56 protein-coding genes (1 of these 56 running past the window's edge) are annotated in these 54992 nt (G+C 61.1%); 42 read left to right on the forward strand and 14 right to left on the reverse strand.

The features are described 5' to 3' along the window. The 3 genes from ACZ9XP_RS16155 to ACZ9XP_RS16165 all read left to right on the forward strand — a co-directional run. Positions 1–1877, forward strand: a 1877-nt coding sequence (locus ACZ9XP_RS16155; protein ID WP_465188776.1) for a VENN motif pre-toxin domain-containing protein, incomplete at its 5' end; no start/stop codon positions are given. Further along, entirely contained in the window at positions 1877–2308 is a 432-nt protein-coding gene (locus tag ACZ9XP_RS16160; RefSeq protein ID WP_147683633.1) for a hypothetical protein, read from the forward strand. The genes ACZ9XP_RS16155 and ACZ9XP_RS16160, both read left to right, overlap by 1 nt. A gap of 44 nt (positions 2309–2352) precedes the next feature. Then, on the forward strand, positions 2353–2952 hold the full coding sequence (locus ACZ9XP_RS16165; protein WP_147683631.1) for a hemagglutinin repeat-containing protein: 600 nt from the start codon (positions 2353–2355) through the stop codon (positions 2950–2952). A 284-nt stretch (positions 2953–3236) separates the two neighbouring features. Here the strand turns inward: ACZ9XP_RS16165 and ACZ9XP_RS16170 are convergent, their stop codons facing one another. The 3 genes from ACZ9XP_RS16170 to ACZ9XP_RS16180 all read right to left on the reverse strand — a co-directional run bounded on the left by ACZ9XP_RS16170 (position 3237) and on the right by ACZ9XP_RS16180 (position 6363). Continuing rightward, positions 3237–4544 carry an NAD(P)/FAD-dependent oxidoreductase gene (locus ACZ9XP_RS16170; RefSeq protein WP_465188777.1) on the reverse strand — a complete coding sequence of 436 codons (1308 nt, stop codon included), beginning with the start codon at positions 4542–4544 and terminating at the stop codon, positions 3237–3239. 128 nt (positions 4545–4672) lie between these two features. Further along, entirely contained in the window at positions 4673–5938 is a 1266-nt protein-coding gene (locus ACZ9XP_RS16175; protein ID WP_465188778.1) for a Y-family DNA polymerase, read from the reverse strand. Next, on the reverse strand, positions 5935–6363 hold the full coding sequence (locus ACZ9XP_RS16180; protein WP_465188779.1) for a LexA family protein: 429 nt from the start codon (positions 6361–6363) through the stop codon (positions 5935–5937). Before ACZ9XP_RS16180 ends, ACZ9XP_RS16175 begins: the two co-directional genes overlap by 4 nt. 281 nt (positions 6364–6644) lie before the next feature. On the opposite strand from ACZ9XP_RS16180, the gene ACZ9XP_RS16185 reads away from it, so the two are divergent. Further along, a complete protein-coding gene (locus tag ACZ9XP_RS16185; RefSeq protein WP_147683623.1) occupies positions 6645–8102 on the forward strand; it encodes an aminoacyl-histidine dipeptidase in 1458 nt (485 codons plus the stop codon). A 141-nt stretch (positions 8103–8243) separates the two neighbouring features. Here ACZ9XP_RS16185 and ACZ9XP_RS16190 read toward each other — a convergent pair whose 3' ends face one another. The 4 genes from ACZ9XP_RS16190 to ACZ9XP_RS16205 form a co-directional block, all read right to left on the reverse strand. After that, positions 8244–9872 carry a methyl-accepting chemotaxis protein gene (locus ACZ9XP_RS16190; RefSeq protein WP_465188780.1) on the reverse strand — a complete coding sequence of 543 codons (1629 nt, stop codon included), beginning with the start codon at positions 9870–9872 and terminating at the stop codon, positions 8244–8246. A gap of 198 nt (positions 9873–10070) precedes the next feature. Further along, complete coding sequence (nudC, locus tag ACZ9XP_RS16195; RefSeq protein ID WP_465188781.1) at positions 10071–10862, reverse strand: NAD(+) diphosphatase; 792 nt, start codon at positions 10860–10862, stop codon at positions 10071–10073. Between the two features lie 75 nt (positions 10863–10937). Further along, on the reverse strand, positions 10938–11624 hold the full coding sequence (locus ACZ9XP_RS16200) for an ATP-binding cassette domain-containing protein (RefSeq protein ID WP_465188782.1): 687 nt from the start codon (positions 11622–11624) through the stop codon (positions 10938–10940). Between the two features lie 111 nt (positions 11625–11735). Then, positions 11736–12767, reverse strand: coding sequence for an NAD(P)H-dependent flavin oxidoreductase (locus tag ACZ9XP_RS16205; protein ID WP_465188783.1), 1032 nt, complete (start codon positions 12765–12767; stop codon positions 11736–11738). Positions 12768–12839: 72 nt separating this feature from the next. Between ACZ9XP_RS16205 and ACZ9XP_RS16210 the strand changes: the two genes are divergently transcribed. From ACZ9XP_RS16210 to ACZ9XP_RS16320, 23 genes are all read left to right on the forward strand, one after another. Next, positions 12840–13016, forward strand: coding sequence for a hypothetical protein (locus ACZ9XP_RS16210; RefSeq protein ID WP_170253049.1), 177 nt, complete (start codon positions 12840–12842; stop codon positions 13014–13016). A gap of 142 nt (positions 13017–13158) precedes the next feature. Next, positions 13159–13887 (forward strand): 30S ribosomal protein S2, encoded by a 729-nt coding sequence (gene rpsB / locus ACZ9XP_RS16215; RefSeq protein ID WP_017509526.1) that lies wholly within the window; start codon positions 13159–13161, stop codon positions 13885–13887. Positions 13888–13960: 73 nt separating this feature from the next. Beyond that, the gene (gene tsf, locus ACZ9XP_RS16220; protein ID WP_147683613.1) at positions 13961–14827 is read left to right on the forward strand and encodes a translation elongation factor Ts; all 867 of its coding nucleotides are present in this window, start codon (positions 13961–13963) and stop codon (positions 14825–14827) included. Between the two features lie 94 nt (positions 14828–14921). Next, complete coding sequence (gene pyrH, locus ACZ9XP_RS16225; protein ID WP_017509528.1) at positions 14922–15641, forward strand: UMP kinase; 720 nt, start codon at positions 14922–14924, stop codon at positions 15639–15641. A 78-nt stretch (positions 15642–15719) separates the two neighbouring features. Further along, positions 15720–16277, forward strand: coding sequence for a ribosome recycling factor (gene frr, locus ACZ9XP_RS16230; RefSeq protein ID WP_017509529.1), 558 nt, complete (start codon positions 15720–15722; stop codon positions 16275–16277). Between the two features lie 10 nt (positions 16278–16287). After that, complete coding sequence (locus tag ACZ9XP_RS16235) at positions 16288–17037, forward strand: isoprenyl transferase (RefSeq protein WP_170253569.1); 750 nt, start codon at positions 16288–16290, stop codon at positions 17035–17037. Between the two features lie 3 nt (positions 17038–17040). Then, positions 17041–17844 carry a phosphatidate cytidylyltransferase gene (locus tag ACZ9XP_RS16240; RefSeq protein ID WP_147683611.1) on the forward strand — a complete coding sequence of 268 codons (804 nt, stop codon included), beginning with the start codon at positions 17041–17043 and terminating at the stop codon, positions 17842–17844. Between the two features lie 7 nt (positions 17845–17851). After that, on the forward strand, positions 17852–19030 hold the full coding sequence (gene ispC / locus ACZ9XP_RS16245; RefSeq protein WP_147683609.1) for a 1-deoxy-D-xylulose-5-phosphate reductoisomerase: 1179 nt from the start codon (positions 17852–17854) through the stop codon (positions 19028–19030). After that, a complete protein-coding gene (gene rseP / locus ACZ9XP_RS16250) occupies positions 19027–20364 on the forward strand; it encodes an RIP metalloprotease RseP (RefSeq protein WP_465188784.1) in 1338 nt (445 codons plus the stop codon). The genes ispC and rseP overlap by 4 nt, the downstream gene beginning before the upstream one ends. Before the next feature lie 13 nt (positions 20365–20377). Continuing rightward, positions 20378–22663: an outer membrane protein assembly factor BamA gene (gene bamA / locus ACZ9XP_RS16255; RefSeq protein ID WP_147683604.1), complete on the forward strand. Its 2286-nt coding sequence runs from the start codon at positions 20378–20380 to the stop codon at positions 22661–22663. A gap of 9 nt (positions 22664–22672) precedes the next feature. Then, the gene (locus ACZ9XP_RS16260) at positions 22673–23161 is read left to right on the forward strand and encodes an OmpH family outer membrane protein (protein WP_147683602.1); all 489 of its coding nucleotides are present in this window, start codon (positions 22673–22675) and stop codon (positions 23159–23161) included. 63 nt (positions 23162–23224) lie between these two features. Continuing rightward, positions 23225–24268 (forward strand): UDP-3-O-(3-hydroxymyristoyl)glucosamine N-acyltransferase, encoded by a 1044-nt coding sequence (gene lpxD, locus ACZ9XP_RS16265; RefSeq protein WP_465188785.1) that lies wholly within the window; start codon positions 23225–23227, stop codon positions 24266–24268. Continuing rightward, complete coding sequence (gene fabZ / locus ACZ9XP_RS16270) at positions 24265–24732, forward strand: 3-hydroxyacyl-ACP dehydratase FabZ (RefSeq protein ID WP_017509537.1); 468 nt, start codon at positions 24265–24267, stop codon at positions 24730–24732. The genes lpxD and fabZ overlap by 4 nt, the downstream gene beginning before the upstream one ends. A 2-nt stretch (positions 24733–24734) precedes the next feature. After that, positions 24735–25511, forward strand: coding sequence for an acyl-ACP--UDP-N-acetylglucosamine O-acyltransferase (lpxA, locus tag ACZ9XP_RS16275; protein ID WP_147683597.1), 777 nt, complete (start codon positions 24735–24737; stop codon positions 25509–25511). A gap of 3 nt (positions 25512–25514) precedes the next feature. After that, positions 25515–26684, forward strand: coding sequence for a lipid-A-disaccharide synthase (gene lpxB, locus ACZ9XP_RS16280; protein ID WP_465188786.1), 1170 nt, complete (start codon positions 25515–25517; stop codon positions 26682–26684). Further along, a complete protein-coding gene (gene rnhB, locus ACZ9XP_RS16285; RefSeq protein WP_465188787.1) occupies positions 26678–27262 on the forward strand; it encodes a ribonuclease HII in 585 nt (194 codons plus the stop codon). The genes lpxB and rnhB overlap by 7 nt, the downstream gene beginning before the upstream one ends. Positions 27263–27272: 10 nt before the next feature. Next, complete coding sequence (locus tag ACZ9XP_RS16290) at positions 27273–27755, forward strand: DNA-deoxyinosine glycosylase (protein WP_465188788.1); 483 nt, start codon at positions 27273–27275, stop codon at positions 27753–27755. A gap of 21 nt (positions 27756–27776) precedes the next feature. Further along, on the forward strand, positions 27777–27983 hold the full coding sequence (locus ACZ9XP_RS16295) for a hypothetical protein (RefSeq protein WP_147683589.1): 207 nt from the start codon (positions 27777–27779) through the stop codon (positions 27981–27983). A gap of 73 nt (positions 27984–28056) precedes the next feature. Beyond that, a complete protein-coding gene (locus ACZ9XP_RS16300; RefSeq protein WP_465188789.1) occupies positions 28057–29244 on the forward strand; it encodes a molybdopterin molybdotransferase MoeA in 1188 nt (395 codons plus the stop codon). Then, positions 29241–29582, forward strand: coding sequence for a 2Fe-2S iron-sulfur cluster-binding protein (locus ACZ9XP_RS16305; RefSeq protein WP_147683585.1), 342 nt, complete (start codon positions 29241–29243; stop codon positions 29580–29582). The genes ACZ9XP_RS16300 and ACZ9XP_RS16305 overlap by 4 nt, the downstream gene beginning before the upstream one ends. A gap of 22 nt (positions 29583–29604) precedes the next feature. After that, positions 29605–30690: a DUF3616 domain-containing protein gene (locus ACZ9XP_RS16310; protein ID WP_147683582.1), complete on the forward strand. Its 1086-nt coding sequence runs from the start codon at positions 29605–29607 to the stop codon at positions 30688–30690. 41 nt (positions 30691–30731) lie between these two features. Next, positions 30732–30968, forward strand: coding sequence for a hypothetical protein (locus ACZ9XP_RS16315; RefSeq protein ID WP_240803382.1), 237 nt, complete (start codon positions 30732–30734; stop codon positions 30966–30968). Next, positions 30965–31582 carry a 3'-5' exonuclease gene (locus ACZ9XP_RS16320; RefSeq protein WP_147683581.1) on the forward strand — a complete coding sequence of 206 codons (618 nt, stop codon included), beginning with the start codon at positions 30965–30967 and terminating at the stop codon, positions 31580–31582. The genes ACZ9XP_RS16315 and ACZ9XP_RS16320 overlap by 4 nt, the downstream gene beginning before the upstream one ends. A 71-nt stretch (positions 31583–31653) precedes the next feature. On the opposite strand, the gene ACZ9XP_RS16325 is transcribed toward ACZ9XP_RS16320, so the two are convergent. Both ACZ9XP_RS16325 and moaC read right to left on the reverse strand, forming a co-directional pair. Next, entirely contained in the window at positions 31654–32220 is a 567-nt protein-coding gene (locus ACZ9XP_RS16325; protein ID WP_206211187.1) for a flavin reductase family protein, read from the reverse strand. Positions 32221–32223: 3 nt separating this feature from the next. Next, positions 32224–32721, reverse strand: coding sequence for a cyclic pyranopterin monophosphate synthase MoaC (moaC, locus tag ACZ9XP_RS16330; RefSeq protein WP_147683576.1), 498 nt, complete (start codon positions 32719–32721; stop codon positions 32224–32226). Between moaC and ACZ9XP_RS16335 the strand changes: the two genes are divergently transcribed. The 7 genes from ACZ9XP_RS16335 (at position 32720) to ACZ9XP_RS16365 (ending at position 41330) form a co-directional block, all read left to right on the forward strand. Then, positions 32720–33118, forward strand: a complete 399-nt coding sequence (locus ACZ9XP_RS16335; protein WP_465188790.1) for a hypothetical protein — start codon at positions 32720–32722, stop codon at positions 33116–33118. The two genes, moaC and ACZ9XP_RS16335, sit on opposite strands and share 2 nt — an antisense overlap. Further along, positions 33094–34395 carry a trigger factor gene (tig, locus tag ACZ9XP_RS16340; RefSeq protein WP_147683574.1) on the forward strand — a complete coding sequence of 434 codons (1302 nt, stop codon included), beginning with the start codon at positions 33094–33096 and terminating at the stop codon, positions 34393–34395. The genes ACZ9XP_RS16335 and tig overlap by 25 nt, the downstream gene beginning before the upstream one ends. Before the next feature lie 27 nt (positions 34396–34422). Beyond that, positions 34423–35055 carry an ATP-dependent Clp endopeptidase proteolytic subunit ClpP gene (gene clpP, locus ACZ9XP_RS16345; RefSeq protein WP_017509551.1) on the forward strand — a complete coding sequence of 211 codons (633 nt, stop codon included), beginning with the start codon at positions 34423–34425 and terminating at the stop codon, positions 35053–35055. Positions 35056–35072: 17 nt separating this feature from the next. Then, positions 35073–36356 (forward strand): ATP-dependent Clp protease ATP-binding subunit ClpX, encoded by a 1284-nt coding sequence (gene clpX, locus ACZ9XP_RS16350; RefSeq protein ID WP_147683572.1) that lies wholly within the window; start codon positions 35073–35075, stop codon positions 36354–36356. Positions 36357–36500: 144 nt separating this feature from the next. Next, positions 36501–38918: an endopeptidase La gene (gene lon / locus ACZ9XP_RS16355; RefSeq protein ID WP_147683570.1), complete on the forward strand. Its 2418-nt coding sequence runs from the start codon at positions 36501–36503 to the stop codon at positions 38916–38918. 174 nt (positions 38919–39092) lie between these two features. After that, positions 39093–39362, forward strand: coding sequence for an HU family DNA-binding protein (locus ACZ9XP_RS16360; protein WP_017509554.1), 270 nt, complete (start codon positions 39093–39095; stop codon positions 39360–39362). A gap of 138 nt (positions 39363–39500) precedes the next feature. Then, entirely contained in the window at positions 39501–41330 is a 1830-nt protein-coding gene (locus ACZ9XP_RS16365) for a SurA N-terminal domain-containing protein (RefSeq protein WP_465188791.1), read from the forward strand. 91 nt (positions 41331–41421) lie between these two features. Here ACZ9XP_RS16365 and sodB read toward each other — a convergent pair whose 3' ends face one another. After that, positions 41422–42003, reverse strand: coding sequence for a superoxide dismutase [Fe] (gene sodB, locus ACZ9XP_RS16370; protein ID WP_147683566.1), 582 nt, complete (start codon positions 42001–42003; stop codon positions 41422–41424). 133 nt (positions 42004–42136) lie between these two features. Between sodB and ACZ9XP_RS16375 the strand changes: the two genes are divergently transcribed. The 4 genes from ACZ9XP_RS16375 (at position 42137) to ACZ9XP_RS16390 (ending at position 45771) form a co-directional block, all read left to right on the forward strand. Then, a complete protein-coding gene (locus tag ACZ9XP_RS16375; protein WP_465188792.1) occupies positions 42137–43306 on the forward strand; it encodes a BaiN/RdsA family NAD(P)/FAD-dependent oxidoreductase in 1170 nt (389 codons plus the stop codon). Positions 43307–43398: 92 nt separating this feature from the next. Next, positions 43399–44805 (forward strand): replicative DNA helicase, encoded by a 1407-nt coding sequence (gene dnaB, locus ACZ9XP_RS16380; protein ID WP_017509558.1) that lies wholly within the window; start codon positions 43399–43401, stop codon positions 44803–44805. Between the two features lie 49 nt (positions 44806–44854). Further along, positions 44855–45163: a (2Fe-2S) ferredoxin domain-containing protein gene (locus tag ACZ9XP_RS16385; RefSeq protein ID WP_465188793.1), complete on the forward strand. Its 309-nt coding sequence runs from the start codon at positions 44855–44857 to the stop codon at positions 45161–45163. Continuing rightward, the gene (locus ACZ9XP_RS16390; RefSeq protein ID WP_465188794.1) at positions 45163–45771 is read left to right on the forward strand and encodes an alpha/beta hydrolase; all 609 of its coding nucleotides are present in this window, start codon (positions 45163–45165) and stop codon (positions 45769–45771) included. The genes ACZ9XP_RS16385 and ACZ9XP_RS16390 overlap by 1 nt, the downstream gene beginning before the upstream one ends. A 61-nt stretch (positions 45772–45832) precedes the next feature. Here the strand turns inward: ACZ9XP_RS16390 and ACZ9XP_RS16395 are convergent, their stop codons facing one another. Continuing rightward, positions 45833–46231, reverse strand: coding sequence for a hypothetical protein (locus ACZ9XP_RS16395; RefSeq protein ID WP_465188795.1), 399 nt, complete (start codon positions 46229–46231; stop codon positions 45833–45835). Between the two features lie 183 nt (positions 46232–46414). On the opposite strand from ACZ9XP_RS16395, the gene ACZ9XP_RS16400 reads away from it, so the two are divergent. Next, on the forward strand, positions 46415–47257 hold the full coding sequence (locus ACZ9XP_RS16400; RefSeq protein WP_465188796.1) for a flagellin N-terminal helical domain-containing protein: 843 nt from the start codon (positions 46415–46417) through the stop codon (positions 47255–47257). 54 nt (positions 47258–47311) lie between these two features. Here the strand turns inward: ACZ9XP_RS16400 and ACZ9XP_RS16405 are convergent, their stop codons facing one another. Both ACZ9XP_RS16405 and ACZ9XP_RS16410 read right to left on the reverse strand, forming a co-directional pair. Next, positions 47312–48466: a GGDEF domain-containing protein gene (locus ACZ9XP_RS16405; RefSeq protein ID WP_147683554.1), complete on the reverse strand. Its 1155-nt coding sequence runs from the start codon at positions 48464–48466 to the stop codon at positions 47312–47314. 181 nt (positions 48467–48647) lie between these two features. Then, complete coding sequence (locus ACZ9XP_RS16410) at positions 48648–49301, reverse strand: GntR family transcriptional regulator (RefSeq protein WP_147683551.1); 654 nt, start codon at positions 49299–49301, stop codon at positions 48648–48650. A 271-nt stretch (positions 49302–49572) separates the two neighbouring features. Between ACZ9XP_RS16410 and ACZ9XP_RS16415 the strand changes: the two genes are divergently transcribed. From ACZ9XP_RS16415 to ACZ9XP_RS16425, 3 genes are all read left to right on the forward strand, one after another. After that, positions 49573–50910, forward strand: coding sequence for a glutamine synthetase family protein (locus ACZ9XP_RS16415; RefSeq protein ID WP_147683549.1), 1338 nt, complete (start codon positions 49573–49575; stop codon positions 50908–50910). A gap of 83 nt (positions 50911–50993) precedes the next feature. Then, a complete protein-coding gene (locus tag ACZ9XP_RS16420; protein WP_147683547.1) occupies positions 50994–52361 on the forward strand; it encodes an aspartate aminotransferase family protein in 1368 nt (455 codons plus the stop codon). A gap of 116 nt (positions 52362–52477) precedes the next feature. Beyond that, positions 52478–54388 (forward strand): hypothetical protein, encoded by a 1911-nt coding sequence (locus tag ACZ9XP_RS16425; protein ID WP_147683545.1) that lies wholly within the window; start codon positions 52478–52480, stop codon positions 54386–54388. 85 nt (positions 54389–54473) lie between these two features. Here the strand turns inward: ACZ9XP_RS16425 and recN are convergent, their stop codons facing one another. Continuing rightward, positions 54474–54992, reverse strand: the 3' portion of a protein-coding gene (gene recN / locus ACZ9XP_RS16430; protein WP_147683543.1) for a DNA repair protein RecN. 1143 nt of this gene lie beyond the right edge of the window; 519 of the gene's 1662 nt are visible here — the last part of the coding sequence; its start codon lies beyond the right edge, outside the window — the gene reads right to left on this strand; it ends in the stop codon at positions 54474–54476.

Raw genomic sequence — 54992 nt, forward strand, 5'->3', positions numbered from 1 at the left:
AGCTCAGCACCGCCACCCTCGGCTGGCAAGACCTGCAAAACCGCGCCGAATACCGCGTGGAAAGCCAGAGCATTGGCGCCAGCAGCAGCGCCAGTGCCAGCGGCAACCTCGCCGCCAACGCGCTGGGTAACGCCGGCACCATTCTGGGCGGCGGCCACACCCAGGGCAGCGCCAGCAGCACCACCCTGGCCGCCATCAGTGCCGGCAGCCTTGCCGTGCGCGACAGCGCCGCGCAGCAGCAAGACACCGCCACCCTGCGCCGCGACGCCAGCGGCACCGCCAACGGCCTCAGCCCCATCTTCAACAAACAAGCCGAGCTCGATCGCCTGCAAGCCATCCAGCTCATCGGCGACATCGGCCAGCAAACCCTGCAGATCGCCAACAGCCACAAACGCGCCGAGCTGAACGCCGCTACCGAGCGCGCCAAAGCCGACCCCGCCTACGCCAACAGCGCCGACTACCAGCAGCTGCAAGCCACCTGGGGCAAAGGCGGCAGCGTGCAGCAAGCCATCACCGCCGTCACCGCCGCGCTGCAAGGCCTGGCCGGGGGGGACGCCAGCGCTGCCATCGCTGGGGCTGCCGCACCCTACCTGGCCAGCCAGATCAAGCAGCTCACCACCGAACCCGCCACCGGCCAGGTCAACACCGCCGCCAACGCCATGGCGCACGCCCTGCTGGGCGCCACCCTGGCCGCCGCCAAAGGCGACAACGCCGTGGCCGGTGCGGCCGGCGCGGGCAGCGCCCCGCTCATCGCCGCCACCTTGGCACAAAACCTGTACGGCAGCGACGCGGCCAACCTGAGCGAAAGCCAGAAAGACACCGTGGCCGCGCTCACCACACTGGCCGGTAGCCTGGCGGGTGGCTTGGCCGGCGGCAACGCCGCCTCGGCGCTAGCGGGTGGGCAGGGGGCGAAGAATGAGGTGGAGAATAACTCGCTCAACACCCGTGCTGCCGCCACCCTGATGCAAACACTGCGCGCCTGCGCGGGCCGTTGTGATGTGGCGCAGCTCAGTCGGGAGATACAGCAGCAAGAACAATACTGGGATAAGGTCGTGGCCGAGCGTTGTGGCGGCGGCGGTGCCAGCCTTGCCGTGTGTGCCAGCACCCTGAATGGCTTGCAGGAAAGCCTGTCCTTCATCTCCAGCGCACTGGGCATGGCCAAGACCCCGCAGGAGCGGGCGCTGCTGCTGGTCACTTACAACGAGCAAGTACGCGACATCAACACAGCCACGGCGCAGTTTGAGAAACTGGGCGCCTCGGCGAGCGTCATTGACGTATTCATGACGCAAACGGCGCAGATTCTGCCAGATCTGGCGTTGTCGGTTGGTGGTAACGGCCGGCCCGCGCTGGCGGTGAAGCCGGCGGCGGGGCAGCAGACGGTGGGCGCAGAGAGCGCGCCAGCGGCAGTAGGGCAGAAGCCGGTACCGGCTGGGGGTAGGGTTGATGCTGTTGCTGGAGAAGTTCCTAATTCTGGCGCAGGTATTGCGCGAAGCAGTGGTGTTTATGAAAATCCGTCTGCTTTAGTTCAGTCAAGAGTAGATACTTTGCTATCGCAGATACCGGCTAATTCTCAAGGGCGAATTACTATGGGAGTTGCTGTTGTAGAAGACAAAAATGGTTTTCGATCTGTGGTAATTAGTACCAGTGAGCCACGTGGGTATTTACGTCCAGGTGTAACACTGCAGTCTGGTGAGAAAGTTGTTGCAGGAACTGGCCATGCGGAGGCTGATATTGTTTCATATGCAAATGCAAATGGCCTTAAGGTTGTTAGTATTGGTGCTACCAGGCCAGTTTGCAATTCATGTCAAGATATTATTACTCCAACGGGGGCTGGTATTGTAACTCCGTTGAAGCCATCGTCGAATGAGGTGAAATAATGATGCGTTTAGAATTGGTTGCTAAAGATATAACGGTGAAACTAAATAGTTCTAGCTTGGACAAAATACGAATTGCTAGCATTGTTGCTTGTCAGCTAGCTTTGGATGAGGTATTAATTTCGAATGTCTATGTGATTAATGCATTTGACCAGCTGAAGCGCGATGGTTCCTTGCCTGCGGATGTGATTGATAAATTGAATGAAATTGTGTTGTCTTTGGATGATCAATATTTTGAGCTTCAGGAAAGTTTTGATGATAATGTTCGCGAAAAGGCACTTATTTTATTTATGCAAGCGCGAGCCGTTTCGGCTATATCATTCGCAGCAGGTGATGAAATTGTTACTTCTTCAATGGAGTCTATTTATGAAGCATCTGCAGCAGTTACTGATGTGGATGGGTTATTTGAAAAAGTCATGCAAGTGCTTGCATAGGTACTGAGCGTCTTGTGGGTTGATCATATTCAAGCAGGGCTGTTGTGCTCAGCGGTGGCGTGGTAGACGCCGCACAAACCGCCGTCAGCGCCGCCCAGGCCGCAGGTAACAGCAACAACAGCAGGTTGGCCGCACTGCAAAGCGTCAAAGCCGGGCTGGCGGGCTACCAGGCAGTACAAACCGCGCAGCAGGGCGGCGGTAGCGGCGAGGTGGCCGACCCGTCCTTTGTCGGCGTGTCGGTCTCGCTGGGCAGCCAGTGCAGCCAGAGCCAGAGCCAGACCAGCAGCAGCAACGCCAGCAGCAGCGAGCTCAACGCTAGTCGCAATGTGCACATCACCGCCACCGGCGACGGCAGCAAAGGCACCGACGGCGTCGCCCAAAGCGGTGACCTGGCGGTGATCGGCAGCAGCATCAAGGCGCAGAACGTCACGCTGGACGCCGCCCGCGACATCACCCTGCAGTCTGCGCAAAACCGCAGCGACACCACCGGCAGCAATAGCAGTAGCGGCGGTGACGTCGGTGTCAGCGTCGGGGTAGGCAGCGGCAAAGCGGGTATCAGCGTATTCGCCAACGCCAACCGCGCCAGCGGCAAAGAAAACAGCGACACCGACAGCTACACCGAAACCCATATCACCACCGGGTAAACCCTCACCGCTGAACGGCGGGCGCAACACAACCCTCTCTGGTGTGCAGGCCCGCTGGCTATTCAGTATTAGTGGCATCATTTCTATCGGCAATCTTCGCTAACGCCAGCCGTGTCACGACCAAGAAAACGCCAACGCCGGTAGTGCCCGCTCAGCCCGCATCTCCGGCGGGCAAACACCCATCGCTTCATTCCCCACGCTCCCTTATTGCCGTAGCAACAAGCTTGTGGCCAACGTTGGCCGCCGTGCCGTGTTTGCGCGGAAGGGCAGGCTTGACGCTTGTCTTAGCGCAGCTTTTCCAGCATCTGGTAGTACCACATGCCGGCGGCCAGTAGCGGGTTGCCCAGCTTGCTGCCTAGCGGTACGCGGATGTGTTTGCAGGCGGCAAAGGTGTCGAACTGACTCAGGGTGCCGGTGATGGCTTCGGCCATGATTTCGCCCATGATGTGGCTGGTGGCCACGCCGTGGCCGGAGTAGCCCTGGCAGTACCATACGTTGTCCGACAGCTTGCCCAGCTGCGGGATGCGGTTCACCACAATCCCCATGGCGCAGCTCCACTGGTAGTCGATTTCCACCCCTTTGAGCTGCGGGAAGGTGCGCTCGATGCAGGGGCGCAGCTCGGCGGCGATGTCGCGCGAGTCGCGGCCGCTGTAGTTGGCGCCGCCGCCAAATAGCAGGCGGCCATCGGCGGTCATGCGGTAGTAGTCCAGCACAAAGCGGCAGTCGTATACCGCCAGGTCGTGGGGGTTCAGGGTTTTGGCAAGTTCGCCCAGCGGGCGGGTGGTGACGATGCCACCCATGGCAGGGAAGATCTTGCCGCCCAGTTTGTCCTGCGCCAGCTTGTGGTACACGTCACCGGCCAGCAGGATGTGGCTGGCGTTGACGCGGCCTTGCGCGGTGACGATGGCGGGGCGGCTGCCGTGCACGATATCCAGTACTTCGGTGTGTTCATAAAGCTGCACGCCCAGGCTGGCAGCGGCGCGGGCTTCGCCCAGGCACAGGTTGAGTGGGTGCAGGTGCAGGTTGCGGCGGTTTTTCAGGGCGCCGCAGTACAGGTCGGTGGCCAGGTGTTCGCGCACGCCGGCGGCGTCCAGCAGGGTCACGTCGTCGCCCATGCCGCGGCGTTGCGCCTCGTGGTAGCTGTCTTGCAGCTCGGCCATGTGGGCTGGTTTCATGGCAGCGTGCAGGTGGCCGTGCTTGAGGTCGCAGGCGATGCCGTAGCGTGCCACACGCTGCTGGATGATGTCGTGGCCGCGCCAGCGTAGCTGCCAGATAAAATCGTCTACGTCCTGGCCCAGGGTTGGCCGCATCTGCTGGCGCATGGCGCCGTCGCCGGACAGGCTGCCGGTTACCTGGCCGCCGTTTCGGCCGCTGGCACCCCAGCCTATCTTGTTTTGCTCCAGCAGCACCACGCGCAGGCCACGCTCGGCCAGCTCTACGGCGGTGGCCACGCCGGTAAAACCGCCGCCGATAATGGCGACGTCGGCGTCTACGGTGCCTTGCAGCGTGGGGTAATCGCTTTCTTGTGTGATGGTAGCGCTGTAGTAGGAGGGGCTGCGTGGCTGGCTGGCGGGCTGGTGGCGTGCGTTCATGGTGGTTCCTGTGGCGGTGGTGCGCTGTGCAGCGTTAACAGGCCCTAGCTTGCGACAGGATGATGTGTGAGTTAAATCATCACTTTCTTATGTAAACTTTTACTTTTTCTCAACTGATGCGCTGCGCCCTAGCGTACCCGTGGCAGCTCGTCCCATTGCGTGGTCCAGCGTGGCGAGCGCAGCTCCTGGCGCATGGCCCAGCCGTCGTGCAGGTTTTCTGCGGCCAACCTGAGCGTGCCATGGCCAAACTGACGGTTGATGCGGTCCAGTGTGTGCATGAGCTGCTGGCGGCGCGGGTTGGCCGCGCTGCCCAGCAGGCTTTGCTGGCCATGTGTGGTGCTGTCCAGCCCCATCAGTACCACACCGGCTTTTTTGTAGCTGCAGTCTTCACGATAAATCTGGCGCAGGCCGGCCAGCGCCGCGCGCGTGAGGTCGGCGCTGTCGCTGCTGGGGCCAGGCAGGGCGACCACAATCCAGCCACGGTATTGGCGATCTTGCTCGCGAAAGCGGTTGGTGCGGATGCTGACGCCTATCAGGTTGGCCAGGCCGTGCTGGCGGCGCAGCTTTTCGGCGCAGCGCGCGGCGTGGTGGCTGATGGCGCTGGCCAGGGTGTCGAATTCGCTTACCTGCCGGGCAAAGCTGCGGCTGGAGATGAGCTGCTGTTTGTCGGTCTGAATGTCGTCGGGGCCGATGCAGGCTTCGCCGTTGAGCTCGGCCACGGTGCGGGCCACTACCACATTGAACTGGCGCTGGATGCTGGCCGCATCGGCGTGTTTGAGTGCCAGTGCACTGTGTACGCCGCAGGCGGCCAGGCGGCTGGCCAGCTGCCGGCCTATGCCCCATACCTCGTCCACGGCTAGCCGGCTCAGCAGCAGGTCCTGGTAGTGCGGTGTCAGCCAGTCCCAGCCGAATACCCCTTGGCATTGCGGCCGTGTCTTGGCCACGTGGTTGGCCAGCTTGGCCAGCGTTTTGCTGCTGCCTATGCCCACGCAGCAGGGGATGCCGACGCGCTGCAGGACGTCGGCGCGCAGCTTGGCCGCATGCTGGCGTTGATCGGGGATGCCGTCCAGGCCAATAAAGCATTCATCGATGCTGTACACCTCCTGGCTGACGCCCCAGCGTGCAATCACCTGCATCATGCGCCGGCTCATATCGCCGTACAGGGCGTAGTTGGAGCTGAATACTGCTACGCCATGGTGGCGGCACAGTGCTTCCACCTGGTGGTAAGGCGCAAAGCCGGGGATGCCCAGTGCTTTGGCTTCGGCGCTACGCGCCACCACGCAGCCGTCGTTATTGCTCAGCACGATGATGGGCTTGCCGGCGAGGTCGGGGCGGAACACGCGCTCGCAGCTGGTATAGAAGCTGTTGCCGTCTACCAGGGCAAGGCTGCTCATGGCAGCAGGCGCCGTACGCAGGCGCTGACCACGCCCCAGATGTGCAGCTCCTGGCCGGGGCCGATGTCGATGGGCGGGTAGGCGGGGTTGTCCGGTAGCAGCGCGGTGCGGCCGGCCTGCTGGTGCAGGCGCTTCACGGTAAAGTCGCCTTCTACCACCGCCAGCACGATGTGGCCGTGGCGGGCCGCCAGGCTGCGGTTGATCACCAGCAAGTCGCCGTCGAGTATGCCCGCACCCTGCATGCTGTCGCCGCTGACCCGCACCATGAAACAGGCGGCGCTGTCGTCTATCAGGTAGCGGTTCAGGTCCAGCTGGCCTTCCAGATAGTCGTCAGCAGGCGAGGGGAAGCCGGCCGCGACCCGGCTGCCGTATAGCGGCAGGGGGCAGGCGGTAGCGGCGGGGTGGGGCAGGTAGCAGGCTGGCATGGCGATCTCCTTTTCTTGATTATGTACAAAATCAAAAGCCACGCCAAGTGCCCGCTGACTAGCCTGTGAGCCAAAGGCAGTACGCTGCGCTATTGATAAATGCCACCGCTGCTTTGTTGCTGTGGGCGGGCAAATACTGGCCGATTAGTGCAAATGACGCTCAGGGGGCCGCGTGTTACAGTACAGGCAAGCAGATTGTGGGGCGGCACCGCGGCCGCCCCTTGTTCATGGCGCACAAGGCTGTGAACTGTCCCCTGAATACCGCAAAGGAGCTTGTTGTCGTGGTAAACATTGCCGAATTCGAACCCCGTGCCGTCTGGGAACACTTCCAGACCCTGTGTGACATCCCGCGCCCGTCCAAGCACGAGCAAGCGCTGCGCGACTACCTGAAAGGCTGGGCCGAGCTGCGTGGCCTGGACACCGCCGTGGACGAGGTGGGCAACCTGGTGGTACGCAAACCCGCCACGCCCGGCATGGAAGACCGTATCGGCGTGGTGCTGCAAGGCCACCTGGACATGGTGTGCCAGGCCAATACCGGCACAGTGCACGACTTCTTCAATGACCCGATCCGCCCTGTGCTGAAAGACGGCTGGCTGATCGCCGAAAACACCACGCTGGGCGCCGATAACGGCATCGGCGTGGCGCTGGGCCTGGCCGTACTGTCGGCCGACGACATCGCCCACGGCCCGGTAGAAGTGCTGATGACGCTGGACGAAGAAGCTGGCATGGGCGGCGCGCTGGGCCTGTCGCCCACGCTGCTGCAGGGCCAGATGATGATCAACATCGATACCGAGGAGTGGGGCGAGTTCTACATGGGCTGCGCTGGTGGCATCGATGTGAACGTACGCCGCACTTACGCACAAGAGCCGCTGCCGGCTGGCTACACCGCGCAGCAGCTGGTGGTATCCGGCCTGGTGGGCGGGCACTCCGGTGCCGACATCCACCTGGGACGCGGTAACGCCAACAAGGTGCTGATTCGCCTGCTGGTCGAGCTGGCTGCAACGCTGCCGCTGCGCCTGGTGTCGTTCAATGGCGGCACCGCCCGCAATGCGCTGGCGCGCGAAGCTTTTGCCGTGGTGGCCTACCCGGCAGCGCAGGCCGAGCAAGTGGCCGCTGTGATCGACGCCTACCAGGCGCTGATGCGCTTTGAGCTGGCCGGCGTGGACGAAGGCGTGGCCATTGCGGCCAACCCCGCCGCCGCCAGCAGCATGATGGCGCAAGCCGATCAGGACGCCATTCTGGCCGCGCTGCACGCGGCACCGCATGGCGTGAAACGCATGAGCCAGCGTGTGGCCGGCGTAGTGGAAACCTCCAACAACCTGGGCGTGATTGCCATCGACGAGGGCAAGGTGTTTGCCAACCTGATGGTGCGCTCGCTGCTGGATAGTGGCTTCCGCAACCTGGCGGCCGAGATCGTGGCGCTGTTCAAGCTGGCCGGTTTTGCCACCGAAACCGAAGGCGGCTACCCCGGCTGGGCGCCGAATCCGTCATCGCCGCTGTTGGCCCTGTTCCAGCGCGTATACCGCGAGCAGTTCGACGCTGAATCGGGCGTGCAGGTGATTCACGCTGGCCTGGAGTGCGGCATTATCGGCGCCAAGTACCCGCACATGGATATGGTGTCGTTTGGCCCGAATATCCGTGGCGCGCATGCCCCTGGCGAGCGCGTGGAGGTGGCCTCGGTTGGTCACGCCTGGCAGCTGCTGAAAGCGGTGCTGGCGGCGGTACCGGCCAAAGCCTGAGCGTAGCCTGGCGGTAGCCTCGAGCAACACCCCCTTGCTGTCGTGGCAAGGGGGTGTTGTTTTTGGCGGGCGCAGGTTGGCCGCAGGCGTGAAAAAGCCACCCCGTGGGGTGGCTGTGTATTGGCGGCCTTGCGGCCAACCTTAGTTGGTGCGGAAGCGGCTAAAGCTCTGGCGAATCTCTTCGGTCAGCTCGCTCATGCGGGCGGCGGCGCGGGCGGCTTCGTCGGCGGCTTCGCGGTTACGGTGGGCAATGCTGGTAATGCGCTCCACCTCGCGCGATACCTGCTCGCCGGAGCGGGCCTGCTCAGACAGGGCACTGGCTATCGACAGCACGCTCTGGCCCACGTTTTCGGTACCGTCCTGGATAGCCACGATGGATTCGCCCGCGCGCTGGCCCTGGGTGGCGCTGCTATGGGCGCGCTCTACCGACTGGTTCATGGCCTCTACAGCTTGCTGCGAGCTCACGCGGATGGCGCCGATCATCTGGGCAATTTCGCCGGTGGCCTTGGTGGTGCGCTCGGCCAGTTTGCGTACTTCGTCTGCCACCACGGCAAAGCCGCGGCCTTGCTCGCCGGCGCGGGCGGCTTCGATGGCGGCGTTCAGGGCCAGCAGGTTGGTCTGGTCGGCTACGTCACGAATTACCGACACAATGTTGTCGATGGTTTGCGACTGGCGGCCCAGCTCGTGGATGCTGCCGGCGGTGCTCTGGATCAGGGTGCTGATGGCGTCCATTTCTTTTACGGCACCCTTGATGACTTCTACGCCGTTGCGGGCATCGCCGCTGGCGTTGCGGGCGGCCATTTCGGCGCTACCTGCACTTTGGTGCAGCTCGCGCACGCCGACGGCCATTTGCTGGATAACTGTTGCCATTTCGTCAGCGGCGCGGTTCTGTTCTTCGCTGCGGTTCATCAGGCGCTGCATGGTGTCACGCAGTTCTTGCGAGGCATTGCCGCTTTCCTGCACGCTGCGCTCTACGGTGCGCAGGGCGTCGTTCAGCTCGCGCGTCATGCGCGACAGGTTGTACAGCAGGGAGCTGTTGTCGCCCTTGCTCAGGCTGACTTCCACGCCCAGGTTGCCATGGGCGATTTCTTTCATCACGGTGGCGGCGTAGTCCGGCTCGCCGCCGATCTGGCGGGTAAGGGTGCGGGCAATCAGCAGGGCCACGACCACGCTGGCACCGACGCTAGCGATGATGGCAATGATGGCTGCCACCATGGTGTCGCGCAGGGTACTGGTGGTGGACGATTTTTGCTCTTCCATCACTTTGGTATGGTGCGCAATCAGCTTGTCCAGCTGCATGCCGAGCAGGCCTTCTTGTGGCTCCATTTTTTCGCTGACAATAATGGAGGCATCCCATTTTTGCTTGGTAATCATGGGGATAAGCTTATCGGTAAGCCGGTTGAATTCGGCTAGCGATTTGCCGATCTTCTCTACCAGTACCAGCTCTTCCGGGTCGGACGAGATTTCCTGCATGAGCTTGAACTGCTGGTTGGCGGTGATCACGGATTTTTTCAGGATCGCCATTTTTTCTTCTACCAGCTTGTCGTCACTTTCCAGCAGGATGGTGCGCGCCGCGTTGGTAGAGGCCAGCAGCGAGCCGCTGAGCGTACGCGAGTACTGGATCACCGGAATGCGGTGTTCTACCAGCTCGGAAACCCGTGTCTGAATCACGGTGAGCCGGAAGAGCGTGAAGGCAGAGCCCAAGACCAATAGCAGAATGACAGCACCAAAGCCTAAGCCCAGGCGCTGTGCCAGCGTCAATTTCCCCATGATTTTTATCCTTGCAGATGTGCTTTGATTGGGTGACGGCGGCTATCGTTGGGCCGCCTGTTTTTTATGTGTTTTGATATTAAAACGGACAGGGCGGTTTTTAAAGGACTGAATAGAAAATAGCGCGGTGCTGATGGCATTTTCAAATAGAAAAAGCCATGTGCTGGACATGGCTTGCAGGGGTGGGGCGCGGGTGCGTTACGCTGCCGGCTGGCTGCGTAACTGCTGAATGTGTTCTGTAATCAAAAAGTAAGCGATGGAGCGTTCCGGCGGGATGACGGGCAGCGCATCGATATCGAACCAGGCGGCATGTTCGATCTCTCCGGGTTGCGGTGTGATATCGCCACTGTGGTATTCCGCCACAAAGGCCAGCATCAGCGAGTGCGGGAAGGGCCACGATTGCGACATGGCGTAGCGCGGCTTGTGCAGGCGTACACCTACCTCTTCGAAGGCCTCGCGGTGCACGCAGGCTTCCAGGGTTTCGCCAGGCTCGACAAAGCCGGCCAGCGCGCTGTACATGCCGGGGGCAAAGTGCGGGCTGCGCGCCAGTAGCACCTCGCGGCCACGGGTAATCAGCACCATCATGGCGGGCGACAGGCGTGGGTAATACACCTCGCCGCAGGCTGGGCAGTGGCGGCCTTGGTCGTGCAGGTGTGCTTGCAGCGGGCCGGCACAGGCGCCGCAGTAGCGGTGGGTCTGGTGAAAGCGCCGCAGCTGGGCAGCACGCGCCAACAAGGCACTGGTGTCGGCAGGCAGGGTGTAGAGCGCCTGGCGCAGGGTGACTTTCTGCCAGCCTGCCGGGGCGGGGCCAATCAGCTCGGCGCTGTACAGGTTGGCCGTATCGTTATGGCCGATATAGCAGGCCGGGCTGTGCGGGCCGGGTGGCGTGGCCGGCAGCTGGCTGTCTTGCAGGTACAGGCTGTTGCCGTCGAACAGGCACCAGCGGGTGGGTAGGTGCGGGTCGGGCTGGGTGGGCAGGTGCAGGCTCATGGATAGCGGCAGGCTTGGGGGCTGGGCTGGCCATTCTACGCTGCGCAGCAGCGCATGCCCACTTGCTGGCGCATCTCAGGCTGCCAGTGCCGGTGTGTGCGGCTGCGCGGGGGCGCCTTGTCGTGCGTGGCCATCTGCATTGAGTTGTATCAGCCAGTGGGCGTGTGTCTGGTGGGCCTGGCTGTCTTGCAGGGCGCAGATAATGGTACGGCCACGTAGTGCCAGTGCGGCCAGGCTGCGTAGCAGTATGTCGCGGCTGGCGGGTGTCAGCAGGCTGGCGGGCTCGTCCAGTAGCAGCACGGGAGCGTAGCCGGCCAGCGCTTGCGCCAGGCAGGCCAGCTGGCGTTGTGTCGGGTTCAGGGTGTGCAACTTGTGCTGCGCCAGCTCGCTGATGCCCAGGGTGTGCAGTGCCTGGCTGACGGCTTCGTGGTCGATGGCTTGCGGTCTGGCCAGCCAGTGCGGGCGGCGGCGAGCTTGCATCACAAAATCGCCCAGCCGCAGCCGGCTGTGGGTGGTGGTCTGTGTGCTCAGGCGGGCGATGTCCACGCGGCCGTGCGAAAGCGGCTGGCCGAAGAGTTGGCCGCATAGCTGCCCTTGGCACCCGGCTAGCGTATCCAGCAGCGCGGTGCTGTGCTGGCTGTTCGGGCTGCTGATGAGGGTGAGCCGGTTGGCGGGTATGCGCAAGCCATGGCATGGCTGCTGGCAGCCTGGTGAGGGCGTGCAGGTGTGAATGTGTTGAATGTCGTAGGCAAGCTCGAACATGGCGTTTTCCTGTGCAAGGGGTGCACGGGCGCTTGCCGGGCGGTGGCAGGCGCATTGCTATTTGATAATAAATATCATTTGCAAAATAAGCAATGCGCTGCCGGCAGGCAATCAGAAACGGGGCAGGTTTTGCTGGCAGCGGCGTGCCTCGTCTTGCAGGCGGATGAATAGCTCGGCCACGGTGGGGACGTCGTCAATCAAGCCTTGCACCTGGCCAATCAACTGCACACCTTGCTCGTGGTTGCCCTCCTCGATGGACAGGCGGATGGATTCGGTAGCAGCGCCAAACTGCGCCAGCTGGCGTAGCGACTGTGGCTGGGTGAGCAGGCCGCCAACGACGACCTTGGCCACCGGCATATGCATTTTGCGGCTGATACGCATGGCGCGCCAGGCCGCGGTAAGCAGGCCCAGCGGCTTGCGGGTGGCTTTGCGGGCGGTAGCGGAATCCATGACCCGGCACCACAGGCCGTCAAAATTCTTGGAATAAATAGTATCGGCCACGCTGCGCTCGCGAATCATCTCTTTAGTGCGTTGGTGTACCGGGCTTTCGCGGGTCATGGCCAGGCGGCTGCCCATGGCAATGCCGTCTGCGCCCAGTGCTAGTGCGGCGACCAGCCCGCTACCGGTGCCAAAACCGCCGGCAGCGATAATAGGCAGGCTGGATACCTTGCGGATGGCGGGGATCAGCACCAGCGAGGTGACTTCGCCGCCGTGCGCGGCTGCTTCGTGGCCGGTCACCAGCAGGGCGTCTACGCCGGCTTTTTCTGCCGAGATGGCGTGTTTTTCGGTGACTACCGTGGCGATGACCTTGCCGCCGTATTCGCGCGCGCGCTTGACGATCCAGTCGCCCTTGCCCAGCGAGAAGTTGATCACCGGCACTTTTTCTTGCAGTGCGACTTCGGCGTTTTCCCGTGCACCTGGCATCATCAGCGTACAGCCGATGCCGAATGGCTTGTCAGTCAGCTCGCGAATGTGGCGGATGGCGGCGCGGGTTTGTTCTGCGCTGAGCGGGCCGGTAGCCAGGATGCCCAGGCCGCCTGCATTGCTGGTGGCTGCCACCAGCTCGGGCACGGCAATGTAGCTCATGCCGGGGCAAACCAGGGGGAGGGAAATGCCGAAGGTGTCGGTGAGGCGGGTTTGCATGATGTGTCACTCTGTCTGTGCGGTGCGGTATTCTTGTCAGAATTCCGATAATTTTTCAAACGGACGTTTGACATGTACCTCGTTCTGATAGGTTGGCTGTATGTGGTGCTGATGTTGGCCGTAGCACAAGAGAGCGCAATCCGCAGCGGCATCATCGTGTTTTTTCTGGGGGTTTTGCCCACCTGGCTCATTTTGTGGATAGTGCGCCGCCGCCATCTGCGCAAGCAGAACCCGGACGGGGATATCTGAACGGCTTGAAGGCGGCTGTTCGATAGTGCTAGAATTGCGAGTTCCCTCAATTTTTGGGGGATATCACGCACATCCGTACCAAAGGGTGCCCGCTAGCGGGTTGTCTGTACGGATGGAGGCATAACCCTTTTGGAGATTCAGAATGTCCACCAATGTGACCATGCGTCAAATGCTTGAGGCCGGCGTACACTTCGGCCACCAAACCCGCTTCTGGAACCCGAAGATGGCTCAGTACATCTTTGGCAGCCGCAACAAGATTCACATCATCAACCTGGAAAAAACCCTGCCGCTGTTCGTGCAGGCTCAGGAATATGTGCGTCGTCTGACTGCCAACAAGGGTAACGTTCTGTTCGTGGGTACCAAGCGTCAGGCGCGTGAGATCGTCCGCGAAGAAGCCACCCGTGCAGGTGCGCCGTTCGTGGATCACCGCTGGCTGGGCGGCATGCTGACCAACTACAAGACCGTGAAGCAGTCCATCAAGCGTCTTGAAGACAAGCGTGCTCAGCTCGAAGCTGGCGATCAGTCCGGTTTCAACAAGAAAGAACTGCTGGACCTGCAACGCGACGTTGAAAAACTGGAGCGTTCGCTGGGCGGTATCAAGGATATGAAAGGTCTGCCGGACGCGATCTTCGTAATCGATACCGGCTACCAGAAAGGTGCTGTTGTTGAAGCCAAAAAACTGGGTATCCCGGTAATTGGTGTTGTTGATACCAACAACTCGCCGGAAGGCATCGACTACGTTATCCCGGGTAACGATGACTCCAGCCGCGCTATCCGCCTGTACGCTCGCGGTATCGCCGATGCTGTTCTGGAAGGCCGCGCTCAGGCAATCCAGGAAATCATCGCTGCTGAACCGGCTGCTGCCGAGTAAGCAGAAAAGGGGCGAAAGCCCCTTTTTTTAGACCTCAGTTTCAACGTATCCGAATATATTCAAGGAGTTCACCATGGCGGAAATCACCGCAAAGATGGTATCCGACCTGCGCAATGCGACCGGTCTGGGCATGATGGAGTGCAAAAAGGCACTGGTAGAAGCTGAAGGCGACCTGGCAAAAGCAGAAGAAATCCTGCGTATCAAGTCCGGTGCCAAAGCCTCCAAAATGGCTGGCCGTGTAGCCGCTGAAGGTATCATCGGTTCTTTCGTGGCTGGTGGCGTTGGTGCCCTGGTTGAAGTGAACTGCGAAACCGACTTCGTTGCCAAAGACCCTACCTTCATCGCCCTGGCTACCGCAGCAGCGCAAGCTGTTGTAGAAGCCAACCCTGCCGATGTTGAAGCACTGTCTGCTGTTGTGATCGACGGTCAGTCCGTAGAAGACATCCGCAAGGCTGCCATTGCCAAGCTGGGCGAGAACATGACCATCCGCCGTTTCGTACGTTACGAAACCGACGGTGCCATCGCTACTTACCTGCACGGCGCGAAAATCGGCGTGATCGTTGACTTCAAAGGCGACGAGCAAATCGGTAAAGATGTAGCCATGCACGTTGCTGCATCCAAGCCTATCTGCGTATCCAAAGCCGAAGTGTCTGCCGACACCCTGGAACAAGAGCGCAAGATCTACACCGCACAGGCTGCCGAATCCGGCAAGCCGGCCGACATCGTTGCTAAAATGGTTGAAGGCCGCGTGAACAAGTTCCTGGCTGAAGTGACCCTGCTGGGTCAGCAGTTCGTCAAGAATCCTGACATCACCGTAGAAAAACTGCTGGCCGAAAAAGGCGCTTCCGTAAAAGCATTTGCCATGTTTGTCGTTGGCGAAGGCATCGAGAAGAAAGTGGTTGACTACGCTGCAGAGGTTGCTGCTGCTGCCAAGCTCTGATCGCTAGCTTAAGCTGATCGAATCAACGGCACCCTGCAAAACAGGGTGCCGTTTCGCAAATTAAAGAATCTCCAACCGCATGCCAGAGGTAATCATGAGCCAATCCCCCGCCTATAAACGCATTCTGCTGAAACTTTCCGGTGAAGCCCTGATGGGTGATGACAGCTACGGGATTAACCGCAACACCATCCAGCAGATCGTTGGCCAGATCAAAGAGGTCGTCGACCTGGGTGTGCAAGTAGGTATCGTGATTGGTGGCGGTAATATTTTCCGCGGCGTAGCGCCTGCGGCAGCCGGCATGGACCGTGCCACGGCAGACTACATGGGCATGATGGCCACTGTCATGAATGCGCTGGCGCTGAAAGATGCCATGACCAAAGCGGGTCTGATTGCCCGCGTACAGTCCGCACTGACCATGCAGCAGATTGCCGAGCCGTACGTGCGCGGCAAGGCCATGCAGTACCTGGAAGAAGGCAAGGTCGTGATTTTTGCTGCCGGTACCGGCAACCCGTTCTTTACCACCGACACCGCAGCAGCGCTGCGTGGTATGGAAATGAACGTAGACATCATGCTGAAAGCCACCAAGGTAGATGGCGTATACACCGATGATCCGAAAAAGAACCCGGACGCTGTGCGCTACCAGACCCTGACATTTGACGAAGCCATCTCGCGCAACCTGAAAGTCATGGATGCAACGGCTTTTGCCCTGTGCCGTGACCAGCAGCTGAATATCAAGGTATTCAGCATCTTCAAGCAAGGCGCGCTGACCCGCGTGGTGCTTGGCGAAGACGAAGGCACGCTGGTACACTGCTGATTTTAACGAATCCTCATAGGCGGAAACGGCGCAGAGCCGCTTTCCGCCTTGTTTTTCAGAAAGACAACGGGAGTAATCATGATCAATGACGTGAAGAAGTCGGCCGAGCACAAAATGCAAAAAACGCTCGAAACCTTCAAGACCGATCTGGCCAAAGTGCGCACAGGTCGCGCACACGCCGGCCTGTTGGACCACGTTATGGTGGACTACTACGGTAGCGATGTGCCTGTAAACCAGGTAGCCAACGTTACCAACATCGATGCACGTACCCTGGGTGTGCAAGCCTGGGAAAAGAGCATGGTTGCCAAGATCGAAAAAGCGATCCGCGATAGTGACCTGGGCCTGAACCCGTCCTCCATGGGCGAGCTGATTCGCGTGCCGATGCCTGCGCTGACCGAAGAGCGCCGTCGCGACCTGATCAAAGTGGTGCGTGCCGAAGCCGAAGGCGCACGCGTAGCAGTTCGCAACGTACGCCGCGACGCCAACAACGACTTCAAGAACCTGCTGAAAGACAAAGCCATTACCGAGGACGAAGAGCGCCGCGGTCAGGACGACATCCAGAAGCTGACAGACAAGTACATTGCCGAAGTAGATAAAGCGCTTGCTACCAAAGAAGCTGAACTGCTGGCCGTATAAGGGGTAGCCCTTGTTTGCAAGTTCTACTCAAGATGTGACCGAGGCACCTGCGGTGCCTCGGCATATCGCCATCATCATGGATGGCAACGGGCGCTGGGCCAAAAAGCGCTTCCTGCCCCGCGTGGCCGGTCACAAGCGCGGCCTGGATGCCGTGCGCGATACCGTCAAGGCCTGCAGTGAGCTGGGGGTGGAGTTTCTGACCCTGTTTGCGTTCTCTACCGAGAACTGGCGCCGCCCGGAAGAGGAAGTCAGCTTCCTGATGGAACTGTTCTTTGTGGCACTGGAGCGCGAGGTGGAGCGCTTGCATCGCAATAATATCCGCCTGAAAGTCATTGGTTCGCGCGAGCGTTTCTCCAGTGCCATTCTGGCGCGTATCGATGCGGCCGAAAGCCTGACGGCGGCCAATACCGGCCTGACACTCACTATCGCAGCTGATTACGGCGGGCGCTGGGATGTGTTGCAGGCGGTAGCGCGGCTACAGGCCCAGGGTGTGCTGCAGATAGACGAAGCCGCGCTTGCGGCCAACCTGTCTACGGCCTACGCCCCCGAGCCGGATCTGTTTATCCGCACTGGCGGCGAACAGCGCATCAGTAACTTCCTGCTATGGCAGCTGGCGTATAGCGAGCTGTATTTCACCGACCTGCTGTGGCCGGACTTCGACCGCAAGGCGCTGCACGACGCACTGGCATCTTTTCATTCGCGTGAGCGCCGTTTTGGCCGCACCAGCGAACAGCTGCCCGAAGCGCAACGCCGAGGCTAATTCATGCTGAAAACGCGTATTCTCACGGCGCTCGTCCTGCTTCCATTGATGCTGGCGGCGCTGTTTTTCTTTCCTCCCCACGCCTGGGCGGCTTTTTCGTGGCTGATTATTGGCTTGGCGCTATGGGAATTCTGCCGCATGGCGGCTATCGCTGGCATGCAACAATGGGCCTATCTGGCTGGCTGTACCGCATTGGCTGCCCTGGCATGGTGGGCGGGCTATATGCCGGGTGCGCTGCTGATGAGCACCTCGTTGCTGGTCTGGCTGGTGCTGGCGCCCATGTGGCTGCGCAAACGTTGGCCGATTCCCACCGGTATGCCGGCCATGTTGCTGGGCGTGTTGCTGATGTTTCCGGCCTGGTTTGCCTTTCTGGCCTGGCATCCGGATAACTCGGCCATTAGCGGCAAGCAGCTGCTGGCGGTGATGGGGCTGGTATGGGTGGCCGATGTGGCCGCTTATTTCGCCGGCAAGACCTTTGGCAAACATAAACTGGCACCGGCCATCAGCCCCGGCAAGAGCTGGGAAGGTGTGGCGGGTGCCGTGGTGGGTGTAGCGGCCTATGTCTGGTTTGTTAACGATCTGGGCTGGCTGAATATCCCGCTGCCGCTGGCAGTATTGCTGCCCTTGGCCATGGGCCTCACTGCGGTGAGCGTAGTGGGGGACCTGCTGGAATCCTGGTTCAAACGTAGCGCCGGTATCAAGGACAGCAGTAGCCTGCTGCCGGGCCACGGCGGCGTTTACGACCGTATCGATAGCCTGATTGCCGTTCTGGCCGTATCGCACGCGCTGCGCTTGCTGCTTGCATGAGTACTGCATGACTATTCAACTGATAACTGTACTGGGCGCGACCGGTAGCATCGGCACCAACACGCTGGACGTGGTGGCCATGCACCCGTCGCGCTATCGTGTTTTTGCCCTGGCGGCACATAGCCAGGCCGACAAGCTGTTTGCCCAATGCCTGCAACACAACCCGCGCTACGCTGTGCTGGTGGACCCGCAGGCAGCGCAACGCCTGCGCGGCCTGCTGGCCGACGCCGGTAGCCAGACCCAAGTGCTGGATGGCGAGGCGGCGCTGACCGAGGTGTCTACCGCTGCCGAAGTAGATATGGTGATGGCGGCCATCGTCGGCGCGGCCGGGCTGCGGCCAACCCTGGCGGCTGCGCGGGCGGGTAAGCGCATTCTGCTGGCCAATAAGGAGTCGCTGGTCGTGGCGGGCGATCTGTTCATGCGTGCTGTGCGCGAGGGTGGTGCAACGCTGCTGCCGGTAGACAGTGAGCACAACGCCCTGTTTCAGGCATTGCCTGCCGGCTTTGACGGTGACCTGGCCGCCGCGGGCGTAGTAGAGCTGATTCTTACCGCATCTGGCGGGCCCTTCCGGCACCATACGCTGGCGCAGCTGCAGCACGTTACCGCCGACGATGCCTGCAAGCACCCGAACTGGGTAATGGGCCGCAAGATTTCGGTAGATTCTGCCAGCCTGATGAACAAAGGGCTGGAAGTGATCGAGGCGCATTGGTTGTTCCGCACGCCGCCTGAACAAATCAAGGTGGTGGTGCACCCGCAAAGCGTCATTCACTCCATGGTGCGCTATCACGATGGCAGCATCCTGGCGCAGCTGGGCTCGCCTGATATGCGTACACCCATCGCCTACGCCATGGCCTGGCCGCAGCGTATTGCCGCGCCGGTACAGCCGCTGGACTTCCTGACCATGGGTGCACTGACCTTCGAAGCACCCGACCTGCAGCGTTTCCCTTGCCTGAAACTGGCATTCGACTGCCTGAAAGCAGGTGGCGATGCCTCTGCCGTGATGAATGCGGCCAACGAGGTGGCAGTCGCCAGCTTCCTTGCCGGCCGCATCGGCTTTTTGCAGATCCCGCAGCTGATCGAGCGGGCGCTGGCGCAGAGTGACCTGGCGCTGAGCCGTGACCTGGAAAGCCTGCTGGCCAAGGACGCGGCTACGCGTGCCTTGGTGGGCGAGTGGGTGGCGGCATGACCATCTTGGCCTTTCTGCTGGTCATTGGCGTACTGGTTACCTTTCACGAGTTTGGCCATTTCCTGGCCGCACGCTTGTGTGGCGTGAAGGTGCTGACTTTTTCCATCGGCTTTGGCAAAACCATCTATGCCCGTACCGTGGGGGATACCGAATGGCGCCTGGCGTGGATACCGCTGGGCGGTTATGTGCGCATGCTGGACGAGCGCGAGGCGCCGGTAGACAGCCAGGATCGCCATCGCGCGTTTAACCAGCGCCCGGTGTGGCAGCGCATGATCATCGTGCTGGCCGGCCCGGTGGCCAACTTGCTGCTGGCAGTGGTGCTGTTTGCCATCACCATGAGCGGCGAGCAAACCCGGCTGCAGCCATTGGTGGGTACCGTGGCGGCGCAAACCGCTGCCGCGGCTGCCGGTGTGCGTGCGGGTGACCGTATTGTCAGTGTGAATGGCGCCCCCGTGGCAGACTGGGCGGATGCCCGCCAGGCCATGGGCATGGCCATTGTGAATGATGGGCAGCTGGCCTTGGGCCTGCAGCGGGCAGGGCAGCCGCTGGTGGCCCGTCTGGACCTGCCAGCATTCGGGCTGGAAAAATTCGACCAGGCCACCATGGGCAAGCTGGGCGTGATGCCTGCGCGCTATCTGCCGCAAATCGGCGCCGTGCTGCCGGATGGTGCGGCGGCGCGGGCTGGATTATTGGCGGGTGACAAGCTGATAGCGGTGGGCGGCAAACCTGTAGCCAGCTGGGAGGCTTGGGTGCTCTGGGTGCACAACCACCCGGGCGAGCAGTTTGTCCTCACCGTGCAGCGTGCCGGCAAGCTGCTGCAGCTGCCACTACGCCCGGACAGTATTGATCAGGATGGTGTCAAGGTTGGCCGCATTGGTGCCGCGCCGGCGGTGGACGAAGCCTGGCTTGCCAGCCTGCAGCAGCGCGTCCAGGTACCTGCTAGCGAGGCCGTGCCGGCTGCACTGGCGCGCACGTGGGCGCTGTGCCATAGCACGCTGGGTACGCTGGCTGCCATGTTGACTGGCGGTGTGTCGCTGGACGCCCTGAGCGGCCCGATCACCATTGCCGAGTACGCGGGCAAAAGTGCCGGTATCGGGATTGTTGCCTTGCTGGAATTCATGGCGCTGATCAGTGTCAGTCTTGGGGTATTCAATCTGCTACCCGTGCCAGTGCTGGATGGCGGGCACTTGCTGTATCATGTGGCAGAACTGATTCGGGGGCGTCCGCTTCCCGATCGCGTGTACGAAGTCGGTCAGCGTCTGGGGATGGCTTTCATTCTGACAGTCATGATGCTGGCCCTGTTTAATGACTTCGCCCGGTTGCTGGCCGGCTAGGATCATAACAACTATGAACAAACGCTTTCTTGCAGCCGCTGTAGCCGCTGCCTTTTTGTCCCCGGCCTGGGCTGCGGACAGTTTTGTTATCAAGGACATTCGTGTTGAAGGCCTGCAGCGTACCGAGCCGGGTACCGTCTTCAACTACCTGCCGCTGAAAGTGGGAGATACCTTCACTCAGCAGCGTGCATCAGAGGCCATCAAGGCCCTGTTTGCTACCGGTTTCTTTAACGATGTACGCGTCGAGTCGGACGGTGATGTGCTGGTGCTGGCGGTAAGCGAGCGCCCGGTCATTGCCCAGCTGCAGGTAAACGGCAGCAAGGAGTTCCCGAAAGAGCAACTGATCAAGGCCATGAAAGACAACGGTCTGGCCGAGTCGCGTATTTTCGACCAGGGCCTGTTGGACCAGGCTGTGCAGGAGCTCAAGCGGCAGTATTTCAGCAAGGGCAAGTACTCGGCTGAAATCCAGACGCAGATTACCCGCCTGGAACGCAACCGCGTGGCGGTGACGCTGGATATCGTGGAAGGCATGACTGCCAAGATCAAGGATATCCGCATTGTAGGCAACCGTGCCTTTAGTGAAGATACCCTGCTGGACGAGATGTCGCTGACACCATCCGGCTTCATGACCTGGCTGTCGCGCTCGGACCGCTACTCGCGCCAGCAACTGTCGGCTGACCTGGAAAAGCTGCGTGCCTACTACTTGAACCAGGGTTACGCCGAGTTCAATATCGAATCCACGCAGGTGGCCATCAGTGCGGACAAGCAGGACATGTACGTGACGGCCAACCTGTCCGAAGGCAAACAATACAAGATTTCCGATATCCGCCTGGCGGGTGACCTGCGCGTGCCTGAAGCAGAGCTGCGCCAGCTGATTACCATCAAGCAAGGTGCGCTGTTCAACCGTGAAGAAATCAATGCCTCCATTACGGCCCTGACCGAGCGCCTGGAAGCCGATGGCTACGCCTTTGTCAGCGTGAACCCGGTGCCGGAAATCGACAAAGAAAAAAGCACGGTAGCGTTGACTTTCTTTGTTGATCCGGGCCGCCTGACCACCGTGCGCCGCGTCAATATCGCTGGCAATACCCGCACCCGCGATGAAGTGATTCGCCGCGAGCTGCGCCAGCTGGAAAGTGCGCAATATAACGGTGCCGCCATCAAGCGCAGCAAAGAGCGTCTTGAGCTGCTGGGCTACTTTGAAACCGTCAACATCGAGACCCCGGCTGTGGTGGATACCGCAGATCAGGTGGACATGAACGTGGTGGTGAAAGAGCGCGCTACCGGCTCGATTAACGCTGGCATCGGCTATGCCCAGGGCGATGGCTTGCAGCTGAGCGCCTCGGTGTCGCAAGCCAACGTACTGGGTTCGGGCAAGTCCTTGTCGTTCAGCTTCTCCAACGGTAAAACCACCAAGAACGCCACGCTGTCGTTTACCGACCCGTATTACACGGTAGATGGCGTGAGCGTAGGCTACGATCTGTACCGCCGCGTGTACAACCCGTCGGCCAACGATACCAACAAGTACAAAACCAGCACCACCGGTGCCGCGGTACGTTTTGGCGTGCCGGTAACCGAATTCGACCGCATCAACTACAGCTTCGGGGCGGAAAATACAGCCATTACGCTGTATAGCGATAGCCCGCAGCGCTACAAGGATTTTGTCAGCCAGTACGGCCGCTCCAATATCACGCTGCTGTCGTCTGCCGGCTGGTCGCGTGATACCCGTGATAGCGCCCTGTGGCCAACGCGTGGTTACAGCATGGGCGTCTATCTGGATGCCGGCATGCCAGGCGGCGATATCCAGTACTACCGCATGTCGCATAACCAGGCATGGTTCTGGCCGCTGTCGAAAAACTTTACCCTGGCTGCCAGCGGTGAAGTCGGATACGCCAATGGCTACGGCAAAACCAAACGCCTGCCATTCTTCCAGAACTATTATCTGGGTGGCCTGGGTTCGGTGCGCGGTTATGAAAACGGCAGCATGGGCCCGCTGGATACCAACGGCGATGCGCTGGGTGGTACACGCAAGATCACCAGCTCGCTGGAGCTGCTGTTCCCCTTCCCGGGGATGCGTGATAACCGTAGCTTGCGTACCAGCCTGTTCTTTGACGCAGGTACGCTGTGGGACCCGAAAGAAGCCTCGGTGAGCGCCACGGACGGTCTGCGTTATTCTGCTGGCTTGGCCATGACCTGGCTGTCGCCTATTGGCCCGCTCAAGTTCAGCTATGCCTTGCCGCTGAAAAAAGAAAGGGGCGACCAGTTGCAACGCTTCCAGTTTACGATCGGCCAAGTGTTCTAAGGAGTGAGCATGTCATTCAATCGCCTGCTGCTGGCACTGCCCTTGGTGCTGGCATCGACCTGCGCGAGCGCAGCCGACATGAAAATCGGCTACGTCAATACAGAGCGTGTTTATCGCGAAGCTGCCCCGGCGCTGAATGCGCAGAAAAAGCTGGAACGCGAGTTTGCCAATCGTGAGGCCGAGCTGAAAAAGCTGGCTGCACGTGGCAAGGAGCTGGAGCTGCAGCTGGCAAAAGGTAAACCGGCAGATAGCGAGCGCCGTGCGATGGAGCGCGAGTTGGCATCGGTAGACCGCGAGTATCAGGCCAAATCGCGCGATTTTCGCGAAGACCTGAACCAGCGCCGCAATGAAGAGTTTGCCGCCGTGCAAGAGCGGGCTAACCGCGTGATCAGACAGCTGGCCGAGCGCGAGCAGTTCGACCTCATTCTGCAGGATGTGGTGTATGTAAGCGGCAAGCTGGACATTACGGCCAAGGTGCTGAAAGAGCTGGAAAAATAAGCCGTAAGGCTTCTTACAACACTCGAAGCCGACGCCAAGTCGGCTTCGTCATTGCTAGAACCCATGAAACTATCGCACATTGTGGCCGCCCTGGGCGGTGAGCTGCGCGGCGAAGACCGCGACATCGACCGCCTGGCCTCCATGGAAGAGGCGGGCGCCGGCCAGATCACTTTTCTGGCCAACCCCAAATACCGCAGCCAGCTGGATAGCACCGCCGCCGGTGCGGTGATCGTCAAGCCTGCGCTGGCAGACGCCGCCAGCAAGGTTGGCCGCAGCCTGATTCTGGCCGCTGACCCGTACCTGTATTTTGCCCGCGTCGCTACGCTGCTGAACCCGCCGCCTGCCGCCGTGCCTGGCGTGCATCCGCGTGCCGTAGTGGGCGAGGGCAGTGTGGTGGCGGCCAGCACCGAGGTGCGTGAAATGGTCAGCATCGGTCGCCATGTCACCATTGGCGAGCGCTGCATCATCCACCCGGGTGTGGTTATTGGCGATCATGTCACCATTGGCGACGATACGCTGATTTACCCCAACGTCAGCATTTACCACGGCTGCCGACTGGGTAACCGCGTCATCCTGCACGCGGGTGCCGTGATCGGTGCCGATGGCTTTGGCCTGGCGTGGAATGCCGACCGCTGGTTCAAGATTCCGCAAACCGGCGTGGTGGTGATTGGCGACGACGTAGAGGTCGGTGCCAATACCACCATCGACCGTGGCGCGCTGAAAGACACCATTATTGGCGAAGGCGTCAAGCTGGATAACCAGATTCAGCTGGCGCACAACGTCCAGGTGGGCGCACACACCGCCATGGCCGGCTGCGCCGCGGTGGCTGGCAGCACCAAGATTGGCGCGCGCTGCACCATTGGCGGTGCCGCCCGTATCATTGGCCACCTGGATATTGCCGATGGTACCCACGTGGGTGCCGGCACCCTGATTTCCAAATCCATCCGCCAGGCCGACGCCTATACCGCGGTGTACCCGATGGCTACCCACAAAGAATGGCTGGCCAATGCGGCGCACCTGCGTCACCTGGGCGAGCTGGTTACCCGTGTCAAACAACTTGAAAAAGCGCTGCAACAAGCGCAAGACAATAAGGATTCCCAACCATGACTGAAGCCGTGAGCACCGACGCAGCCGTATCCATCGACGTACGCGAGATCATGCGCTACCTGCCGCACCGCTACCCGTTCCTGCTGGTAGACCGTGTGACCGAGTTTGTTGCCAACGAGCGCATCAAGGCCATCAAGAATGTGACCATCAACGAGCCGTTCTTCATGGGCCACTTCGAGCAGTATCCGGTGATGCCGGGTGTGCTGATTATCGAGGCGCTGGCACAGGCCGCCGGTATCCTGTCGATCCGCAGCGAAGGCGAGCGCCCGGAAAACGAGCTGTATTTCTTTGTGGGTATTGATAACGCCCGCTTCAAGCGCCAGGTAGTGCCGGGCGACCAGCTGACGCTGGAAGTCGAGCAGCTGGCCATGAAGCGCGGCATTGCCAAATACAACGCCCGTGCGCTGGTAGACGGCCAGGTGGCCTGTGAAGCGCAAATCATGTGTGCCAAACGCGAGGTATAAACATGGCCATTCATCCTACCGCCATCATTGCCGATGGCGCGCAGATTGCCGACGATGTTGAGATCGGCGCCTACAGCATCATCGGTGCCAATGTCAGCATCGGCAGCGGCACCTGGGTTGGGCCGCACGTGGTGATTGAAGGCCATACCAGCATTGGCAAGAACAACCGTATTTTCCAGTTCTGCTCGCTGGGCGCCGTACCGCAAGACAAGAAATACGCTGGTGAGCCTACCCGCCTGGAAATCGGCGACGGCAATACCATCCGCGAGTTCTGCACTTTCAATATCGGTACCGCGCAAGATGTCGGTGTGACGCGTCTGGGCAATAACAACTGGATCATGGCCTACGTGCATCTGGGCCACGACTGCCAGATTGGCGATAACACCATTTTTGCCAACAACGCCACGCTGGGCGGTCACGTGCACGTGGGCGATTGGGTGATTCTGGGTGGCTTTACCAGCGTGCACCAGTTCTGCCACATCGGCGATCACGCCATGACGGCTTTCTCCAGCGCTGTAGCGCAGGATGTGCCGCCGTACGTGATGGCACACGGCAACCGTGCCGTGCCGGCCGGCATTAACGCCGAAGGCCTGAAGCGTCGTGGCTTCAGCCCCGAGCAGATCCGCAGCATCCGCAATGCCTACAAGGCGCTGTACCGCAAAGGCCTGCCGTTTGACGATGCCCGTGCCGAAATCGAAACCGACGCCGCTGCCGGCAAGGACGAGTTGGCCGCATTTGTGCGCTTCTTTGCCGCCGCCAGCCGCGGCATTATCCGCTAGACCATGACAGACAAGCTGTTTACCCGCCCGGGTGCGCTCAAGGTGGCCATGGTCGCCGGCGAGGCCTCGGGCGACCTGCTGGGCGCCCACTTGATGGACGCGCTCAAGGCGGCGCACCCCGATGTCGAGTTTGCCGGCATCGGCGGCCCGCGCATGCTGGCGCGCGGCTTTAGCAGCCAAGTGCCACAAGAGCGCCTGGCAGTGCGCGGCTACGTGGAGGTGCTGTCGCGCCTGCCCGAGCTGCTGCGCATCCGTCGTACGCTGCGCGATACGCTGCTGGCCGAGAAGCCTGACGTGTTCATCGGTATCGATGCTCCCGATTTCAATCTGGGGCTGGAAAAGTGGCTGAAACAGGCCGGCCTGCGTACCGTGCACTACGTCAGTCCGTCGGTCTGGGCGTGGCGGCCGGAACGCGTGGTGAAAATCGGTGACAGTGCCGACCAGGTGCTGTGCCTGTTCCCCATGGAAAAACCGCTGTACGACGCCGCTGGCGTGCCGGCCACGTTTGTCGGCCACCCGCTGGCCAGCGAGATCGATATCGCGCCGGACCAGAACGCCATGCGTGAACAGCTGGGCCTGCCCAAGGCCGCGCCGGTATTTGCCCTGCTGCCGGGTAGCCGCAAAAGCGAGCTGGAATTTATGGGTGGCCTGTATCTGGATGTGGCTCGCCAGTTGCTGGCGCGCTATCCGGATGCACAGTTTCTGGTGCCGTTGGCCACGCGGCCAACCATGGACCAGTTCGACCAGCTGCTTACCCGCCACAAGGCGTGGGATCTGCCTATCCGCAAGCTGTTTGGTCACGCCCAGATGGCGATGATCGCCGCCGACGTGGTGCTGGTCACCAGTGGCACCGCCACGCTGGAAGTGGCGCTCACCAAAAAGCCGATGGTCATCAGCTACAAGCTGTCGTGGCTGACCTATCAGCTGGTGAAGCGCAAGCTCAAGCTGCCGTATGTGGGCCTGCCCAACATCCTGGCCAAGCGCTTTGTGGTGCCCGAGCTGCTGCAGAAAGACGCCACAGTCGACAAGCTGACCGCGGCGGTAGCCGAGCTGTACGACAACCAGGACAGCCGGCAGGACATCATCGATACCTTTACCGCGCTGCATCACAGCCTGAAAGCCGACTCGGCACGGCTGGCCGCCGAGGCCATCCTGAAGGTGGCGCGATGCTGATCTGCGGTGTGGACGAGGCAGGTCGCGGCCCGCTGATCGGCTCGGTGTTTACCGCTGCGGTTATCCTGGATCCGGCGCGGCCGATTGCCGGCCTGGCCGACTCGAAAAAACTGAGCGAGGCGCGGCGTGCGGCGCTGGCGCTGGAAATCAAGGAAAAGGCGCTGGCCTGGCATATTGCCCACGCCAGCGCGGCCGAAATCGACCAGCTCAATATTTTTCAGGCCACCATGCTGGCCATGGTGCGTGCGGTGGATGGCCTGGCCATCACCCCTGGTAAGGTGCTGATCGACGGTAATAAAATCCCCAAAACGCTGACCTTGCCCGCCGAGGCCATCGTAAAGGGCGACGCCAAGGTGCAGGAAATTTCCGCTGCGTCCATCCTGGCCAAAACGGCCCGCGATGCCGAAATGATCGCGCTGGACGCGCTGCATCCGCAGTACGGTTTTGCCCGCCACAAGGGCTACCCCACGGCAGAGCACATGAAGGCGCTGGCGCAGCACGGCGCACTGGCCGAGCATCGCCGCAGCTTTGGCCCGGTGCGTCTGCAGCTGGCAGCCGAGCAGGGCACCCTGTTTTAAGGTTGGCCGCATGCGCAAAGCCAGCTTTCCGCCGGTAGTCGATCCCGACACCCGTATCCTGATCCTGGGTTCGCTGCCCGGCGATGCCTCGCTGGCGGCGGCACAGTATTACGCCCACCCGCGTAACCAGTTCTGGCGGCTGCTAGGCGCGGTGGCCGGCTGCGAGTTGGCCGCCTTGCCTTATCCGCAGCGCTTGGCGACCATGCAGGCTTTGGGCGTGGGGCTGTGGGATGTGGTGGCCGAAGCCACGCGCCGTGGTAGCCTCGATAGCGATATCCGCGACGCGCGCGCCAACCCGCTGACCGAGCTGGTGGCCACGCTACCCGCCTTGCAGCTGGTGGCGTTCAATGGCCAGACCGCCGGTAAAGCCGCATCCACTTTGGCGGGCTGTGGGGTGGATGTGCTAGTGCTGCCGTCCAGCAGCCCTGCGCATACGCTGGCTTTCGATAAAAAACTTCAAGAATGGCAGGCGCTGCGCCGATATATGGTTTAAGCCTATTTCGCGGTGCCTGCTATGAATCGCTATTGCATCTGGTTTGTTACGCCGGGCAACCCGGTAAGCCGCCATGCCGAAATCACCCTCGGCGGCACGATTCATAACCACCATGTGCTAGAAGACATCGAAAAGCGCCTGGCAGCCAGCCTGCAGCTGCCGCACATCCTGATTACCGACTGGAAGCGCTTTGAAGACCCGCCGGTGGCCAAGCCTGTGGCGGCTTAGGCCCGCTGCCGCCTTACCGTACAAGCCGCGTCTGTGAGAAGATGCGGCTTTCGTCATTCATGCTATCCGACTCATGCAAACCGTAGAGCAAACCCGCGACTGGCTGCTGGCGCGTGCCCGCGTGCCGGCCCGTACCGACGTGGTCGACCTGCTGCCAGCTGCTGGCCGTGTGCTGGCGCAAGACCTGGTGTCTACCCTGGATGTGCCCCCTTGTGACAATAGCGCCATGGATGGCTACGCCGTGCGTGCTGCCGACGCCGCAGCCACCCTGCCGGTGAGCCAGCGCATCCCCGCAGGTAGTGTGCCGCAGCCATTGCTGCCGGCCAGCGCTGCGCGCATCTTTACCGGTGCCCCGGTGCCGCCACAGGCCGACGCGGTGGTGATGCAGGAGCAGGCCGAGGTGCAGCCAGATGGCAGCGTGTGCTTTACCGCGCCGGTGAGCGTCGGGCAAAACATTCGCCGCCGTGGCGAAGACATTGCCGAGGGGCAAACCGTGCTGGCCTGCGGCCAACGTTTGCGCGATGCCGATCTGGGCCTGGCCGCATCGGTAGGCGTGGCGCAGCTGCAGGTGTACAGCCAGCTGCGCGTGGCGGTGTTCTTTACCGGTGACGAGCTGGTGGAGCCCGGCACGCCGGCCGGTGCCGGCAAAATCTACAACTCCAACCGCTACTGGTTAGTACCGGCGCTGCGGGCGCTGGGCTGCCAGGTGCTGGATCTGGGCATCATCCCCGACACGCTGGCCGCCACGCGTCAGGCACTGCGCGACGCCGCTGCACAGGCTGATGTGGTGATGACTTGCGGTGGCGTGTCGGTAGGCGAGGAAGATCACGTCAAGGCAGCGGTGGAGGCCGAGGGCGAGCTGCAACTGTGGAAAATCGCCATCAAGCCCGGCAAGCCGCTGGCCAGTGGCCGCCTAGGCGAGGCCGACTTTATCGGCCTGCCGGGTAACCCGGTGTCCGGCTATGTCACCTTTGCCGTGCTGGTGCGTGACTTCCTGCGCGCGCGCATGGGCGAGGTGGTGCCCGCTTGGCAGCCGCAGTATCACCTGCCCGCCGCGTTTGACTGGCGCAAACCCGATAGCCGCCGCGAAGAATACCTGCGTGTGCGCGTGGCACAGCAGGGCGGCCAGCTGGTACTGCAGCGCTACCCCAATCAGGGCTCTGGCGTGCTGACATCCTGCGCCTGGGCCGACGCCCTGGTGCGCCTGCAGCCAGGCCAGCAAGTGCAGCCGGGTGATGTGCTACCGGTGTACGCGCTGTGACACGGCTGGTTTTCGCACGCGGCGGGCAGTGCATTGCCGAGCTGGACGCCAGCCCCGGCGATGCACTGATCGACGTAGCGCGTTTTCATGATATCCCGCTGCACTGGCGCTGCGGCCAGGGCACCTGCGGCACCTGTGCCGTGCGCCTGCAGCACGCTGCACAGCCACAGCAGGTGCAGGTTGGCCGCAAGGAACGCAATGTGCTGCTGCGCGCCGGGCTGTGCAGTGCCGCCGAGGCGGCCAGCGAACAGTGGCTGGATGCGCCGGGAACGGTGCGCCTGGCCTGTCATTTGTACGTGGGCGACGTGCCTTGGCACATTACCCTGCCAGACGATTAACCCGCTTTAGCCGAGGTAAACCATGCCCAAGAAACTGTCCGTCAATGCTGTTAGCCTGGCGCTGGATAGCGCCCAGCTGGTGCACGATAACCTGTCTGGTGCCGTGGCTATCGGCGACACGCTGTGGGTGGCCGGCGACGAAGCCTGCGGTCTGGACCGCTTGCTGCGCGACCGCACTGCAGAGAACCTGCACTTTGTGGCAGACCGTCACTACCCGCTGGCTGACTATCTGCCGCTGCCAGATAGCGCCGATATCGAGGCCGATCTGGAAGGCCTGGCCGTAGCCGATGGCTATCTGTGGCTGGTGGGTTCGCACGGGCTCAAGCGCAAGGCGCCGCAGCCGGCGCGTGATGCGGTGGACAACCTCAAGCGCCTGGCCACGGTAACGCACGATGGCAACCGCTGCCTGCTGGCGCGCATTCCCCTGCTGGAAGAGGGTGGCGGTGTGTACTCGCTGCAAAAAACCACGGCAGACGGTCGCACGGCAGCTACGCTGAAAGGCAAGAAGAAATTTAACGAACTCACTACTTTGCTGGCCGACGACCCGCAGCTGGCCCCGTTCATGGCCATACCCGGCAAGGATAACGGTTTTGATGTGGAAGGCCTGGCAGCGGTAGACGGCAAGCTGCTATTGGGCCTGCGCGGGCCGGTGCTGCGCGGCTGGAGTTGCCTGCTGGAACTGCGTTTGGAAGAACGCAAGGGCGAGCTGCGCCTGGCGCCGCTGGACGACAGCGGCCAGCTGTATCGCAAGCACTTTCTGCCGCTGGCAGGCCTGGGCGTGCGAGACCTGCACCTGGATGGTGACGATCTGCTGCTGTTGGCCGGCCCCACCATGGTGCTGGATGGCGCTGTGCGGGTGTTTCGCTGGGTGGGTGCGCGGGCCGCACTGGCCGGCGTCACGGCAGGCGAGGGCGCAGCGCTGTGGTGGGAAGGTGTGGCCGAGCATATGGTACTGCCGCACGGCAAAGGCACCGACCGCGCCGAGGCGCTGTGCAGGCTGCCGCCACACTGGGCCGGGCCGGATACCTGGCTGGTGCTGTACGACGCGCCATCGGCCAAGCGCAAGCCGCAGCCGGGCTTGGTGTACGGCGACCTGATGACGCGCTAGGGCGCGGCAGGAAAAAGCTGCGTACAATGCGCGGCTGTTAAATGACGAAGCAAGTAAAGGAAAGCACCATGTCGCGCAAGAAAAACGAAATCGACGAGCTGGACGACGAAACCCTGGCGCTGCTGGCCTGGTGTACCGAGGTGGAAACCCACCTGGTGGCGGCGGGTGCCACCGAGGCAGAAGCGCAAGACCACATCGAAGAGCAGGCCGAGTGGTATACCGACATGTTCTACGATGGCCTGAGCCCTGCCGAGGCAGCCAAGCAGGCGCTGGCATGAGCCAAAGGCTGGCCGTTATCGACTTCGAGACCACGGGCATCGGGCCAGGCCCTGATGGCCGTGCCACGGAGATCGGCATAGTGCTGCTGGAAAACGGCCAGGTGGTCGACCGCTATCAAAGCCTGATGAATGCTGGCGTGTGGGTGCCACCCATGATCCAGCAGCTCACCGGCATCAGTAATGCCATGCTCAAGGCCGCGCCGCCGGCCGCGCAGGTCATGCGCGAAGCGGCGGCCTTTGTTGGCACGGCGCCACTGGTGGCGCATAACGCCAGCTTTGACCGCAAGTTCTGGGACTACGAGCTGGGTTTGCTGGGGCTGCAGCGCCAACAGGACTTTGCCTGCACGCTGTTGCTGTCGCGCCGCCTGCTGCCCACAGCGCCGGATCACAAGCTGGGTACGCTCACGCGCTGGGCGGGCCTGCCGGTTACGGGGCAGGCGCACCGGGCCTTGGCCGATGCCGAGATGGCGGCCAACTTGCTGCAGTATTTGCAGGCCACCTTGCGACAAAAGCACGGCCTGGCGCAGGTGAGCCATGGCTTGCTGTGCAAGCTGCAGAAAGTGACCGCGGCCAAAGTGCCGCAGTATCTGCGCGAGCTGACTGTGAGCGCCTGAGTGCCCGCACGTGGCCGCTAGTAAAAAGCCCCGCATCACACTGCGGGGCTTTTTGTTGCCAGCTGCCGGCTTTATGCCTGGCCGCTGACGGTGTCGCCGCTGACAAAAAAATGGCCGCCGGCCACGTGGTGCAGGCTGCGCAGCGCGTCGTGGCCATCAAAATGCCAGCGGCCATGGCTGAATACGCGGCTATCTGCCTGGGCGGCGACCACTTCGGCGATAAACAGGTCGTACTGCTGCTGGTTGTGCGGCTCCTGAATGATGCGGCATTCCAGATAAGCGCTGCAGCCTTGCACCAGCGGGGCGGCAATGCGCTGCGCCGGCATGGCCTGCAGGCCGCTGGCGGCAAACTTGTCGCAGTCGGCACCGCTGGCGCTGCCGGCGGCTACCACGGCCTGCGCCTGGTAGCGGCAGGGCACGTTCAGGGCAAATTCGCCGGAGGCTTCCATCAGTTTGCGGGTGTGGGTGGCCTTGTCGATCACCACCAGTATCTTGGGTGGGTCAAAATCCAGTGGCATGGCCCAGGCGGCGGCCATCACGTTTTGCTGGCCGGCGTGGGCGCTGCTCACCAGCACGGTAGGGCCGTGGTTGAGCAGGCGGTAGGCTTGTGCTAGCGGCACATCTTGCAGTGTGTTCATCATTCAGGTTCCCAAGTGGTCGTTGTCGCGGGCGTGCCAGTGCCCGCTCTTGCCGCCCTGTTTTTCCAGCAGCCGTACCCCGGCAATCTCCATGCCGCGATCCACGGCCTTCAGCATGTCGTATACGGTGAGCAGGCCGGCCATCACGGCGCTGAGCGCCTCCATTTCCACGCCGGTGCGGCCAACGGTTTCCGCGGTAACGGTAATGTGCAGGCGGCAGGCAGCGTCTTCGGGGTGGAAGTCCACTGCCACACGGCTCAGGGCCAGCGGGTGGCATAGCGGGATCAGGTCAGCGGTGCGCTTGCTGCCCTGTATGGCGGCAATGCGGGCAATGCCGATTACATCGCCTTTTTTGCTGCTGCCGGATTGCAGCAGGGCGTAGGTGGCCGGCTGCATGGTGATATGGCCGGTGGCGACGGCTACGCGCCGGGTTTCTGCCTTGTGGCCTACGTCTACCATGTGCGCCTGGCCATGGCTGTCAAAATGGGTGAGGGTGGACATGGTGTCTTGCCTGTATCAAGGTGCAATCGCCGGTACGATACCGGCACTGCAAGCTGGCGGCAATGAAGGCGTGCGGCATGGCTTGCTGGTGGCGGTTTGGCCTGGTCTTGCGCGAGGGCTATGTGCCCCGATGGCTGGCGGGACAGGGCGCTGGCATCACGCACTGTTCAATTTGACGCTGCATGCTATACTCGCCCCTTGCTTTAGCCGCCTGGTTTTGCCTGCCCTGCAGGTAAACACGCTGCTTAACAATACAAAATTCATGGCGCAGGAAAGCAAATTCAGCATGGTTCCCCGAGCATTTCTGCTCAACCCGTTGGGCTTTCCCGCTTCTGGCTTCAACCCCACACCTTTTGAATCTAAGGATTGGACATGCAAGTACAACTGGAAACGTTGAGCGGCCTCGAGCGTCGCATGAGCATTGCACTGCCGCTGGCTGCAATCGACGCACAAGTAGCCGAGCGCCTGAAGCGCGTTGCCCGCACTGCCAAAATTCAGGGTTTCCGCCCAGGTAAAGCACCGGCCAAAATCGTTGAAGCAAACTACGGCGCACAAGTGCGCGAAGAAGTGCTGGGCGAACAGGTTCAGCAAAGCTTCTACAAGGCTGCTGTCGAGCAAAAACTGCGCGTAGCCGGCTACCCGCGTTTCGAACCGGCTCAAGGCGATGCAGAAAACTTCAAGTTTGCTGCCGCTTTCGAGGTTTACCCGGAAATCACCATCGGTGAGCTGGCTGGCAAAGACATCGAAAAGCCAAACACCGAAGTGACCGATGCCGAAATCGACAAAACCGTTGATATCCTGCGCAAGCAACGTACCCGCTTCAACCGTGTAGAGCGCGAAGCGGCTGACGGCGACCGCGTCATCATCGACTTCAAAGGCACCATCGACGGCGTAGCCTTCGAAGGCGGCAGCAGCGAGAACTTCCCGTTCATGCTGGGCCAGGGCCAGATGCTGCCAGAATTCGAAGCCGGTGTGATTGGCGCGAAAGAAGGCGAAACCAAGACTGTTGCCGTGAACTTCCCGGCTGACTACCACGGTAAAGACGTGGCCGGCAAAACTGCCAGCTTCGAGATCACCGTGAAAAACGTTGCCGCTGCCGAGCTGCCAGAAGTGAACGAAGAGTTCGCCAAGCTGCTGGGTATCGCCGATGGCGACGTGGCTAAAATGCGCGCTGAAATCCGCAAAAACGTGGAGCGTGAAGTCAAGCGTCGCCTGTCTGCTCAGGTAAAAGAAAACGTGATGCAGGCCCTGATCGACGTGACCCCGATCGACCTGCCTAAGGCTCTGGTAGAGCTGGAAGTTGGCCGTCTGATGGATCAGGCCCGCAAAGACCTGGAACAACGTGGCATGCAGCTGAAAGACATGCCGCTGCCGGCAGACCTGTTCACCCAGCAAGCCGAGCGCCGCGTAGCGCTGGGCCTGATCCTGGCTGAAGTGGTAGAAGCCAACAAGCTGGAAGCCAAACCGGAACAAGTCAAAGCCCTGGTAGAAGAATTTGCCGAGAGCTACGAGCAGCCGCAAGACGTGATCGACTGGTACTACGCCGAAACCGGCCGCCTGGAAGGCCCGACTTCGATGGTGCTGGAAGACAATGTGGTTGAATTTGTGCTGGGTCGCGCCAATGTTATCCAGAAGGATGTTTCTTTCGAAACCCTGATGGGCAACAACGCCTGATCTGTTTAACTGATACCGGAGAGGTCGATGAAATCGATGTTTGAACCGCAAGGTATGGGCCTGGTGCCCATGGTGGTGGAGCAAAGTGGCCGTGGCGAACGCGCCTACGACATTTTCTCCCGCCTGCTGAAGGAGCGTATCGTGTTCCTGGTCGGCCCTGTTACCGACGAGTCGGCCAATCTGGTGGTAGCACAGCTGCTGTTCCTGGAATCGGAAAACCCGGACAAGGACATCTATCTGTACATCAACTCGCCAGGCGGTTCCATTACCGCCGGCATGTCGATCTACGACACGATGAACTTCATCAAGCCGGACGTTTCCACCCTGTGCATTGGCCAGGCGGCCAGCATGGGCGCCTTCCTGCTGTCGGCAGGCGCCAAGGGCAAGCGTTTTGCGCTGCCGAACAGCCGCGTGATGATCCACCAGCCGCTGTTGTACGGTGGCGGCCTGAGCGGCCAGGTGACCGACATCGAAATTCATGCCCGCGAACTGGTGAAAACCAAGGCGCACATGAACGAGCTGCTGGCCAAGCATACCGGCCAGACCATGGAACAAGTACAAGCCGATACCGAACGCGACAACTTCATGTCTGCCGAGCAGAGCCGTGAGTACGGCCTGATCGACAAGGTGCTGAGCTCGCGTCTGGATGCGGCCGTTTAATTCGGGATGTCTATCTGATGGCAGATAAAGGCAGTAAGGACAAGCTGCTGTACTGCTCTTTTTGCGGCAAAAGCCAGCACGAAGTGCAGCGACTGATCGCCGGCCCGCAGGTCTACATTTGCAATGAGTGTGTAGATCTGTGCGGCGACATCATTCGCGATGAAACAGAAGCGACAATCGGTGCTGCAGACGAGCAGGGCGAAGCACCAGCCCTGCCCACACCGCAGGAAATCCGCGCCTCGCTGGACCAGTACATCATTGGCCAGGACCCGGCCAAGAAGTCGCTGGCCGTGGCGGTGTACAACCACTACAAGCGCCTCTACACGCCCAGCACCAAGGACGACGTAGAGCTGTCCAAGAGCAATATCCTGCTGATTGGTCCTACCGGCTCCGGCAAGACGCTATTGGCGCAGACGCTGGCAAAGCTGCTGGACGTGCCGTTTGTCATTGCCGATGCCACCACGCTGACCGAAGCCGGTTATGTGGGCGAGGACGTTGAGCACATCATCCAGAAGCTCTTGCAAAAGTGCGACTACGATGTGACCAAAGCCCAGCGCGGCATTGTGTACCTGGACGAAATCGACAAGATTTCCCGCAAGTCGGAAAACCCGTCGATTACCCGCGATGTTTCCGGTGAGGGCGTGCAGCAGGCACTGCTCAAGCTGATCGAAGGTACGGTAGCGTCGGTACCGCCGCAAGGTGGCCGCAAGCACCCGAACCAGGAATTCATCCAGGTAGATACCACCAATATCCTGTTCATTTGTGGTGGCGCGTTCGATGGTCTGGAAAAGATCATTCGTCGCCGCTCCGAAAAAGGCGGGATCGGCTTTGGTGCCGAGGTGATGTCCAAGGAAGATGGCAAGTCCATCAGCACCCTGTTCCGCGAAGTAGAGCCGGAAGATCTGATCAAGTTTGGCCTAATTCCCGAGCTGATCGGTCGTCTGCCCGTGGTAACTACGCTGGAAGAGCTGGACGAAGAAGCGCTGGTGAGCATCCTGACCCAGCCGCGTAATGCCCTGATCAAGCAATATCAGCGCCTGTTTGCCATGGAACAGGTAACACTGGAGGTGCTGCCTTCTGCGTTGCGTGTGATTGCCAAGCAAGCCCTGATCCGCAAGACCGGTGCGCGTGGTCTGCGTTCCATTCTGGAGCGTTCGCTGCTGGATACCATGTACGAGCTGCCGTCCCTCGAGGGTGTCAGCAAGGTTGTGGTCGACGAGAAAGTGATCGAGCTGGGTGAAAAGCCTAGCTACATCCTGCAGCAGGAAGACGCTGCGCCGGATACAGCCCAGTCCGCCTGAGCTCGTTCAGGCAGTGAAACAAACCGCCCGTGAGGGCGGTTTTTGTTTGCAGCTACTATTAAGTGCTTTAGCATGCTTGATATGGATGAATTTGCCCTAATTTGTCCTGTTAACTGAATTCCACCAAGAGCAAGGTTAGGTGATATGCCACAGCCCGCCGAACTAAAAGATCAAACCACACTGGCCCTATTGCCGCTGCGCGATGTCGTTGTGTTCCCGCACATGGTGATTCCGCTGTTTGTTGGCCGCCCCAAATCCATCAAGGCGCTGGAAAAGGCCATGGACGAAGGCAAACAGATCCTGCTGGTTGCCCAGCGTGCTGCCGACAAGGACGAACCCCTGTCGGAAGACCTGCACGAAATCGGCACCATTGCCAGCATCCTGCAAATGCTGAAGCTGCCCGACGGCACCGTGAAGGTGCTGGTAGAAGGCCGTCAGCGCGCCAGGTTGGCCGCAGTGCAGGACCACGAAGAATACTTTACCGCCACCATCGACCCACTGCCGTTTGACAGCGAGGATACGCCCGAGGTGGAGGCGCTGCGTCGTGCGCTGCTGGCGCAGTTCGAGCAGTTCGTCAAACTGAACAAAAAAATCCCGAGCGAAGTCCTGTCGTCGCTGTCTGGCGTAGACAAGGCCGGGCGTCTGGCTGATTCGGTGGTGGTGCACCTGCCGCTGCGTCTGGAAAACAAGCAGGAAGTGCTGGAGATGTTCGACATCAAGGCACGTATCGAGCACCTGCTGGCCATGATGGAAAGCGAGATCGATATCCTGCAGGTAGAAAAGCGCATCCGTGGCCGCGTGAAGCGCCAGATGGAAAAGAGCCAGCGCGAGTACTACCTGAACGAACAGGTAAAAGCCATCCAGAAAGAGCTGGGCGAGGGCGAAGAAGGCAACGACCTGGACGAGCTGGAGCGCAAGATCAAAGCGGCCGGCATGTCCAAGGAAGGCCGCGAGAAAGTCACGGCCGAGCTGAAAAAACTGCGCATGATGTCGCCCATGTCGGCCGAGGCCACCGTGGTGCGCAATTACATCGAAACCCTGATCGATCTGCCATGGAAGAAAAAGACCAAGATCAGCAAGGATATCGATGCGGCTGAGGATGTGCTGGACGAAGACCACTTTGGCCTGGAAAAGGTCAAAGAGCGCATTCTGGAGTACCTGGCAGTGCAGCAGCGTGTCGACCGCCTGAAAGCGCCTATCTTGTGCCTTGTTGGGCCACCAGGTGTGGGTAAAACCTCACTGGGGCAGTCTATTGCCCGTGCTACCGGCCGCAAGTTCGTGCGCATGGCGCTGGGCGGTGTGCGTGACGAATCCGAAATCCGCGGTCATCGCCGTACCTATATCGGCTCCATGCCGGGCAAGGTGCTGCAGAACATGACCAAAGTGGGCGTGAAAAACCCGCTGTTCCTGCTGGACGAAGTGGACAAGCTGGGTGCCGACTTCCGTGGCGACCCGTCTGCCGCGCTGCTGGAGGTGCTGGATCCGGAGCAGAACCATGCTTTTGCCGACCATTACGCCGAGGTGGATTTCGACCTGTCCGACGTGATGTTCGTGGCCACGGCCAACTCGCTGAATATCCCGGCGGCGCTGCTGGACCGGATGGAAATCATCCGCCTGGCCGGTTACACCGAAGACGAGAAGGTCAATATCGCCACCAAATACCTGCTACCCAAGCAGATGAAGAACAATGGTGTGGTGGAGGGCGAGCTGGTGGTGCAGGAAAGCGCACTGCGCGACATCGTGCGCTACTACACCCGCGAAGCAGGCGTACGTAGCCTGGACCGCGAAGTGGCCAAGATCTGCCGCAAGGTGGTGACCGAACACAGCAAGAAGGCCAGCGCGGACAAGGCGGTAAAAACCACGGTAAGCGGCAAGAACCTGGAGAAGTATCTGGGCGTGCGTCGCTTCGACTTTGGCCTCGCTGAAGAAGAAAACCGCATCGGCCAGGTCACTGGTCTGGCGTGGACCGAAGTGGGCGGCGAGCTGCTCACTATCGAAGCTGTCGCGCTGCCTGGCAAGGGCAACATCATTCGTACCGGCCAGCTGGGCGAGGTGATGCAGGAGTCGATCACCGCTGCCATGAGTGTGGTACGTAGCCGTGCCCGCCTGCTGGGCATCAAGCCGGACTTCTACGAAAAGCACGACATGCACATCCACGTGCCGGAAGGTGCCACGCCAAAAGATGGCCCGTCTGCCGGTATCGCCATGACCACGGCGCTGGTTTCCGTGCTCACTGGCATCCCTGTGCGTGCTGATGTAGCCATGACCGGCGAAATCACCTTGCGTGGTGAAGTGCTGCCCATCGGCGGTCTGAAAGAGAAGCTGTTGGCCGCACAGCGCGGTGGCATCAAACGTGCGCTGATCCCCAAAGGCAACGTGAAGGATCTGGCCGAGATTCCCGCTAACATCAAGAACAAGCTGGAAATTTTGCCGGTGAAGTGGATTGATGAGGTTTTGTCATACGCGCTGGAACGCGAGCCGCAAGCGCTGGCAGAAGAGGCGGTGGCTGTAACGCCCGCCGCTGCTGAACTTGCGACAAAGTCCGCGCCAATGACACATTAATGACTCATTGTTTTGATTTGCGGGTAAAACCGCGCTAGCATCAGCTTTCAGGAGGGGGTGAAAACATGAGCACCCCCGCTGAAAGCCGCTTGACACAAGGATTTTGCCCTTGCTATAAAGCTAGCGGTTTTATTCAGTACTCCGTACACCGAGAACGACGAAAGGGGACTTAACGTGAACAAGTCTGAACTGATTGACGCTATCGCCGCCAAGGCAGACATTTCCAAAGCAGCTGCCGGCAAGGCACTGGATGGCATGATCGATGCTGTAACCGATGCGCTGAAGGCTGGCGACACTGTCACTGTTGTAGGCTTTGGTACTTTCTACGTAGGCGAGCGCGCCGAGCGTAGTGGTCGTAACCCGAAGACTGGCGAGACCATTACCATCGCTGCTGCCAAGTCTCCGAAATTCCGTGCTGGTAAAGCACTGAAAGACGCACTGTAATCAGCACTTGCCCGGTGCTTGCACCGGGTGTCTGCATGCCAGTCACTCTGTATGGGTTTGCGAAAGCAGGCTCCACCAGACAATCAGCAAGGTGAACGGCCAACGTTCACCTTGTTTCTTTGGTAGACCCCGAACCTCATGTTTGATTTCGTTCAGAACAACAATCTTGCCATCAAGATCATTCTTGGTGCCGTGGCGCTCACCTTCGTGGGTTTCGGCGTCGGTAGCTACAGTGCCGCTGTGGAAGACCCGTATCTGGCCAAAGTGGGCGATGCCAAAATCTACCAGAAAGACGTGGAACGCCAGCTGGAAGGGCAGCCTGCCAATGCGGCATCCCGCCAGGCGGTGCTGGAAAACCTGATCCGCCAGGAAATGCTGCTGGCCGAAGCCCGTGGCCACCATCTGGCCGTCGCCCCGGAACAGCTGCGTAAGGTGATTGCCGGCATTCCTGCTTTTCAGGAAAACGGCAGCTTCAGTGCAGCACGCTATACCGAGTTCCTGCAGGGCCGTTACATGACGGCTGATGCGTTTGAAGACCAGGTAAGCCGTGACATCCTGCTGCAAACGCAGGTGGCCCCGTACCTGAACGGCAGCTTTGTTTCCCGTACTCTGGCGGAACGCATGAGCGCCCTGGTGTCCGAAGTACGTGATGTGCGCGCCTATACCCTCAAGCCAGAACAGTTTGCTGCCAGCGTCAAGCTGGACGATGCCGTGATCAAGGCCTATTACGAGGCCAATCTGAAGCGCTTCAAGACAACGGATCAGGTACGTCTGGAATACATCGCCTTGTCGCAGGATGCCATGGCGCAGGCGCTGACCATCAGCGATGCGGATGCCAAGGCCTACTACGACAAGAATGCTGGCGAGTTCTCGTCCGAAGAACGTCAGGTAGCGCACATCCTGCTGACCGTTGACAAGAATGCCCCCGCCGCTGACAAAGCCAAGGTCAAGGCGCAAGCCGAAGCCATCCTGAAAGAAGTGCGTGCCAACCCGGCCAAGTTTGCCGAGCTGGCCAAGACCCGTTCGCAAGACCCTGGCTCCGCGGCCAACGGGGGTGACCTGGGCTTCTTTGGCCGTGGCGTGATGACCAAGCCGTTCGAGAGCGTGGCTTTTGCCATGAAACAGGGCCAGATCAGCGAAGTGGTAGAAACAGAATTCGGTTATCACATCCTGCAACTGAATGCGATCAAGGCCAGCGATTTCGAATCGCAAAAAGCCGCCGTGGTAGACAAGCTGCGCAAGCAGAAAGCCGCCGCGGCTTACCGTGCGGCCGCTGAGAAAATGGGCGAGCTGGCCTACCAGCAGGGCGATTCGCTCAAAGCGGTAGAAACCGCGCTGAACCTGAAAGCCCAGCAGAGCGAGCTGTTGCCGCGTACCGGCAAGCCGGGCGATGCCGTACTGGGCAATGCCAAACTGTTGGAAGCCGCATTCAGCGACGACGTACTGAACAAAAAGCACAATAGCGAGCCGGTAGACGTGGGTAACAACACGCTGGTGGTAGTGCGTGTCGCCGAACACCAGCCTGCGCGTCAGCGCACGCTGGCCGAGGTGCAGGACACCATCCGTGCCGAGCTGGTGAGCAAAGAGGGCGCCAAGCTGGCAGCGCAGCGCGGTGCAGCCATGCTGGCCGAGCTGAAAGCGGGCAAAGCTGCCGGTGTTGCCTGGGGCGAGGTGAAGAACCTGTCGCGCCGTAACCCGGCCGGTACGCCCGTAGCCGAGCTGCGTGCCGTGTTTGCGGCCAACCCCAAGCAGCTACCGGCTTTTGCCGGGGTCAAGCGTGACAATGGCGAGTACGTGCTGTACAGCGTAGACAAAGTACAGCCAGCCCAGGCACTGGCCCCGCAGGAGTCGGCTCAGCTGGGTATGCTGTTGGGCGAGATGTCGTCGCAAAGCGTGATGGCCGCGTATCTGGAGCAGCTGCGCCAGAAACACAAGGTGATGATCAGCCAGACGCCGGCCGAGCAGTAAGCACTTGCCCGCCTGTGGGTGGGCTGTGCGCTGTGGCAGGCAACAAAAAAGGCCCCGCGAGGGGCCTTTTTCATCACGATGCTGTAAACGATCAGGCAGCAAAGTTTTCGGCAACAAAGTTCCAGTTCACCAGCTTCCAGAAGCCTTCCAGGTAGTTCGGGCGGCTGTTGCGGTAGTCGATGTAGTAGGCGTGCTCCCACACGTCGCAAGTCAGCAGCGGCTTCTTGTCGGTAGTCAGCGGGGTAGCGGCGTTGCTGGTGGACACCAGGTCCAGGCTGCCATCGGCATTTTTTACCAGCCAGGCCCAGCCGGAACCGAAGGTGCCAACGGCACAGGCGGCAAAGGCTTTCTTGAACTCGTCGAAGGAGCCCCATTTGGCGTTGATGGCATCAGCCAGCGCGCCAGTCGGTTCACCGCCAGCATTCGGTGCCAGGCCAAACCAGTAGAAGGTGTGGTTCCACACCTGGGCAGCGTTATTGAAGATGCCGCCGGAGGATTTTTTTACGATCTCTTCCAGGGAGGCATTTTCGAACTCGGTGCCCTTGATCAGGTTGTTCAGGTTGGTGATGTAGGTCTGGTGATGTTTGCCGTAGTGGAATTCCAGGGTTTCCTTGGAAATGATCGGCGCCAGGGCGTCCAGTGCGTACGGCAGTTCGGGCAGTTTGTGTTCCATCGTGCTCTCCAGAGTTAACAAGCAAAACAGCATGCGCTGTTCGACTGCTACAGTTTACTGTAATTGGCCAGCATCGCCAATTGTTGACCAAATCACTACACTATATAAGCTAATTCTTTTTGAGGTTCGCCCCGTGCAGTTTGATGTAATCGTGTTAGGTGCCGGTGCTGCCGGCATGATGTGCGCCGCCACCGCCGGCCAGCGTGGCCGCAAGGTGCTGCTGCTGGACCATGCCAGCAAGCTGGCAGAAAAAATCCGCATCTCCGGCGGCGGGCGCAGCAACTTCACCAATATCCATGCACGGCATGACTGCTATGTGTCAGAAAACCCCAATTTCTGCCGTTCTGCGCTGGCACAGTTCACGCCGCAACACTTCATCGAGCTGATTGCCAGGCACGGCATTGCCTATCACGAGAAAAAGCTGGGCCAGCTGTTTTGCGATGACAGTAGCCAGCAGCTCATCGACATGCTGGACGCAGAATGCCAGGCTGCCGGGGTGGACCGCCGCATGGGGGTTACCATTGAAAAGGTTGGCCGCGACGGTCTTTTCCAGCTGGCGACCAGTGCCGGTAGCTTTAGCAGCGAATCACTGGTGGTCGCCACCGGTGGGCTATCCATCCCGCAAATCGGCGCCACGGCCTTTGGTTACCAGCTGGCCGAGCAGTTTGGCTTGCCCGTGACCAAGCTGGACCCGGCGCTGGTGCCGCTGACTTTTCACGTAGACGATGCAGCGCGTTTTGCGCCGCTGGCGGGTGTGTCGCTGGATGCCGAGGTGCGCATCGGCAAAGTGCGTTTTCGTGAAAACGTGTTGTTTACCCACAAAGGCCTGTCCGGCCCGGCCATCTTGCAGATCTCCAGCTACTGGCAGCCGGGGCAGGAAATCATCATCGACCTGCTGCCCGACAACGACGCCGAAGCCTGGCTGGAAGCACGTGCCGGTAGCGACCAGCTGCTGGCCAATGCCATGGGCGAGCTGGGCTGGCCCAAGCGTTTTGCCGAGGCCTGGCTGGAAGGCCAGGGCGCCAACGTGCGCGGCCGCGACCTGTCACCCAAAAAGCGCCGCCAGCTGGCCGAGGCGCTGCACCACTGGCGCGTACTGCCCAATGGTACCCAGGGCTATAAAAAGGCCGAGGTGACCCGCGGTGGCGTCTCCACCAAGGCACTGTCGTCCAAGACCATGATGGCTAACGATGTGCCGGGGCTGTTCTTTATCGGCGAAGTGGTGGATATCACCGGCTGGCTGGGTGGCTATAACTTTCAGTGGGCGTGGTCTTCCGGCTTTGTAGCGGGTAAAAACTGCTAGAATCACAGCCAGATCAGGCAGGGGCTTTGGCCACCTGCACCCAGGGTTGGCCGCGGCCAACCTTTGTTGTCTTGTCGGGTAAGCCAGGATTTATGAGCGATTTTGATATCAACGACGCCTCTGTGGCGGCCATTCGTACACCACCACACTCTATCGAAGCCGAACAATCGGTACTGGGCGGCCTGCTGCTGGATAACAGCGCCTGGGAAAAAGTAGCCGACTTGCTGACGGATAGCGATTTTTACCGTCACGACCACCGCATTATCTTCCGCCACATTGCCCGCCTGGTAGATATTGCCCGCCCGGCCGACGTGGTCACCGTGTCGGAAAGCCTGGACAAAAATGCCGAGCTCGCCAGCATCGGCGGCCTGGCCTACCTGGCCTCGCTGGCGCAAAACACGCCGTCTGCGGCCAACATCCGCCGTTATGCCGAAATCGTGCGCGAGCGCTCGGTGATGCGTGCGCTGGCGCAAGTGGGTACCGAGATTGCCGAATCCGCCTACAACCCGCAGGGCCGCGATGCCGCCCAGCTGCTGGACGAAGCGGAGGGCAAGGTGTTCCAGATTGCCGAATCCACCGCCAAGTCCAAGCAGGGCTTCCTGGAGATGCCGGCGCTGCTGAAAGAAGTCGTCGAGCGCATCGACATGCTGTACAGCCGCGACAACCCGGACGAAGTCACCGGCGTGCCCACCGGCTTCCACGATCTGGATGCCCGCACCTCTGGCCTGCAGCCGGGCGACCTCATCATTGTGGCTGGCCGCCCATCCATGGGTAAAACCGCTTTCTCCATGAACATTGCCGAAAACGTGGCCATCGAAACCGGCCTGCCGGTGGCCGTGTTTTCCATGGAAATGGGCGGTGCACAGCTGGTGATGCGGATGCTCGGCTCGGTAGGGCGGCTGGATCAGCACATTCTGCGTACCGGCAAGCTGGGTGACGAAGACTGGCAAAAGCTGACCTACGCCATCGGCAAACTATCCGACGCACCGATGTACATCGACGAAACCCCGGCGCTGACTGCGCTGGAGCTGCGCGCCCGCGCCCGCCGTCTGGCGCGGCAGCACGGCGGCAAGCTGGGCCTGATCGTGATCGATTACCTGCAGCTGATGAGCGGCTCCGGCCGTAACGATAACCGTACCGCCGAGCTGGGCGAGATCTCGCGTGGCCTGAAAGGCCTGGCCAAAGAGCTGCAAGTACCGGTGATTGCGTTGTCGCAGCTGTCGCGTGCGGTGGAACAGCGTACCGACAAGCGCCCGATGATGTCCGACTTGCGTGAATCCGGTGCCATCGAGCAGGACGCCGACCTGATTATCTTCATGTACCGCGAGGCGTATTACAAACCGGATGAAATCGACCTGAAAAACCAGGCCGAAGCCATTATCGGTAAACACCGTAACGGCCCTACCGGCCGTGTGCGGCTGGCGTTTATCGGCCAGTACGCCAAATTCGATAACGCTGCCACGATCGGTATTTCCGGCTGGGCAGACTCCGACGAATAACACCCCGGGCTAGCCCGCCAGGCTGGCCGCCTACCTGCAAGAGACAAACATGAGCTACTTCGACAAACACGTATTCATCTGCTGCAATCAGCGCGCCGAAGGCGAAATGTGCTGTAACAACCACGGCGCCAGCGAGCTGCTGGGCTATATGAAAGACCAGATCAAGGCACGCGGTCTGGCGGGCAGTGGCCAGATTCGTGTCAACAAGGCCGGCTGCCTGGGCCGCTGCGACGAAGGCCCGGTGATGGTGGTGTACCCGCAAGAGACCTGGTACACCTTCATCGACAAAGAAGACATCGATGAAATCGTGGAAGAACACATGGTAAACGGCCGTATCGTGGAAAGGCTGAAAGTCTGATGCTGAAACAGCCGCACAAACTCGATATCGCCGGCCCGGTAGGCAAGCTGGAAACCATCTTTATCCCGGCGGTAGGCGACGCCACGGGTATTGCGGTGATTTGCCACCCCAACCCTACCCAGGGCGGCACTAACACCAACAAAGTCATCCAGACTGCCGCCAAGTCGCTATCCCAGCTGGGCTATGCCTGCTACCTGCCTAACCTGCGTGGCGTGGGCCATAGCGAAGGCACTCACGATTACGGCATGGGCGAGGTGGACGACGTGCTGGCGGTGGTAGCGCATGCCCGTGCCGAGCAGGGCGAGCTGCCGCTGGCGCTGGCAGGCTTTTCTTTTGGCGGTTTTGTGGCCGCGCGCACGCGTGCTGTCATCGAGACGGACAAGCTGTTGCTGATGGGCGTGGCGGTAGGTAAATACGAGATTGCTACACCCGATGTGCCTGCCGATACGCTGGTGATCCATGGCGAGGAAGACGAAGTCATCCCGCTCAGTGCGGTGATGGACTGGGCACGCCCGCAACAGCTACCTGTGCTGGTGCTGCCTGCTGCGGGTCACTTTTTCCATGGCAGGCTGATCCAGCTGGGCGCCTTGATCAAGCGCTGCTGGTAAGGTTGGCCGCAGGCTGGCAAAAACACCGTACGCGGTAAGCGTGCGGTGTTTTTTTTGGTGCTCAGGCAGGCTGCTGCTCACTGGCCAGGCGTAGCTGACAGTTTTGTAGTGCCGCACGGGTGAGGGTTAGCAGGATGCGCTGCTGGCGGCGCTGCTGCGCACTGCGCCATTGCCACACTGGCCCTGACAGCGACAGGCCATAAGCCTGGCTCCAGTGGCGGTACACGTGGTCGTACTCTTGCTGCAAGGCTACGGTGTCGTAGCCTAAAGCCGCTTGGTCGGCAATCAGTCGCAGCAGCAGCCGGCGATAGTGTTCGGGCTGGTTGCGGTCTTCTTTCAGCAAATGGGTACTCCAGCGGTTTTGCAGCTGTAGCAGGGCTGCCAACAGCAGACGGTGGCTGTGCCAGGCGGTTTTCAGTGCTTTCAGGGTAGGGTCGTGGGTGGGCGCGGTAGAGCACATGGCAATCTCCTTTTGTGCAGTGCACAATGCCATTTATAAGCTTTGTCTTTTATCGATGGCAAGCGTCATGGCTGTGGTTTCTGTGGCTGCCGAGCGGGAAAAAGTGTTTTGCAACAGTACTTTGTTATTGAATGTGGTGGGGTTGGCACTAGAATGAATTATCAGTAGCCGAGGTGCGTCACCATGCCACTCAGCATCAATAGCAATCTTTCTGCCCTCAACAACCAGGCCCAGCTGCGGCAAACCGAGCAAGCCAAAAAGCAAGTGCTGGCCCAGCTGGCCTCGGGCAAAGGCATCAATAGCGCCGCCGATAACGCGGCAGGCCTGGCCGTGGCCGAAGGGCTGCGCAGCCAGCAGCTAGGGGATACCCAAAGCATACGCAATGCCTACGATGGTATCTCGCTCACACAAACGGCCGATGGCGCGCTGGCGCAAATTACCCAGAACAGCCAACGCATAGAAGAGCTGGCAGTGCAGGCTGGCAACGGCACACTTAGCGCCGATAACCGTGCGGCTTTGCAAAAAGAAGTCGATCAGCTGACCCAGGCGAACTCCCAGATAATCGAGAGCACCACGTATAACGGGCAGCCGCTGTTTAACGGCGGCAACACGGCCACCTTCCAGGTAGGCGGGCAGGGCACGCCGGAAGCGCAGCTGAGCGTTACCGCAGCCGACCTGACCAGCGGTGCCAGTAAGCTCAATGGCTACAGCAGTAATGCCAATGCAACAGGCACGATTGATTTGTCCAACCCTGGTGCGGCGCTGTCGCAGATACAGTCTGATCTCAAACAGCTGGGCAACTACCGCGCAGACCTGGGGGCAGCGGCCAACCGTTTTGGCACGGCCATCGAAAACCTCACCACCTCGTCCATCAATACCGAAGCGGCGCGCAGCCGCATACAGGATGCCGATTACGCGGCAGCCAGTAGCGAACTGGCGCGGCAGCAGATTCTGAGTAATAGCAGCCAGGCCGTGCAGGCACAGGCCAACCTGACGCCGCAGTACGCCATCAGCCTGCTGCGCTAAGCGGATAGCGGCAAAAAGCCCCTTGCCTGGTGCAAGGGGCTTTTTTTATGGGGCTTACAGGGTTTGCGTGCTGCTCTGTACGCAGTTGCGGCCATGCTGTTTGGCCTGGTATAGCGCCATGTCGGCTTCCATCACCAGCTGGCGCAGCGAACCCTGTCCCGCGATACCGCTAGCCATGCCGATGCTGGTCGTTTGCAAGACCTGCTGGCCGTCGCTGGTCTGGATGGCATGCGCGGCCAGTGCGCTGCGGATGTTTTCGGCAATGACGGGCGCCAGGTTGGCTGCATTGCCCGTCAGCATCATGACAAATTCTTCGCCACCGCTGCGGGCATACAGCGCATCAAACGGGGCAAGCTGGGTGTGCAGCAAACGGGCCAAGTGGACCAGCACGTCGTCGCCGGCCTGGTGGCCGTAGCGGTCGTTTACCTGCTTGAAGTAATCCAGATCCAGCACCAGCAAGGCCACGGGTTCCCCCGGCTGTGCTGCCAGCCTTTGCTGCGCCTGCTCCTGGAACGCCCGGCGGTTGTACAGGCCGGTGAGCGGGTCGCGCATGGCCAGCTGGTACAGGCGGATTTCCAGGCTTTCGAAGCAAACAAAAATCAAGGCCAGGATTTTGGCAAACTCCAGCAGGATCAGCACAAAGTTGGCCACTGCAAAGTACGGCGAGCCAGCCAGCTCGCCATGGCCAAAGTACATCGCCAGCATGATGCGGCCTGCCTGGCCCAGTATCAGCATGCATACCAGGGTGGCAATCAGCCGGTAGCCCAAACGCCGCCGGTGCGGGCTGCTGGCGAACACTTTCAGGGTGAGCAGGTTGAACAGCATGTAGCAGGCGCTGTATAGCACGGCACGCTGTGCAAAGTAGTCCGGGCCATTGGATATGCCTACCAACAGCACACTGGCCAGTAGCACCAGGGCCAGCTGCGCGCGCCAGCGCACCGGGCGCTGCTCCAGCGCCAGTGCACCGCTCCAGGTAAGCGATAGCGCGATAAACAGCACGATATTGGCAACGTCTACCGACAACCAGGCGGGAATCACCGGCCGCAGTGCAATCAGCAGCATGCTGATACTGGCCAGTATGCCGCCGATGCCCCAGTGGCGTAGTGCCCGTTCCTGCGGGTAGCGCAGGCCCATCAGCAATACGGCCAGGGTCAGGAGCGAGAAGGTGGTGAGTTGCACCACGTACAGCGTGCCTAGATGCAGTTGCATTGCCTGCTTTGCTTGAAACTGGGGGTGCTAATGATAAGCAATGCTTACGGCGGCGTCGACTATGCGGCTTGGCGGCGCTGACAAGCTGGCGCAGCTCAGCTGTACCAAGGTGCGTCGACACAGTCTGTACCCGTAGTAAGGCAAGGCGGCACTGCGCAGGGTAGGGGGCTGTTAGCGACGCTTAGCCCGCGCGGCATAGACCCCGAAGATAGCTGCCGGCGGTGCGTAGGTCTTGCTCGATAGCGGCGCGCACGCCATCTGCATCGTTGGCCAATAGCGCTTGCAGCAGGGCACTGTGGGCGTCGTTCATGGTTTTCCACACTGCCAGGTCCTGATGCAGCTGGTTGGAAATGGGGCCCACGTACAGCCACACGGTTTCGATGAGCGACAGCAACACCGGCGAGCCGCTGGCCTGGTACAGCAGCAGGTGGAACTGCTCATTGGCATCAAGGTAGGCTTTTACGTTGTCTGCTGCGATGGCGGCGTCCATGGCGTGGCAAAGCGCGGCCAGCTGGCTGCGCTGTGGCTCGCTTAGCTGGCGGGCGCCCAGCCAGGCAGCCTGGCCTTCCAGCAGGATACGGTTGAGCAGGATGTCGTCAAACTGGCTCACCGTCAGCTGCGGCACGGCCACGCCGCAGTTGGGGATGTTCACCAGGGCTTTTTCTGCGGCCAACCTTTGCAGGGCGGCGCGCACCGGCATCTGGCTCACGCCCATTTCGTCGGCCAGATGCTTGATTTTCAGGCGTTCGCCCGGCAGCCAGCGGCCCAGCATCAGCCAGTGGCGCAGCGTGTCGTAGGTTTCGTCTTGCAGGGTAGAGGCGTTGGCAGTCTTCATGGCGTCTTACAGCGGTTGCCTGCGGATGGCACGGTTGCAGTACGGCGTGCGCTGCGCGGGCTTAACAGGTTCTAGGGGCGATTGGCGCCCGCCAGCATAGCAGAAAGGCGACAGCCTGCGCCGTCAATATTTGATCAAATATTGACGGTAATATTTGATCAAATTTATATTGCCAGCCATCAAGCCTGCATTTGCTGCGGTTTTCTGTTTTGCAAGGGATGGATCGCTGGGCAAGGACGGGAACCAACGCTGTGACCAGAGGAGAACGACCATGAACGAGACACTGGCCGCGTTTATACGCCAGCATCATATACACGAAATCGAGTGCGTGATACCGGACATGACCGGCGTGGCGCGCGGCAAGATCGTGCCCAAGAACCTGTTTCTGGCCGAAGACAGCATGAAGATGTCCAAGGCGGTGCTCACCATTACCGTCAACGGCGAATTTGCCGAGTTCGAACGCTTTGCCGGCGCCAACGACCCGGACATGGTGTGCCGGCCCGACCCGGCCACCATCCGCCTGGTGCCATGGGCCATCGAGCCGGTAGCGGTGGTGATTCACGACTGCGAGGATTTTGACGGCAAGCCGGTGGGCATTTCGCCGCGCGCCGTATTGCGCAAGGTGCTGAAGCTGTACGAAGACAAGGGCTGGCGCCCGGTGGTGGCGCCAGAGATGGAGTTTTACCTGATCCGCCAGAACAACAACCCGCACGAGCCGCTGCGCCCGCCCTCGGGCCGTGCCGGGCGATCCGAGGTGGGCCGCCAGTCGTTTTCCATCGATGCGGTCAACGACTTTGACCCCTTCTTCCAGGAGTTGTCCACCTTTTGCCAGGCCGCCCAGCTAAACGTGGAAACGCTGATCCACGAAGTGGGCGCCGCGCAAATGGAGATCAACTTCAGCCACGGCGACGCCATGTCGTTGGCCGATCAGGTGTTCCTGTTCAAGCGTGCGGTGCGCGAAACCGCCTATCGCCACAATATCTTTGCCACCTTCATGGCCAAGCCGATGGAAGGCGAGCCGGGCAGCGCCATGCATATCCACCAGAGCATCGTCAGCAGCGACACCGGCGACAATATCTTCTCGCTGCCGGATGGCAGCCCCAGCCCGCTGTTCTTCCACCACATTGGCGGCATGCAGCGCTACCTGCCGCAGGCCATGCCGATGTTCGCGCCCTACGTCAACAGCTACCGCCGCCTGAGCCGCCACACCGCCGCGCCGATCAACGTGCGCTGGGGCTACGACAACCGCACCTGCGGTATTCGCATTCCGCCATCCGGCCCCGCTGCGCGCCGGCTGGAAAACCGCGTGCCCGGCGTGGATGTGAACCCCTACCTGGCCATGGCTGCCACGCTGGCCTGCGGTTACCTGGGCATGGTGCAGGCCATTGAGCCCTCTGCGCCCATGGATGACAGCGCCTACGACATGGACTACGAGCTGCCACGCAGCCTGGAAGACGCGGTAGAGCTGATGCAGGCCTGCCCTGAGCTGGCCGATATTCTGGGCAATGATTTTGTGCAGGCGTTCTGCGCGGTAAAAGAGAAGGAGTTTGAAACCTTCAACCGTGCCATTACTGCCTGGGAGCGCGAGCACCTGCAGCTGCACGTCTGAACGCATTGCATATCGATAAAATAATCATGCGGCGCAGCCCCAAGGTTGGCCGCATCATGCGCAATACAAAGGAGCACAACACCATGACACCACCCCGCCACGGCATAGACTGGGACAAAGCCCAAGCCCTGATGGCCGCCGAACGCGATGCCTTTATCAGCCGCATGCCGCGCTCGCGCGCGCTGTCTGCCGATGCGGCCAACCATCTGCTGTTTGGTGTGCCACTGCACTGGATGAACGACTGGTCCACGCCGTTTTCGCTGTATGTCGATGAGGCACGCGGCGCCCGTTTTCGCGACGTGGACGGCCACGACTATGTCGATTTTTGCCTGGGTGACACCGGTGCCATGTTCGGCCATAGCCCGCAGCCGGTGGCCGACGCCATCGCCCGCCAGTCACAGCGGGGCTATACCGCCATGCTGCCCAGCGCCGACGGCGTGTGGCTGGCAGAGGAGCTGGCGCGCCGCTTTGGCCTGCCGTACTGGCAGTTTGCGCTGTCGGCGTCGGACGCGAACCGCTTTGCCATTCGCTGGGCGCGCGCCATCACCAAGCGCAGCCAGGTGCTGATTTTCAACGGCTGCTACCACGGTACGGTGGACGACGTGTTTGTCGACCTGGTAGACGGCCAGCCGCAAACCCGCGACAGCCTGCTGGGCCAGGTGTACGACATCACGCAGCACACGCGCAGCATCGAGTTCAACGATCTGGCCGCGCTGGAAGCCGCGCTGCAGGACGGGCAGGTGGCCTGCCTGCTGGCCGAGCCGGCCATGACCAATATCGGCATGGTGCTGCCCGCGCCCGGTTTCTGGCAGCAAGCGCAGGCACTGTGTCGCCAGTACGGCACGCTATTGCTGATAGACGAAACCCACACCATCAGCAGCGGACCTGGCGGCTACACCGGCGCCTACGGCCTGCAGCCGGACCTGTTCGTGGTCGGCAAGCCGGTGGCTGGCGGCGTGCCGTGCGCGGTATACGGCTTTACCGAAGATGTTGCCCGCCGCGCCGAAGCGGCCAAGCGTCAGGCACCGCCGGGGCATAGCGGCATCGGCACCACACTTACCGCCAACCTATTAGCCATGGCCGCCATGCGCGCCAACCTGGCCCAGGTGATGACCGACGCCGCCTACCAGCATATGTTCGGCCTGGCCGAAAGGTTGGCCGCAGGGCTGCGCGACGTGATCGCCCGCCACCAGCTGCCGTGGTGCGTGACCCAGGTGGGCGCGCGTACCGAGTTCCAGTTCACTGCCACACCGCCGCGCAACGGCAGCGAGGCCGACGCCATTCTGGATGGCGAGCTGGAGCACATCGTGCACCTGTTCTTGCTCAATCGCGGGCTATTGATCACACCGTTCCACAACATGATTCTGGTGTGCCCGGATACGCGGGTGACCGACGTGGACCGCTTGGTGCAGGCGGTAGATCAGTTTGCCACAGCAGTGTCCATTCGCTAGCTAGCTGGCCACAGGCCGGCACGCAGCCCGCTGCCTGCCTGTGGCTATGCTATTGCACTGTGGTGTTTTGCCTTGCGTTTGCTACACTGTTGTACCCCCCACGCCGGCTGCACGACATGAACGCACAGCACACCACCGACGAACAAACCCCCGCTACCCGCTACGATCTGATCGTGCGCCTGCCTGAAGCCCCCGATATGGAACAGCTGAAGCAGCAAGCCAGTACCCGCTTGCAGCTGGGGCAGGAAAAAGCCACACGCCTGATGCAGCACCTGGAGCAGCGCGGCGCCACCCGTATCAAGGCCGATATCCCGCAGGAAGAGGCCGAGCGTACCGCGCAAAACTTCCGCGATGCCGGCTTTCAGGTGGAAATGAAACCGGCACTGGCCCTGCTAGACAAAAACGCCATCCTGGCCGACAGCGAATGCCCTGGCTGCCAGCGCATGATGCGGCCCACCTCACAGCGCCAATGCCCGTATTGCCATATTTATCTGGATAAGGTGGACCCGGAAAAGCTGCGCCTCAAGCAGATACGCGAGGAAGAGCTGCGCAAACTGAACGCCCGCCTGCAGCGCGAGAGCGAGCTGGGCGGCCGCCAAAATCATGAAGACAGCGAGCGTGCGCTGCGTAACCGCATCCGCGCCGAGCTGGAAAAAGAACTGGGCCTGCACCAGCCATGGCTGGCATTTTTTCGTGGTAGCCGTGGTGTGCTACGGGCTGGCACTATCGTCGTCTTGCTGGGCGCGGCGTTCTTTGGCGGCTACCGTCTGGCTTCGCCGTCCGGGCAGGCACTGGCCCCTGAACAGCGGGCTGCGCTGGCGCAGGGCATGTTGAACCAGATCATGGGTGGCGGGCTGGCAGGCCAGCCGGCCGACCTGGAAGCTTTTGCCCAGTCGCCGGAGGGCGCGGCGCTGGCGCAGGGCAGCAGTGATTCATTGCTCACCACGCCGGTGGCTGGCGTAGCGGGCGGTAGTGGCGAGTGGCAAGGGGTGGCCGCCAGCGTGCAAAAGGTGTCAGCACAACACGCTGCCGTATTGGGCGAAAAGCAAAACCTGGCGCTCGCGCTGGTGGTGGCGCTGGCTGAAAGTGGCCAGGCACAGCGCGCCAACGAGCTCTTGGCCCGCTTGCAAGCCACGCCTGGCTACCAGGCAGGCAGTGCCCGTGGCGCCGAGCTGCTGGCCGGTGCCTGGACACTGTTGCAACGCCCTGGCGGCATCAGCACGCAAGCGCTGGACGAGCTCGCCACCGAGGCCAGCCAGCTTAAACCACAAGATGCCGCCCTGTTCTATGCGCGCGTTGCCAGCATGCTGGCAGCCAAGCCGCAGCTCTCGCCCGGCGTATGGCAAGCCTGGCAGGATAAGGCCAGCGCCCAGCTGCCACAGCTGTCCGGGGCCGTCATGCGCGACTACACCACCAGCCAGCTGCAGCGCTGGCGCGCGCAGGCACTGCTCAATGCCTTGCAAGCCAATGCCGCCAAGGGGCGTTGGGCCGAGGTCAAACCGCTGCTAAGCCAGCTGCAGGCCAGCCACGCCGCCACACCCGGGCCGGTGTTTGGTCTGCTGCTAAGCCAGGGCGAGTTGGCCGCGGGCAATGCCCCGGCCGCTGCCAAGCAGCTGCAGCAAGCGTATGCACAGGCTGTGCAGGCCGCGGCCAAGGGCGATACCGCACTGGGTGCGCTGGCGGACCACCAGGGTGCACTGGCGATAGCGCCCCTGCTGGCACAACTGGATGCCACCGTGGCTGCACAGCAAGCCAGTATGCAGGCGCCGCTATACAGTGCCATGGCCAGCATGGCAGCGGCGGCGGGCATGGCAGACGCCAGCACGCTGTACCAGCAGCGCGTGGCTGCCGCACTCACCGGTAGCGAAGGTCGCGACGAGCAGATTCTGGCGCTGAGTGTGGCGTGTAGTACGCGGCTGGCACAGTATTACCTGCGCGCCCGCCAGCCGGCACTGGCAGAGCAGCAGCTACGCAAGGCCGCCGCTGTGGTGGTGCCACTGCTACCTGCTGCGCCAGCGGCTGGCTGAGGCGCTTGACGGGGCCATCCCCAACAAAGCCCAAGGGCCTGTCGCCATGCGACAGGCCCTTGGGCTTTTGCCTTGTGCGGCGGGCTCAGGCGTTGTTGCCCAGCATCTCGCTGGCGTGCTGACGGGTGGTGGCAGTAATGTCTTCGCCGCCCAGCATGCGGGCGATTTCCAGTACACGGCCTTCGCCATCCAGCGGGCTAATGCGGCTGACTGTACGCCCGTCAGTGCTGCTTTTGCTGACGCGCCAGTGTTGGTCACCACACGAGGCAACCTGTGGCAGGTGGGTGACGCACAGCACCTGGTAGCGCTGACCCAGCTGTTTAAGCAGCTTGCCCACCACCTCGGCCACGCGGCCGCCGATCCCTACGTCCACCTCGTCAAAAATCAGCGTCGGTACGCTGGCCACCTGGCTGATGACCACCTGCATGGCCAGGCTGATGCGCGACAGCTCGCCACCAGAAGCTACCTTGGCCAGCGGGCGCAGCGTGCTGCCCTGGTTGGCCGCCACCAGGTATTCGATGGTTTCCAGGCCGTGGGCGGTGGGCTCGCTGGCGGCCGATAGCTCGATGGCAAAGCGGGCGCCTTCCATGGCCAGGCGCTGCAT

It is taken from the genome of Vogesella perlucida, assembly GCF_979366545.1.

What these genes read in the sequence shown, in the direction of transcription:
- ACZ9XP_RS16175 (WP_465188778.1), bottom strand. Translation starts at nt 5,938, where the DNA reads ATGAGCAGCCTTGCCCTGGTAGACGGCAACAGCTTCTATACCAGCTGC.
- ACZ9XP_RS16190 (WP_465188780.1), bottom strand. Translation starts at nt 9,872, where the DNA reads ATGGGGAAATTGACGCTGGCACAGCGCCTGGGCTTAGGCTTTGGTGCT.
- rnhB (WP_465188787.1), top strand. Translation starts at nt 26,678, where the DNA reads ATGCTGATCTGCGGTGTGGACGAGGCAGGTCGCGGCCCGCTGATCGGC.
- pyrH (WP_017509528.1), top strand. Translation starts at nt 14,922, where the DNA reads ATGAGCCAATCCCCCGCCTATAAACGCATTCTGCTGAAACTTTCCGGT.
- ACZ9XP_RS16315 (WP_240803382.1), top strand. Translation starts at nt 30,732, where the DNA reads ATGACGAAGCAAGTAAAGGAAAGCACCATGTCGCGCAAGAAAAACGAA.
- ACZ9XP_RS16180 (WP_465188779.1), bottom strand. Translation starts at nt 6,363, where the DNA reads ATGCCAGCCTGCTACCTGCCCCACCCCGCCGCTACCGCCTGCCCCCTG.
- rseP (WP_465188784.1), top strand. Translation starts at nt 19,027, where the DNA reads ATGACCATCTTGGCCTTTCTGCTGGTCATTGGCGTACTGGTTACCTTT.
- ACZ9XP_RS16335 (WP_465188790.1), top strand. Translation starts at nt 32,720, where the DNA reads ATGGTGTCTTGCCTGTATCAAGGTGCAATCGCCGGTACGATACCGGCA.
- ACZ9XP_RS16365 (WP_465188791.1), top strand. Translation starts at nt 39,501, where the DNA reads ATGTTTGATTTCGTTCAGAACAACAATCTTGCCATCAAGATCATTCTT.
- lpxD (WP_465188785.1), top strand. Translation starts at nt 23,225, where the DNA reads ATGAAACTATCGCACATTGTGGCCGCCCTGGGCGGTGAGCTGCGCGGC.
- lpxB (WP_465188786.1), top strand. Translation starts at nt 25,515, where the DNA reads ATGACAGACAAGCTGTTTACCCGCCCGGGTGCGCTCAAGGTGGCCATG.
- ACZ9XP_RS16320 (WP_147683581.1), top strand. Translation starts at nt 30,965, where the DNA reads ATGAGCCAAAGGCTGGCCGTTATCGACTTCGAGACCACGGGCATCGGG.
- moaC (WP_147683576.1), bottom strand. Translation starts at nt 32,721, where the DNA reads ATGTCCACCCTCACCCATTTTGACAGCCATGGCCAGGCGCACATGGTA.
- ACZ9XP_RS16405 (WP_147683554.1), bottom strand. Translation starts at nt 48,466, where the DNA reads ATGCAACTGCATCTAGGCACGCTGTACGTGGTGCAACTCACCACCTTC.
- ACZ9XP_RS16290 (WP_465188788.1), top strand. Translation starts at nt 27,273, where the DNA reads ATGCGCAAAGCCAGCTTTCCGCCGGTAGTCGATCCCGACACCCGTATC.
- ACZ9XP_RS16390 (WP_465188794.1), top strand. Translation starts at nt 45,163, where the DNA reads ATGCTGAAACAGCCGCACAAACTCGATATCGCCGGCCCGGTAGGCAAG.
- lpxA (WP_147683597.1), top strand. Translation starts at nt 24,735, where the DNA reads ATGGCCATTCATCCTACCGCCATCATTGCCGATGGCGCGCAGATTGCC.
- ACZ9XP_RS16295 (WP_147683589.1), top strand. Translation starts at nt 27,777, where the DNA reads ATGAATCGCTATTGCATCTGGTTTGTTACGCCGGGCAACCCGGTAAGC.
- ACZ9XP_RS16205 (WP_465188783.1), bottom strand. Translation starts at nt 12,767, where the DNA reads ATGCAAACCCGCCTCACCGACACCTTCGGCATTTCCCTCCCCCTGGTT.
- frr (WP_017509529.1), top strand. Translation starts at nt 15,720, where the DNA reads ATGATCAATGACGTGAAGAAGTCGGCCGAGCACAAAATGCAAAAAACG.
- bamA (WP_147683604.1), top strand. Translation starts at nt 20,378, where the DNA reads ATGAACAAACGCTTTCTTGCAGCCGCTGTAGCCGCTGCCTTTTTGTCC.
- ACZ9XP_RS16200 (WP_465188782.1), bottom strand. Translation starts at nt 11,624, where the DNA reads ATGTTCGAGCTTGCCTACGACATTCAACACATTCACACCTGCACGCCC.
- rpsB (WP_017509526.1), top strand. Translation starts at nt 13,159, where the DNA reads ATGTCCACCAATGTGACCATGCGTCAAATGCTTGAGGCCGGCGTACAC.
- ACZ9XP_RS16410 (WP_147683551.1), bottom strand. Translation starts at nt 49,301, where the DNA reads ATGAAGACTGCCAACGCCTCTACCCTGCAAGACGAAACCTACGACACG.
- ACZ9XP_RS16240 (WP_147683611.1), top strand. Translation starts at nt 17,041, where the DNA reads ATGCTGAAAACGCGTATTCTCACGGCGCTCGTCCTGCTTCCATTGATG.
- clpP (WP_017509551.1), top strand. Translation starts at nt 34,423, where the DNA reads ATGAAATCGATGTTTGAACCGCAAGGTATGGGCCTGGTGCCCATGGTG.
- lon (WP_147683570.1), top strand. Translation starts at nt 36,501, where the DNA reads ATGCCACAGCCCGCCGAACTAAAAGATCAAACCACACTGGCCCTATTG.
- ACZ9XP_RS16415 (WP_147683549.1), top strand. Translation starts at nt 49,573, where the DNA reads ATGAACGAGACACTGGCCGCGTTTATACGCCAGCATCATATACACGAA.
- ACZ9XP_RS16210 (WP_170253049.1), top strand. Translation starts at nt 12,840, where the DNA reads ATGTACCTCGTTCTGATAGGTTGGCTGTATGTGGTGCTGATGTTGGCC.
- ACZ9XP_RS16400 (WP_465188796.1), top strand. Translation starts at nt 46,415, where the DNA reads ATGCCACTCAGCATCAATAGCAATCTTTCTGCCCTCAACAACCAGGCC.
- ACZ9XP_RS16425 (WP_147683545.1), top strand. Translation starts at nt 52,478, where the DNA reads ATGAACGCACAGCACACCACCGACGAACAAACCCCCGCTACCCGCTAC.
- ACZ9XP_RS16420 (WP_147683547.1), top strand. Translation starts at nt 50,994, where the DNA reads ATGACACCACCCCGCCACGGCATAGACTGGGACAAAGCCCAAGCCCTG.
- dnaB (WP_017509558.1), top strand. Translation starts at nt 43,399, where the DNA reads ATGAGCGATTTTGATATCAACGACGCCTCTGTGGCGGCCATTCGTACA.
- clpX (WP_147683572.1), top strand. Translation starts at nt 35,073, where the DNA reads ATGGCAGATAAAGGCAGTAAGGACAAGCTGCTGTACTGCTCTTTTTGC.
- ACZ9XP_RS16325 (WP_206211187.1), bottom strand. Translation starts at nt 32,220, where the DNA reads ATGAACACACTGCAAGATGTGCCGCTAGCACAAGCCTACCGCCTGCTC.
- ACZ9XP_RS16395 (WP_465188795.1), bottom strand. Translation starts at nt 46,231, where the DNA reads ATGTGCTCTACCGCGCCCACCCACGACCCTACCCTGAAAGCACTGAAA.
- tsf (WP_147683613.1), top strand. Translation starts at nt 13,961, where the DNA reads ATGGCGGAAATCACCGCAAAGATGGTATCCGACCTGCGCAATGCGACC.
- tig (WP_147683574.1), top strand. Translation starts at nt 33,094, where the DNA reads ATGCAAGTACAACTGGAAACGTTGAGCGGCCTCGAGCGTCGCATGAGC.
- sodB (WP_147683566.1), bottom strand. Translation starts at nt 42,003, where the DNA reads ATGGAACACAAACTGCCCGAACTGCCGTACGCACTGGACGCCCTGGCG.
- ACZ9XP_RS16300 (WP_465188789.1), top strand. Translation starts at nt 28,057, where the DNA reads ATGCAAACCGTAGAGCAAACCCGCGACTGGCTGCTGGCGCGTGCCCGC.
- ispC (WP_147683609.1), top strand. Translation starts at nt 17,852, where the DNA reads ATGACTATTCAACTGATAACTGTACTGGGCGCGACCGGTAGCATCGGC.
- ACZ9XP_RS16260 (WP_147683602.1), top strand. Translation starts at nt 22,673, where the DNA reads ATGTCATTCAATCGCCTGCTGCTGGCACTGCCCTTGGTGCTGGCATCG.
- ACZ9XP_RS16170 (WP_465188777.1), bottom strand. Translation starts at nt 4,544, where the DNA reads ATGAACGCACGCCACCAGCCCGCCAGCCAGCCACGCAGCCCCTCCTAC.
- nudC (WP_465188781.1), bottom strand. Translation starts at nt 10,862, where the DNA reads ATGAGCCTGCACCTGCCCACCCAGCCCGACCCGCACCTACCCACCCGC.
- ACZ9XP_RS16385 (WP_465188793.1), top strand. Translation starts at nt 44,855, where the DNA reads ATGAGCTACTTCGACAAACACGTATTCATCTGCTGCAATCAGCGCGCC.
- fabZ (WP_017509537.1), top strand. Translation starts at nt 24,265, where the DNA reads ATGACTGAAGCCGTGAGCACCGACGCAGCCGTATCCATCGACGTACGC.
- ACZ9XP_RS16160 (WP_147683633.1), top strand. Translation starts at nt 1,877, where the DNA reads ATGATGCGTTTAGAATTGGTTGCTAAAGATATAACGGTGAAACTAAAT.
- ACZ9XP_RS16310 (WP_147683582.1), top strand. Translation starts at nt 29,605, where the DNA reads ATGCCCAAGAAACTGTCCGTCAATGCTGTTAGCCTGGCGCTGGATAGC.